We start from the raw sequence: 57,671 nt of genomic DNA on the forward strand, positions 1-57,671 counted from the left end.
TCACCATTTTGGTATTTTCACCAAATGGATGATTTGCTTTATCGTTATGCATTTAGGCTATTTTTTATTATTCGAATGCATAGTTTGGGTTAATGGTTCCATAACTGTTTTTTATTAAGTAGATAGTGTCAACTTTGCACTTCGGACTACGGACTGTTGACTTCAGACTATTATACTAGGCACTGCGCACTAAGCACTTTTATAATCGCCAGCCCAATCTTTATATTTTTTTATCTTTACACAAATTTTTGAAAGCATGACTAGAAGCGAATTTTCCCAACTGTTCGATGGTTTTGATAATATGCACATATTGGTAGTGGGCGATGTTATGATCGACTCCTACTTATGGGGCGATGTAACACGTATTTCGCCAGAGGCTCCTGTTCCAATATTGGCAACCACGGGACGCGAAAATCGCTTGGGGGGTGCCGCCAATGTGGCATTGAACATTCAATCTTTAGGTGCTATACCCATCATGTGCTCAGTTATTGGTAAGGATGATGCTGGTGCAATATTTAGAGAACTGCTCGAAAAAAGACAATTACCAGCTGATGGCATTATTGCTTCGAGCAAGCGTAAAACCACCATTAAAACGCGCATTATCAGTCACAACCAACATGTGCTTCGAGTTGATGAAGAAGAAGATAATGAGCTGAATCAAGAATTAGAAAAGAAGCTTCAGGAACACATTATAGAACTACTCAACACTTACAAGATTGATGCATTAGTTTTTGAAGATTACGACAAAGGTACATTAACCAAAAAGTTAATAGAGCAAACCGTAACTATTGCCAACGAAAAAGGTATACCAACGCTTGTTGACCCTAAAAAGCGTAATTTTCTGGCCTATTCTAATGTGAGTTTCTTCAAACCCAATTTCAAAGAATTTAGAGAAGGTTTGAAACTCGATTTGGACAATAACGATGAAAACGAACTCATTAAATCGGCGCGTCATTTTTTGATTGACCAGAACATGGATAATATAATGGTTACCATGGCTGAAAAAGGAGTAATGATTTTAAATAAGGATAAACAGTATTTAATACCTGCCGAAATAAGAAAGATAGCAGATGTTTCTGGTGCTGGTGATACCGTTATCAGTGCAAGTACTTTAGCATTAGCTTCAGGACTAACTCCTAAGTTGGTGGCAGGAATAGCGAACTTGGCTGGTGGACTGGTGTGTGAACATTCGGGTGTAGTACCAATTGATAAAAATGAATTATTAGAAGAATGTTTTATAAAGCTGGCGAGTCAGTAAACTAAATACTTAAGCCATCAAATTGCAGAAAATTCACCGAGCCTGCCCAAATGTTTTATAAAAGATTAACTTTGGGGTTCAGAAAATATTTAGCATTTTGCAGTTCTTAACTTCATCACAAAAAAAACCAAAATATGGGTAAGATTATTGCTCTGGCAAATCAAAAAGGAGGGGTTGGAAAAACAACAACAGCAATTAACCTGGCGGCTAGCTTAGCTGTACTAGAATATAAAGTATTAATAGTTGATGCTGATCCACAGGCCAACGCAACATCAGGATTAGGTTTTGATTTAAAGGAAGTTGAAAATAGTATATACGAATGCATCGTTGACGGCATTGATCCGAAAAAGGCATTAATACAAACAGAAATTGAGCATTTATTTGTTCTTCCTTCTCACATCGACTTGGTAGGTGCTGAAATTGAGATGCTGAATTTACCAAATAGAGAAAAGGTATTAAGCGGTGTTCTTGAAAAGCTGCGTGATCAGTTTGACTTTATCTTGATAGACTGCTCGCCTTCATTGGGACTAATTACTGTGAATGCACTTACAGCAGCTGATTCAGTTATTATTCCTGTTCAATGCGAGTATTTTGCACTTGAAGGATTAGGAAAATTATTAAACACGGTTAAGATCATTCAAAGTCGTTTGAATCCGGAATTAGAAATAGAAGGTTTCTTATTGACCATGTACGATTCTCGACTTAATTTATCGAACCAGGTTGTTGAAGAAGTACAACGCCATTTCCAGGACATGGTATTCGAAACTTTAGTTTCGCGTAACATTAAGCTCAGTGAAGCGCCGAGTTATGGTAAAGCAGTTGTTATGTATGATGCCACTTCGAAAGGTGCGGTTAACTACCTTAACCTGGCACGCGAACTGCTTAAGAAGAATAATTTAGCAGTAAAAAAATAATAGAATAAAAATTAACTGATAGGATACAATGGCGAGAAAGAATGCTTTAGGACGTGGTTTAGGTGCACTTATTGAAGATGCGGGTGATGTTAATAAAGGAAAACCAGCTGCTTCAATCAATGAGATTGATGTGACAATGATTGAAGCCAATCCATGGCAACCACGTACAAAGTTTGATGAAGAACGCCTTCAGGAGTTGGCTGCTTCCATTAAAGAAATTGGTATTGTTCAGCCATTAACCGTTCGTAAAATTGGTAGAGACCGATACCAACTTATTGCTGGTGAACGCCGATTTAGAGCTTCTAAATTGGCGGGACTTGAACGCGTACCTGCCTATATTCGGACGGCTGATGATGATACCATGCTTGAAATGGCTTTGGTTGAAAACATTCAGCGCGAAGACTTAGATCCGATAGAAGTTGCCATTAGTTACCAACGCTTAATTGAGGAATGTAAATTAACTCAGGAAAGCATGTCGGAACGTGTAGGTAAAAAACGCTCAACAATAGCAAACTACCTTCGTTTATTGAAATTACCTGCCGAAGTACAGTTAGGTTTGGTTTCCAAGGAAATTGGTATGGGGCATGCAAGGGCAATCATCAGTGTTGAAGACCCGACCGCTCAGCTAATGATTTTTGACGAAACCGTTAAAAATGATCTTTCGGTTCGTAAGGTGGAAGAAATGGTGCGCGAATTAAATTCGGGCAAGGCTGCAAAAAATGCAAGCAAAGCTAAACCTAGCATGAGTGAAGAATATGTGGAACTAAAATCTCAATTATCTTCATTTTTTAATACCAGTGTACAGTTTACGCGTACCGATAATGGTAAAGGAAAAATTGTTATACCGTTTGGCTCCGATGATGATTTGGAAAAAATAATAAGCATCTTGGATAAAACAAAGTCTTAGTAATAGCTTTGTCCAAAACACCAGTACTTTGACCACAAAACTGATACATCGCAAATGGCTTTTAGGCCTATGTCTTTCTTTGGTGCTTTTGTTTAATACAAGAGCGCAGGAGTCTGATACACTAGTTGCTGGTGCTGACACGGCATTCATTGAAGGTACAGCAATTGATTTAGCTCCTGTTGTAAAAGTACACTCACCACACAAAGCTACTTTTTATGCGGCCATTCTTCCGGGATTAGGACAAGCCTACAATAAAAAATACTGGAAAATTCCAATACTTTACGCAGGGATTGGTGGTTTGGCGTATGCCATCCATTTTAACAGCAAGTATTACAATAGTTACAAATCAGCCTATCGAGATTTTATAATTCGCGACCCTGGCAACAAAAGTTACCTTGAATTTATTCCTCCAAACCTAACAGAGGAACAGGTTACTGGACAATATGAAGATTGGTTTGAATCAGCACTACTTAATAAAAAACAATACTACCGTCGCTACAGAGATCTTAGTTACCTTGGTATGGTGGGTATTTATATTATTCAAATGGTTGATGCTGCTGTGGATGCCCACTTTTATAATTTTGATATCAGTGATGATTTAAGCATGCGTGTTGAACCAGCTATGATGGCACCAGCGCCAGGTGAATTTGCTGGCTTAGGAGTACAAATACAATTAAAGTTTTAGAAGTATCATGTGGAAAATGAAAGGATTAGTAAGCGTTGTGTTGGTGGCAGTTGGGGTGATAGGAAATGGGCAGACACAAACATCAGATACGATACCTGACACTACACCACCATACCTTGAAGAATGTCTGGACAGCCTGGTTAACAAATGGTATGTTAATAAGTCGGCTACCAACATGGTATTAGATAGCATTCACTTTGACGAAACGATTGCTACAAAGGCCTTACCTGACTCGGTATACATACAACGCTTAGCAGATATCATGTCGCCGATGCCTTTTACCTTTAATTCAAAAGTTAAAGCATACATTGAGCTATATACGATAAAAAGAAGAGATCAAGTACAAACCATGCTTGGCTTATCTGATTATTATTTTCCGATGTTTGAAGAGGCTTTGGATGCCAAACAAATGCCGCTGGAATTAAAATACTTACCAATAATTGAATCGGCCTTAAACCCAAAAGCTTACTCCAGAGCCGGCGCATCAGGCCTCTGGCAATTTATGTATTATACGGGTAAACAATATGGACTAAACATAGATTCATACATTGATGAACGTCGCGATCCTTATCGCTCATCGCTTGCTGCTGTTGATTTCTTAGAAGATTTATATAGCATTTACAAGGATTGGTTTTTGGTTATTGCGGCTTATAATTGTGGGCCTGGTAATGTAAATAAAGCAATCCGCCGTTCGGGAGGTGAGCGTGATTTTTGGAAAATATATTATCACTTACCAAAGGAAACAAGGGGGTATGTGCCTGCTTTTATTGCGGCTACCTATGCCTTCACCTATGCAAAAGAGCACAACCTACATGCTCAAGCATCGAAATTACCTGTGGCTACTGATACCATCATGATATCACAACCATTGCATTTCAAACAGATAGCAGGCGTTTTAAATGTTAAGGAGAATTATCTAAGGGAATTAAACCCGCAGTATCGCCGCGATGTGATTCCTGCCAATAAGAAATCATATCCTTTGCGATTAACCTTTAATCATGCAGCCGAATTTGCAGCATCTGAAGATAGTATTTATGCACATCGTAGAGATCAATATTTTGCAAATGGGAAATTAGTTTCCAATCCAGAATATACAAAACATTCACCTCAGGTTCCTAAAGGAAAAGCAACCGTTTACTATACCGTTAAATCGGGCGATGCCATTGGCTTAATTGCCGATTGGTACGATGTACGCACTTCTGATCTTAGGTATTGGAACAATGTTCGCCGTAATCTTATAAAGGTAGGACAGCGATTAGCTGTTTATGTTCCGAAAAATAAAACGGATTATTACGCTAAGATTAATAACATGAGTTATGCGGAGAAACAGCGTCTTAGCGGAAAAACTGTTAGCACTAATCAGCCAAAGAAGACGGCTCCTGAACCAGAAGATGCCAATTACGTTTATTATACTGTAAAGTCAGGTGATAACCTGTGGACTATTGCAAAAAAATACAACGGCGTTTCAAATACCGACATTATGCGATTGAATAAATTGAACGATGAATCTAAACTTTCAATTGGACAAAAACTAAAAATCAAACGCAAGTCGTAACATCTTTAAAATAATAACATTAATCAAAATATAAGTTTCTCCCTAAGATAATTAGCGGAGAAATTTTTATTTTACGCTTAACTATACAATTATTCATGAGTCAAGCCAAGCGCATACTGCTATATTACCTGATCATTCTTGGTCTGGCGTACGCCTTGATTAAACTCATTCCAATTAACTTTCAACCGGCAACATGGCAATTGACAAAATCTGATGCTATAATTGGTACGGCTACCGATTCCATTGAAGCATTAGATACCATTGCTCTTTCTTTTGAAAAGCCAGACTCATTAGTTGTGAATGATAGTATACCTCTGGTAAAAGACACGATAGTTAGTTCTGATTTTTTAAGTTACCCTACTGCTTTTCACACTCAACTGAAAAAGCTAAAAAAAGCGCTTGCTGAAAGTGTGCAGAATAACGAAGTGATAAGAATATTGCATTTTGGTGATTCTCAAATTGAAGGCGACAGAATAACAGCCTATCTACGCGAAGCTTTTCAAGAAAAATATGGTGGAAGTGGGCCTGGCTTGATAAGTATTCTCGATCTTCAACGACTAAATCCATCGGTGTGGCTTGAACATAGTAAAAGCTGGCGCTTGCATAGCATCTATGCAAAACCAAAGCAAGATTCAATAAATCGTTTTGGATTGATGGGGCAAACAGCCTTACTACCTCCTAATACGAGGGCTTTTTTCAAAATGAGTCGTTCGCCCTGGGCTGAATCTCATGCTTCAAATTATCAACAAATACGCTTATTTATTGCACCACATGCTGATTCGATTTTAATTAATGGCAGCATCAAATCAACTGAGATAATTAATGATACCCTAGGCAGATCTGACGAATTAACCGAGATTAATTGGACTTTTCCGGAGCCATCACCGTCTTTAAAAATTTACCTTGAAAGTAAAACTCAACTTAATATATTAGCGTGTGCCCTTGATAGCACATCGGGGGTGGCAGTAGATAATATTGCGCTTCGAGGCCAGAATACGCCATTGCTACAGCATACTGATGGAGAACTTTTTCAAGCCATGGGTGAGCACCTAAATATAGGAATGGTTATTTTTCAGTACGGAACGAACATGGTTCCTGTTAAGCGAAAGCAATACGGTTTTTATAAAAAAATACTTACCCAACAGTTTGAACTTCTTCAACAATACATACCAAACGTACCTGTATTAGTTGTTGGTATTTCTGATGCAGCATTTAACAAGGATGGTAAAACTGAATCGTACAAGCATTTAACCAAGATACGTGATGCACAAAAGGAAACAGCACATAAATATGGCTTTGCATTTTTTGATCTATACGAAGCGATGGGAGGCGAAGGTGCTATTATTGATTGGAGCAATCAGTCGCCACCTTTGGCGTTAACCGATTATATTCATTTCACTCGCTTGGGTGGTAAACATGCGGCGGAACTAATTAACAAATCATTAATTACTGAACTTGATAAGATAAAGAGTATTGAATCAATACCTTTAATAATGAGAATCGATTCAACATCATGGAACAATTACTAAAATGGATAGAAACGCAATCTGATCTATTCCTGTTTACCCAAGCAGGTTTTTGGATATTCTATGCCTTTGTTCTACTGGTGCATGCTTTTATTTATAAAAAACGATCTCTGAGAAGTGGTTTTTTATTTGCAGCAAGTCTTTATTTCTATTACAAAACCGGGGGGTACTTCTTTTCTCTTCTTATAATTTCAACCATAGCAGATTATCTGATAGGCCTATCGCTTGATTATTACCAACAGAAATGGAAACGAAAATTATTAGTTGTACTGAGTCTTTGTATCAATCTTGGCATTCTGGCTTATTTTAAATACACCTATTTTATACTTGATACCTACGCTCAACTCACCCAATCAAACTTTATTATAATTGATTATCTGGCTAACTTTTTTAATTCAATAACTGGCACAAATTTTAGCATTGATCACATTACATTACCAGTAGGTATTTCATTCTTCACCTTTCAAACCATAAGTTATACAATTGATGTTTACCGAAGAGAATTAAAACCAGTTCGAAACATTATCGACTTCGGTTTTTATGTGTCCTTCTTTCCGCAACTCATCGCGGGGCCAATTGTAAGAGCGCGCACTTTTATACCACAACTGTATAAGCCTTTTATGGTTTCCAACAAATGGTTGTGGTACGCCATGATACTTATTATTGGAGGTCTGTTCAAGAAAATGGTCATTTCCGATTATATCTCAATCAACTTTGTTGATCGCATATTTGAGCATCCCATTGCCTATTCCGGGTTTGAAGTTTTAATGGCCATATACGCTTATGCGCTTCAAATTTATTGCGATTTCTCTGGCTATACCGACATTGCACTTGGGGTGGCTTTATTACTCGGCTTTAGGTTACCTACCAATTTTAATCACCCATATAAAGCTAAATCGATTCAGGATTTTTGGAGGCGCTGGCACATCAGTTTATCAACCTGGCTTCGCGATTATATTTACATTCCTCTTGGAGGTAGCAGGTTTAGTAAATTCAGAACAGCTTTTAACCTAATGTTGACCATGCTACTCGGTGGACTTTGGCATGGTGCTGCTCTAAAGTTCATAATATGGGGCGGTCTTCATGGGGTTGCTTTAGTTATTAATCGCGTATTTTCAAGGCTTTTCAAATATAAACCCAATAAGTTTTCATCACTATTAACTTGGTTCATCACGTTCCATTTTGTTATAATAACATGGATAGTTTTTAGGGTTGACTCAATGGAAAATGCCCAAATAATTTTTGACCGATTAGGCAGAGCTTTTGTACCATCCTCTTACACCGCCATTTTTGGATCACAACTTTATCTATTCATTCTTATTGCTGGTGGTTTTATTTTGCACTTCTTACCCGATAAATGGCAACGAAATTCAAAATTACTATTTATAAAACAATCCTTATTTATAAAAATCGTAAGCTCTGCTATCGCTGTGTTTGCAATTGTTAGCTTACACCAATCTGATATTCTACCATTCATTTACTTCCGATTTTAAAGCCATTTTGGCTTCACATCTTTTTTTCAATAAACAAGATGCCGAATAACAGCACATTTTAGCTTGTTCAATTAAGGCTAAAAAGCTATATTTATCATGTTATACCATTTATACAATGGTATTAACATCAGGTATAATAGATGATTCATGAGATACATTCTGCTAGTAAGCATGCTATGCACATGGTTTGGCTTACATTTAAGTACTGCGCAAAACTATAACTTCAAGCAATACTCTTTGGAAGAAGGTCTTCCTCAGTCTGAGATATATGCCTTGGCTGAAGATCAGTTTGGTTATTTGTGGATCGGTACGAATGGAGGCGGTTTGTGTCGTTTCGATGGTAAAAGTTTTGACATCTATACGATTGAAGACGGTTTGCAAGACAACATTATTTCAGGTTTGCATCACGATGAAAATTACGACCTATGGATTGGTACACCAAAGGGCATTCAGAAATTTGATGGTGAAAAATTTACGTCAATCATTCATTCAGATACTACTTATTTCGCAGATGATATAAGTTTTGCAGAGAACAATAATGGCACGCTTTGGTGCGAAGCTCGATTAAAGTCGGGCGAACGTGTTCTTTATGAAATTAAAAATGAAAAGATCTCAAATCTTTACGACCGCTATTCTAGTATCTTCAATAAGGGAAATGGAGCCTTTAGAATAATCCCCAACAATAAAGGTGGTATGTTAATTGGAAGTAGGGATGATCTTTTTTTATTAAAGAATGACTCCATTAGGCCTTACCGTTTTAATACGGATATTGAGAAAAATCGCCTTAAATATCCCTTGTTCGTTGATAACCAAGGCGCATTATGGGCAATGTTATTTGGTGAAGATGAGCCAAAACTTGTAATACATAAACAAGGAAAAGGAATAAAAAACATCAAACTTCCTGATTATGCCAAAGGTAAACTTATTTTTGATGGATACGAAGATAGAAATGGGCAGTATTGGTTCATACTTGAATCGGGTGGGTTATTGAATCTTAATAAGAAGGGATGGCGACTGTTTAATAAAGAGAATGGCTTGCCCATTAATACAATCTACAAAACGCTTCAGGATGCGGAAGGCAATATATGGCTTGGAACCCTAGGTGCTGGATTGGTGCGTTATGGAGGTGATTTATTTTTATCACTTGATAAAAACAATGGGCTAACTGATAACATTATTCGTTCCATATTTCAAGACTCAAAAGGGAAATATTATTTTGGAGATGGTGATGGAGGTATTAATATTCTGAATAAAGGAAATCTTACTACCTATCCTAAAAATTCTCTAGGTGATTTTTCATTTATTGGCGATTTTTTCGAGCAAAAGAATGGTGATATCTTGTTGTCGACCAACACAGGCCTTTGGAAATTAAAATATGGAAAAATTACTAGTGTCAATAGTCAATTTGGATGGAATAGAGACATTCCATTAAACGATATTAAGGCACAAAAAGATACCGTTTTTATATCAACAATGGGCTTTGGTCTTATCAAGAGCATTAATGGTAAAGCCACTTTTTACAACACCTATAACTCTGATATTCTTGATAATAACATTCAGGATATTTTCATTGATTCGAAGGAACGTATTTGGTTATCGTCAACTAGAGGAATTACCTTATACGAAAATGGTAAGTTCACTCAATTTACCGAAGGGCACGAGCTGTCATCTTCGTATGTTTTACAGGCTGCGGAAGACAAAGCTGGGAATATTTGGTTTGCAGCATTTACAAAAGGCTTAATCAGATACGACAATAAAAATTGGAGTAGCTTTGGCGAATCGCACGGCCTCTCATCCAATAACATATACTCCGTACTAACCGATGCTAAAGGGAATATATGGGCAGGTGCACAAAATGGAGTTGATAAAATAAAAATTGCAACATCTGGTGAAGTTGTTTCTGTCAATAATTTTGATCGCCACGATGGATTTGTGGGCATTGAGAATAACAGTGGAGCCAACTTACGAGATAACAACAACAACTTATGGTTTGGAACAGTTAAGGGTGTTATGCGCTATAATCCTGGCGAGCAAAAAATCAATTACCTGCCTCCACCAGTTTATATCCGAAATATTGAACTGGCCAACAAACAACCAGATTGGAAAAGTGAAACTTTCAATAGCTCTTACGATTCCATAGTACCTTGGTTTGGCATTCCCGACCACCTTAAACTAACAAAGTCACAGAATAATATCTCTTTCGCTTTTGATGCTTTATGTTATTCGGTTCCTGAAAAAGTAGTCTTTAAATGGCGTTTAGAGCCCATTGAAAGTGAATGGATCGAAGGAAAAGACAACAAGGTAACGTATCCTTCTTTACCTCCTGGCGATTACACATTTAGAGTTAAGGCAGCTAACAATAGTGGCATTTGGAATGACGAAGGCATATTCTATAATTTCAGTATTCACCCTGCTTGGTACCAAACAACCATTTTTCGTATCATTCTGGTACTTCTATTTATTGGCATTGCCTTTTTACTAATTTTCGTTTGGAATAGTAAGATACGCACTTTGCGTTTCGAAATGGAAATGTTGGTGCATTCAAAAACCAAAGAGCTGGAAAAGTCGAAGAATGAAATTGAAGAAAAAAACACCGAACTCGAAAGTCAGAAAAAGAAAATAACGGATCAGGCCGAATCAATTAGTGCGTCCTTAAAAGACCTTGAGAAACTAACAGATATCGGTAAAAATCTTACCGCCAATTTATCGGGTGAGAAAATATTTGATTTGGTGTATCAAGCTACCAGCGAGATAATGGATACCTATCTATTTGGTTTAGGCTTGTTCAATGCTGAAACCAATACCCTCGATTTTCAGAATGTTAATTTGAGTGGCGAACGTATGCCATTCATTACATTTCCTGTTGATGACCTTGATAGGCTTTCTATTAATTGTTTCGTAAACGATAGGGAGATCTTTATTGGAGATCTTGAGAAGGAGTACAAAAATTTCTCAAAAGAAGTACGTCCTACACCTGGAGATATTAACAGTCAGTCTGTCATATTTATTCCGATTAAAGTTAGCGACAAACCTTTTGGAGTGCTCACTGTTCAGAGTGCCGAAACAAATGCCTATACCAATTATCATTTGAACTTCATGCGTAATATTGGTATATATACAAGTATTGCTCTTGAAAATGCAGATGCTTTTGAACAAGTTGCCAAGCAGAAAGACTCATTGGAAGCGGCTAATAAAAGCATCCTTAATCAAAAGGAATCCATTGAGATTCAACGCGACAATATTAATGAACTCCATAAAGAAAACTTGCATTTAATAGCCTTGTTCACAAGCGAACTTGATAACCCACTTACCTCTTCGTTGAAACTCATTAACAGCATTAAAAATGGAGAAACAATAAGTGAAAAGCAATGTGCAAAATCTTTGCATCAAGTTTCTGAAGCCCTATGGCAGATCAAAAATATGATGAATCAGGTTGGTGAGATTAAACGCTTGGACCAGGAAGGTTTCCAAATCAGTACATCGCCTGTTCCTGTGCTTTCTCTCTTTCAAGAAGTAATGTCTCAATTTCAAGCTGACATTGATAACAAAGCCCTTACCATTAAATGGAATGTGGATGACATTATTGTGGATACTGATTATTCTATACTAGAGAAAGTTATCTCAAATTTAATCTCCAATGCCATTAATTTCTCCGAAGAAAATGCCAGTATCGATCTTAGTGCATTTAACAGTGCTGAAAATGTAGAAATCAGAATTAAAGATACAGGCTCTGGTATTGCCGAAGAGGCACTCAAAAATGTATTTAGTAAGTTTAATCAACTGAGCATTAATAGTGGCGATGGCAAAGTTCTTTCTGGTTTCGGGTTGTACATAGTTAAGCGCTATATTGATGGCCTAGGAGGTGATATTAAATGCGAAAGTATAGTTGGAATTGGGACTACCTTTATTCTTCATCTACCAAAATAAAATTTGGCAACATTTTTGATAATGCTTAGCGAAACAATAAAAAGTTAAGCTATGTTTTCAATGCCATTATTAATTATATTTCTATTCTTTCTTGTTCTAAGTTGGGCAGTTAGCTCAAAGCTAAAAAGTAAATTCAAAGCCTATTCTAAAATTCCAATAAATTTTGGAATGACAGGAAAAGAAGTTGCTGAGAAGATGTTACGCCAAAATGGCTTACTGAATGTTCAGGTTAATGCGGTAAAAGGAACGTTAAGTGATCATTATAATCCAAGTAATCGCACCATTAATTTAAGCCCTGAGGTTTACCATGGACGAAGCGTGGCTTCAGCAGCTGTTGCGGCACACGAAACAGGTCATGCTATCCAACATGCCAACAGTTATTCATTACTCGAATTTCGCTCCGCATTAGTACCCTTGCAGAACGTAAGTGCCAAGGTACTTAACTTCTTATTCATTGCACTGTTTGTAGGAGCAATGGCATTGCCAGGTATGATAAGTTATAATTTGGCACTTCAAATCATTATTGTTTGCTATAGTATTTTTACTTTAGCAGCCATTGTAACTTTACCTGTTGAAATTGATGCAAGTAGAAGAGCATTAGCCTGGTTAGATACGGCTAGCATAACAAGTCAAGATACGCATGCTAAGGCTAAAGATGCTTTAAAATGGGCTGCTTATACTTATGTAGTAGCTGCTTTGTCGGCATTGGCAACCCTTTTGTATTATGTCATGTTGATTGTTGGCGGAAGAGATTAAATTTTATAACAATTATGAATCATGGATAATTGGGCACTTTCAGTTATCCATTTTTTATGATTCGCAATATTGTAAAGGGTGTTTGTATAACATACCTTGCTCTTTGGTAACCACATGACCATGAGGTTTCATTAGCCATTAGTGGCTCGTAATTTCTTTCTTAAAGTTGCGAATTAAATCTTCCAATTTCTTTTTATTCTCAAAGAATTCATTCTCAGCCTTGTTATTCCAGAATGTATATTCACTAATTATTTGAGATATAACATGCTTTCCTCCAAAGAGCCAATCCTGGTCACGTTTTGTAGTATATACTTTTACTTTTCCCTTGGAGGTAATTTCTCCTTCTAATTTAGTTGGTACTCTATTGAATAGAGCATAGTCTGTCGAACTTTTTGTTAAGGTGATATTACCAAGACAATCAATGTTTCCGTCGAATGAAGATGGAAACGAATATTCTGAGAAGAAATTTAAAATTGGAAAGTTTGTTTTCTTTACGTAACAGTAAATGTGACCATTCCTGTGTAGTCTACCCTTCAATTCTGTGGCGTGAGTGCCTGTTAATGACATTTGTTGCGCTGTTGTCTTGAAAACAAGGTTTCCATTCTTTAATAGTTCATAGCTTTTATTCGCAAGTACATTAAAATCGTTGTTTTCAATGAGTAATCGGCGAGCTATTAACTTGTTAAGTTCTGTATCTATTTCAGTATGCTTTTTCTTTAATCTTACTATTGTAGTGCGCGGCATTCTGATTTTCTCGTATTTGGATATTTTTGTTGCAAGCTTTTTAAGCTTACTATCAATCTTAGTTATTTTTTTGTTTTTAATTTCCACCATGTTTATCTGTCTTGTTCAGTGATTACGATCTGTACTTATAAGGTGCATGGGCTAATTTGTGACACATACTACCGAAACTGTATTTAGCCCCGCGTTTGGTTTTAAATTTCCATTTTATAAAGTCAGATGAACGATTGGGTGTTGTTTATCGAAATTGCGAACATTCCAGAATACACTGACTCCCTTATATGCTCTATCACGGTTCATTGGGTGTAGTTTTTATTCCGTTATTCTATTCTTTAAGTCCATTTGCTCATGCAGAATTCTTGTTATTTCAATCGGATTGTCTATAGATTTGCGGTAAAAAATAATGTGTCGATTTACTTTTAATCCAAATAATTCAGAGTTTATTTCAGTGTAATTTGTTCCAAGTTCAGGGTTATCAGCAATGTCTTGGCAACTACTTAGAAGAATGTCATAATATTTGTCAGCTTGATATTCAGACCAAGTATCAAATGTGTAATCCCAAATATTATTTAAATCTATTACAGCCTTATTAGTCAATTCGTATTTAGCCATTCCTTCTCTTTTGAGCTTTTAATTCCGCAAGATTTTTTTTGGGGTCAAAATCATGAGCAATTCCACTATCAACACCTTCTTGGATAGCATTTCTTAAAGCAATAGCTTTACTTTCCTCATTTTCTAGAAGTCTTAGCCCTGCACGAATAACTTCGCTAACATTTTTATAACGACCAGCAGATACTTGAGTCTGTACGAACTGGTCAAAATAATTTCCGAGTGATATTGAGGTATTTTTCATTTTCCATTTTTTTATCAAAATTACCAAAAATTGGTAAAAACCCAAGCGTGTTTCTTTATTTAACAACAACTTATCAACATAAAGCACTGCAAGGTATTTACCTACTGATGATAGTAGTTGTAATCCTTTAAAACAGTGTTAAGAAACTCAGAAGCTGGCTGTTTGGTTTCTATACCCAATTTGCCTAACACAACATCTTTTGTTTTTAGAGCCAAAGGATGAGGTGCTCCTATTTCACTGTATTGATTGGTTCGTTCAGATAATAAAACCACTTCCTTGATGGTCTGTAAATCTGTATCGGATAACTTAAGTACCTCAGGGTATACAGGCTGATAGCCTTCTTCAAGCTCCATGTATGCCGTCTCATTCAAATCACCTTTCGCATTAATCTTTAATACCGTAGTGCCAGCAGCCAAATCGCCAATACGTTGACCTTTTCCATTAATAATAACAGTTAAAAGACCTGCAACTCCATAGCTTAGAAGAAAATCAACAATTCTAAAAATCCAGCGGATAAAGCATACTCCAAAACTTAACTCGCCACCATCCTTCTTAATCACCTTTATTTTCATGATCATCTTTCCAAAAGTTTGACCATTCAAAAACAAATCACACAATAGGTTATAAAAGTAAATAGGCAGGCAAACAATTGAGAACCACCAATCAACATCACCAACGGTGTACTGTATAAGTAAGACCAAAATAAGGATATAACTTCCCTTAATAACCAAGTCGAGCAGATGTGCAAAAATACGATCGCCCACACTTGCTAACTGATAATCAATATCGACATTCTGGGTGGTGGAAATTTGTAGTTTCTCCATAATGGGCAAGGAAATTATAGGATTAGTGTATGACTTAAGCAAAAGTAGCAAAATAAATTTTTTATGTGTAAAATTTTAATTTTATTCGTAGTGCTTTAGGCAAACCCCAATGAAAGAAATAACCTTTATTAATCGAAATAAATCAAGGTGGACTCAATTCGAGCAACATCTCAAGAAACCCAACCTCATTGATCCGGATGAACTGGCCGATCAGTTTATTCAATTAACCGATGATTTGGCTTTCGCACGAACGTTCTATCCGCGCTCGCGTACATTGGCTTATCTCAATTCCTTATCGCAACAAACTCACCTGGAGGTTTATCGTAACAAACGCGAAAAAGGGAGTCGTATTCCACGTTTCTTTACAAAAGAGTTGCCTTTGGTTTTGCGATCAGCTCGTCCCTATTTTATCATTTCTTTTCTTGTATTCATGGCCGCTTGGTCCTTGGGAGTTGTTTCTGCACTTACCGACGATAGTTTTGTTCGCCTTATAATGGGCGATGCCTATGTGGATATGACACAGGATAATATTGAGAAGGGTGATCCGATGGCAGTATACAATAAAATGGAACAAATGCCCATGTTTGTGGCCATCACGTTTAACAACGTGTTTGTATCATTTATGGTATTCCTCTTTGGTTTGCTAACGCCACTGGGTACAATCTTTCAATTATTCCGAAATGGGGTAATGGTTGGGGCTTTTCAGGCCTTCTTTTTTCAAAAGAACCTGATGGGTATTTCAACATTGGCTATTATGATACATGGTACATTGGAATTATCAGCCATCGTATTGGCAGGAGGAGCTGGCATTATTCTAGGGAAATATTTATTATTTCCGGGCACCTATCCGCTTAAAGAATCATTTGTATATGGCGTGAAAAAGGGAATAAAAATCATGCTTGGTTTAGTGCCGGTTTTTATTGTAGCGGGTTTTCTTGAAGGTTTTGTTACCCGTCATTATAATAGTATGGAAACCTGGACAAATATCCTCATCATTGGCTTATCTTTACTTTTTATCATTTGGTACTTTTTTATATTACCCGAATTAAGCTATCGTAAATACATCAAACAAACATCAGAATATAATGAACGAATTGGACATTGAAGTAAATAAACGTCGCGACTTTAGCGATGTTATAAACGTCACTTTTAAATTTATAAAGCAAGAGTTTAAACCTTTTTTTGGAACGATTGCGACTTATAGTATTATACCTATTATTGGAGCAAGTGTACTTGCTGTATTCTATACTACCGATTCGTTTCAGTTGTATTTTCAAGGATTAGTCGACAATAATTCATCCATCGCCACGCCCGATTTTGGTATGTATGGACTAATGATGTTAGTGTCGATGCTATGTTACCTTATTGTGATGGGCATAAGCTATGAGTATCTTAATTTATACAATGAGCGTGGCAGGGGTAATTTCACAGGTGGAGATGTAGCCAGTGCTTTTGGGAAGAACTTTTTGAGTTTAATAGCTTATTTCATAGTTGTCTATATCATTACAATTATAGCTTCCATTTTCTTTATCATTCCAGGAATTTATTTAGGTATCGTACTGTCTTTGATTTTTATGGTGAAAACAGTTGAGAACAAGGGTTTCTCACGCAACTGGAGTCGTTGTTTCGAACTAATAAAAGGTAACTGGTGGAACACATTTGGTTTATTAATTATCCTAAGCATTATCGTAGGAGTTTCATCTAGCATTTTCACAATGCCAACCATGATATACTCGTTTACCAAGGGAATAACAATGGCACAAGGTGGTGAAGGTGAATTTGATAAAAAGATTATGATCGTGTTTTCACTCATATCAACTTTTGCTTCTTACATGATCTATTCTGTTATCTATTTGGGTATTGGGTTTCAATATTACAGCCTTGCTGCCAGAGATAATAGTCAATCTATTCTTGAACGCATTAATAAAATTGGAGAAAGCGACACGAATGAAGTTCAGTAGTTATCTTCTTTTTTCTCTGTTTTTAATCTTTGCTTGCCTATGGTCGGCCGAAGCGAATACCAGCGCACCTAACGATTCCATTCAAGCATGGGACAATAGTGTGGTTGATGTACGCACACCTTCGGCGGATACCATTGCCTATTATAAACAATTATCAGAATATCAATACGAACCCTTAAACCAAGAACCTAGTCTTTGGGATCGGTTTTGGGCGTGGGTCAGATCCATGTTATTTAGTGGCGATGCTGATTACTCTTGGGTCTCTTGGTTAATACTAGTAGTTGCTGTATTAGCATTGCTCGCCATCGTTTTAAAACTAATTGGTATTCCTATCAAAGGCCTCTTTGTGTTTTCGCGATCCACAAAAGTAACCGATTTAGCATTTGCATCTGGAACGATGGACTTGGAACAAGAGAACCTTGAAAAACTATTTAAGAAATATCATTCTCTGGAAGCCTATCGCGAAGCAACTCGTATTTTGTTCTTATTGGCCTTGCGACAATTAAATCGCCAAAGCATCATTAAATGGAATAGTTGGAAGACGGATAGAGAATACTATTACGAAATCACTAATACGGAGCTAAAGCAAAACTTTTTAAATGTAATGCGGCATTATGAATACATCTGGTTTGGTAAGTTTGAACCGAGTAGTGAGCAATATAAGAAAGTAAAAAATCAGTTTGATGAACTCATGATTCAAATAAAAGCGGACTAAAATGGGAAAACAAAAAGGTAATAAAAACATGCTTATATGGGCACCACTAGTAGTGGTTATGCTTGTGTTTGTAGTTGTTTTTGCCCCTGTACCCATTGATTGGACTTTGAGTTTCTCGCGCAAAGACACCAAACCTTTTGGCAGTAAGCTTTTGTACGAATTGCTTTCAGAACTAGGAGATAAAACAAATGTAAGCACGGCTTATCAAGCACCAGACCTTGATGACTTCGAATTGAGTAATGATGAAACCAACTACATTTTTGTGAATCAAAATTTCACACCTGAAGTTGACGAGTTGGATAACATCATTGAGCTGGCAGGGAATGGGAACAATGTTTTTATAGCAGCCCAATTCTTTAGCGACGAACTTAAAGATTCGCTAAAATTTCAGGTAGATATCAATTTTAGGCCAACAATAGCATCAGAAGATTCGGTGAGTTTTAATTTGGCCAATCGTAAATTACAAAAGCATTTGGGTTATTGGTTTCACAAAGGAATGACCAATAATTATTTTACCTCGTACGATACGCTGCAAACCACCGTACTTGGATTTAATAACGAAGGTAAAACCAACTTTATCCGCCAAAGAATAGGTGATGGATACCTTTTTATTCATTTAAATCCAATGGTATTCACCAATTATCATTTGCTAAAAAACAACAATTATAACTACGCTTTCAGGTGCCTCTCTTATTTGCCGAATCAAACCACAGTGTGGGACGAACATTATAAGATGTATCGCAACAAGCACAAAACAACGCTTAGTTATATTTTGGATAATATGCCTCTGCGCATAGCATGGTACCTAGTACTAATTGCAATTCTTCTTTTCTTCATTTTCGAATCAGCTCGAAAACAAAGGGCTATAGCCATAATTAAAGCGCCAGAAAATAGCACAGTCAATTTTGTTGAAACAATAGGTCGCTTGTACTTTAGTAGAAAAGATCACCTTGATATTGCTCTTAAGAAATTTATCTATTTAAAGGAATTTATTCGCTCGAAATATTATTTAAACACATCGCTGATCGATGCCGAGTTTTACCAACAACTGGCTGATAAATCGTCGGTTCCAATTCGATCGATTAAGCAGCTATTTGAACTAGGTGAGAACTTAAAACAAATGAATCGATTGTCTGAGGAAGATTTGGAACAATTCAATCGAAAGATTGAATACTTTTACGAACATTGTCAATAAAAAAGAACAAGGATATGAACCAGGATACCCCATTCGAAAACCGCTTGCCACTTGATGAATTAAACCATGCGGCATTTCAAATCAGAAATGAAATCAATAAAGTTATTGTTGGTCAGGAAAAAGTGCTTGACTTGCTATTGACTGCTGTTATCGCTAATGGTCATGTATTAATTGAAGGGGTGCCAGGTGTTGCAAAAACAATGATTGCAAAGCTACTGTCGAAATCAATATCTTCTGACTTTTCGCGTTTGCAATTTACACCTGATTTAATGCCGTCGGATGTGGTTGGTACAATGGTGTATAATACGGGCAAATCAGCATTTGAGTTTAATAAAGGGCCTATCTTTTCTAATCTGGTTTTAATTGACGAAATCAACCGTGCGCCTGCCAAAACGCAAGCCGCTTTGTTTGAGGTGATGGAAGAACGTCAGGTAACCATTGATGGCCATACACATAAAATGGAACCGCCCTTCTTGGTTTTTGCAACTCAAAACCCGGTGGAACACGAAGGAACCTATCGTTTACCGGAAGCTCAATTAGACCGTTTCTTGTTTAAGATAGATATTGACTATCCAAACCTTGAGCAAGAGGTTTCTATTCTTTCGAATGCTCAAAAACGTGAAGAAAAAGATCCGCTGAGCCTGGTTAATTCTATTATTACAGGAGAAGCTATAACGCATTATCAGGACATGGCCTCGAAGGTTATTGTCGAAGATGATCTACTGCGTTACATTGCCCAAATCGTAGAAAAAACGAGAAGCAGTCATTCATTATTCCTTGGAGGTAGTCCACGTGCGTCTTTGGCCATATTAAACTCAGCTAAAGCCTATGCCGCTTTGGAAGGCCGTGACTTTGTTACACCTGACGACATTAAAATGGTGTTGATTCCAGTGTTATGCCACCGTGTAATTCTTACGCCTGAAAAAGAAATGGAAGGTGTTAAACCAGAGATTATCATTCAACAGATTATTGATTCAGTAGAGGTTCCTCGCTAAACCACTGTAGCAAATGGGTAAATTTAAAGTTAGGGGTCGTGTCTATTTTTCCAAGCTATTTTATTATGGTCTTGGTGCGCTCATCCTATTATTAGCATTCGGGCAATTTAATGCGCAGTTTTTTCGCATTGGATTATTGGCTCTTGGACTCTACTCTACCCTAATATTTTTAGATATTATCCTACTTTTCTTAAATAACAAGTTAAGTTTCGAGGCACACCGAAAAGTTGATGAGCGCTTTTCAAATGGCGATGAAAATACGGTAGAACTTACTTTCACTAACCTTTATAATTTTCCGGTAAGCGCTGTGATAAGTGATGAGATACCTGAGCAGTTTCAGAAACGCGACTTTCATCTATCACTCAAATTCAAGTCGGGTGAATCAAAAAACAGCACTTACCAACTTTACCCAACCCAACGAGGTGAGTACCATTTTGGCGCATTAAATGTATTGATTCAATCGCCTTTACGCTTGATGATTCGTCGCTTTCGTTTTTCGCAAAATCAAATGACCAAGGTGTATCCTTCGTTTAAAGAAATGAAGCAATTTGAGATGATGGCCATCTCTAATCGCTTGACCGAAGTGGGCATTAAAAAAGTGCGGAAAATAGGTCACCAGATGGAGTTTGATCAAATAAGAGAATACACCAAAGGGGATGATTATCGCACCATTAACTGGAAAGCAACAGCACGCCGCAGCCATCTGATGGTAAATCAATATCAGGAAGAAAAATCGCAGCAGGTGATTTCAGTGATTAACTTGGGGCGCTCAATGAAAATGCCGTTTGAAGGAATGACTCTGTTAGATTATGCCATTAATACTTCATTGGTTATTTCTAAAATTGCCATGTTGAAAGATGACAAAGCAGGCTTGCTGACATTTAACAATCAGTTACGCACTTTAATTGCTCCTCAGCGAAGTGGCAAACAGATGCAAACTATCATGGAAGCGCTGTATAACCAACAAACTAATTTTGAGGAGCAGAGCATACAAGTTCTTTATTCAGCTATTCGTCGCAATATCCATCACCGTAGCTTGCTTATTATTTATACCAATTTCGAAAGCTTAAGCTCAGCCAAGCGTCAGTTACCAATGTTGCAAAAGCTGGCGCATGATCACCTTGTTGTAGTTGTATTTTTTGAAAACACTGAGCTCAAGAAATTAACAGATGAGAAAGCTATGGATATGGAAGGCATCTACATTAAAACCATCGCTGAAAAATTCACCTACGATAAAAAACTAATTGTTCACGAACTAGAGCGTCATGGGGTACATACCATACTTACCGAACCTGGAAAATTAACCGTTGACACGATTAATAAATACCTTGAATTAAAAGCACGAGGAAGTATTTAGACCTATCTTATCCATACTTTTAATTGTACTTTTTGAATAAATTGAGCTCCAAAAAATCGATTTACTTACAACTTTTGACGAACTATTAATATTTGGCGATAATCTATCACTTCATATTGAGCTAAACTTAAACAGTTTCGACTAATTAGTGAAAATTTTCTGTTATTTTGATACGTGTGATAATCAGATCAATTGTCTAAGTAATGAAAGGTTAACCTTAGCGTAAGCTCAATTTAATTAGTTTAGCGCTGAGTTAACTTAGTTTTGTAGCAGAATACACGATTTTAAGTTTAGATGCCATGGAATTAACCTTAACCAATGTACCAAGAAGAATAGAGCTAGATGACGTATTAGACAGCGGACTAATTTCGATGATGACCCAATCGTCTGTTAATCCCGAAGATTTTTACTTAACTGGATACGAGACAGTTTGCTTTAAACGCACACGTGAATTTGCCTTAGAAAGTGTACTCGCCTCTGTGGTACCATTTGAAAAAGACATACTAATTGTTTCTAACAACAGTGATCATGCTCGCTTAAAAAAGCTGTGCAAGTATCATGGCGTAAGCAACCGAACGATAGAACAACCTCAAACGGCTCAGGAATGGGAAGAATTTGTTTCTATAGTTGCAAATTACAAGAGCTATTCACACATTTTGTTTTCATGCGATGTTAATTCAGAATATGAAATGGATCAGCTTAAGAAAATTGCTACTTTAATTAAAGATTTACAGATTGGTCTGATTGTACATTGCCGTCGTCAAGCGATGGAACTAAGCAAGGTCAAAGAATTAAACATCGATTACATGGTTTGTAATGGAAGTGGAACCGAGATTAGTTCTGTGGTATTAGCATGTCGTCGTAAATTAGTGCAGATCGAAGGTATCTCGCGAAGTTACGACATGGACTTATACAACTATTGGCAAACAAGTTTATACGGACGAAAATCATTTATTGAACCCATGGCTATTTAGTTAGGCCAATCACTATAATTTACAACCCAAGCTAATATCATTGTAGCTTGGGTTTTCTTTTTCTTAACATTAAAGCTTTAATACTAATTATTTAGACTTTAGTTAACGCTGATTTATTAGTGGAGTTCTATACTTGCTGTCAATATTAATGGCAATAAGTATGAGTCAGAAAAACATTGAAAATCTAAAAAAAATAGAAGCATTGGTAATCTCGGATGTTCACCTCGGCACTTTTGGATGCAAGGCGAAAGAACTTGTGAGTTACTTAAAAACGGTGGATCCTAAAACCATTGTGCTAAATGGTGACATTGTAGATGTGTGGCAATTTAGTACATCCTATTTCCCTAAACCACACCTAAAAGTTATCCGTCAACTATTGAAGATGATGGAGAATGGAAGTAAAATATATTACATCGTTGGCAATCACGATGAAAACTTACGTCGTTTTATTGGCCTTACCCTAGGGAAAATTGAAATTGCCAATAAAGTGGTATTAAATCTGAATAATACGAAAACCTGGATTTTCCATGGTGATGTTTTCGATGTTGTTATGCACCATTCAAAATGGCTCGCTAAGCTAGGTGCCAATGGTTATGGTATACTCACCCTCACCAATCGATTTGTAAATGGCGTACTTTCCTTGTTTGGCAAAAGGCGTATTTCATTATCGCGCGATGTAAAGAAAGCCGTTAAAGGCAAAAGCAAAAATATCACTACACGTTTTGAAAGCACCGTTGCTGATTTAGCCATAAAAAAGGAATACGATTATGCCATTTGCGGACACATTCATTGGCCCGAGAAAAAGTTAATTAAAACCCAGAATGGCGAAGTTTCTTATCTGAATAGTGGTGACTGGGTTGAAAACATGACCGCCCTTGAATATCACAATGAGGATTGGCACCTGGTTTACTTTAAGCCTGAAATGAAGACAAACAATGAATCAATTGCAGCAAATGATGAATTGCTTGTGCCAAACGAAAAAACAATGCTTAAGGCAATGCTAAACGACATCATACACAACTAAACATATAGACTAAACGGAATAAGATGAAAATTCTTTATGCTATTCAAGGAACTGGCAATGGCCACATGGCACGGGCATATGAGGTAATTCCACAATTACAAAAATATGGCGATGTTGATTTATTAGTTAGCGGCACTCAATGCGACATTAGACTGCCATGGCCCATAAAGTATAGATACCATGGTTTAAGTTTTATATTTGGCAAAAATGGTGGCGTTGATCTAAGAAAGACAATATTGGGATTTAGGCCCTTTCGCATGCTCAAAGAAATATTTAGTGTGCCTGTGCATAAATACGATTTAGTCTTAAATGATTTTGAACCAATAGTTGCCTGGGCGAGTACCTTTCGTCAAGTAAAATGCATAGGCATAAGTCATCAGAGTGCTGTTCTTCATCCTAATGCGCCTGCTCCTGCAAGTAAAGATAAACTTGGTTACAATATTCTGAAATACTACGCCCCTTGTAAACAATCCTACGGCTTTCATTTCCAAGCTTTGGATAAAACCATTTCTACGCCTGTTATTCGCAAAGATATTAGAAGTGGTAAAATCACAAATAAAGGACACTATACGGTTTATTTACCATCCTACGATGATCAAAAAATAGTAGATGTATTATCGCAAATTCCTTACATACAATGGCAAGTATTTTCGAAACATAATTCCAAAGCTTTTCAGTCGGGCAATGTTCAAATTCAACCCGTTAATAAAGATAAATTCACAGAGAGTTTTATTTCGAGTATGGGAATACTTTGTAATGCCGGATTTGAGACACCTGCCGAAGCACTTTTTATGGGCAAGAAACTTTGCGTAATACCAATGAAAGGGCAATACGAACAACAATGTAACGCAGCATTCCTAGAGAACATGGGTATATGTACACTTAAGCATTTAAGTTCAAGTGTAGAACGACTAAACGAATGGGTATATTTTGATCAGCCACAAAAAATAGCCTATGCCGATAATTTATCTGATACTATCGAAGATATTATCGAGAATGTATGCAGAACTCATGAAAGCTATCCTGACTTTGCAATCAACCAAATATTACGATAAAATATTATAACACTTGAGTTACAATTACGACTAGTGTATCTGATTTTTAATGGGCCATCTTAAAACTTATTATGGCTCATTAAAATCATTTTTTTAAAAAATTATTACATCAATAATTTCAAACCCTTATAAGTCACGCAAACTTACATTTGAAAATGGCTATCAACTAATCCTAGTATCTTATGCAGATATCTGATCAAAGTTTACACGAAATTGGAATTCCAGTACCTTCGAATCAATTGTTTAAGCGAGCATTATTTTCGTATCTGCGAGTAAATAAAATCAATCGCATACTAGGCCAAATAACAGACGAGTATAAAGGAATCAGTTTTATAAATAACATTTTTGATCAGCTAAACATTAATTACAACATCTCTGATTATGATCTGAAAAATATTCCTCAAAACGGACCATTCATAATCATGTCGAATCATCCCTATGGTTTTCTTGATGGTTTAATTATGATTCATTTATTGGCTCAAAAGCATCCTCAGTTTAAAGTGATGGCCAACTTCTTTTTAAAACAGTTTGATGCTTTAAATCCATACTTTATTGACCTTAACCCATTTCAAACCAAACATATAACTAATGTTAAGGGAATACGAACGGCCTATCAACATTTACAAAATGGAATGCCCATTGGTGTATTTCCTGCAGGCGAAGTCTCCACAATGCAAAAGGGATTTAAGCTAATTGTTGATAAGGAGTGGGATTCAGGAATTATTCGTTTTATCATTAATGCTAATGTGCCAATTATTCCTTTGTATTTCGAAGGTCACAATAGTCTGCCATTTCATCTCTTAGGTAAGATCCATCCTTATTTAAGAACCTTAAGTATACCCAACGAATTTTTTAAACAAGAAAACAAGACCATCAAGCTGAGAGTGGGCAACCCTATATCTCCATCCGAACTAAAGGATTTTGATAATATACAGCGAGCAGGAAGATACTTGCGTGCGTCTCTTTTTGGGCTGGGATCAAAAGTGGATGTGAATCGTTATTTTAAAATACCCTCCTTTAACAAAAAAACTAAAGAGGCCATCATTCCAGCTGTTCCCAAGGAAGAAATTAAGCTAGAACTTAAAAAGTTAAAAGAATCTGAAGGAGTGATGCTTCAAAAATCACATTATGAGGTTTACTTAGCTTGTTCCGAGGAAATTCCTCAGATCATAACTGAACTTGGCCGCTTACGCGAAATCACTTTTCGTGATGTTGGCGAAGGCACAAATCGTATGCTCGACATTGATGAATACGACTTATATTAGCGACATCTTTTCTTATGGGATAACAACAATGAATGCATTGTTGGAGCTTACCGATTAGGTAAAGGTGATGAAATAATGTGTACCCAAGGCTCAAAAGGATTTTATATCAGCAGTCTTTTCGATATCGATAAAGAAATGAATTCAGTGCTTGATCAAACCTTAGAATTGGGGCGCTCCTTTGTGGTAAAAGAATATCAACAAAAGCCATTACCACTGTTTTTACTATGGCAAGGTATTCTTCATTTTTTGAAATCCAATGAACACTTCAAATATTTAATGGGCCCTGTTAGTATTAGTAATGACTTTAGCCGCTACTCCAAAGATCTATTAATTGCCTTCATCAAGAAATATCATTTTAACAACGAGCTATCTAAAATGGTGCATCCCAAAAAAGCTTTTGTTGTAAAGTCAGATAGAGATGATATTGATGTTGTTCTGGAAAGGCATGCCAATGACATTCATAAATTGGATAAATACATATCCGGCATTGAACCAGGATACATTAAAATTCCAGTACTCTTAAAACAGTATATTCGACAAAATGCCAGGATTATAGGCTTCAACGTTGATCCAAATTTCAACGACTGTTTAGATGGTTTAATGATACTTGATATCTCTAAACTACCTGAATCGACTATGTCCTCTTTAGAAAAATAGGGTAAATCAAACAGCCCGTTAATCAACAAATATCTTAACAATTTACTTAAACACAATCAAACTTACCTGTTCGCTTTAGATTGCTGTAGTTGTAGGTTAATCCGGTTTTCTCATCTGTAAATGGCCCTTCGCGTAAAGTTTCTTCCCAGCCCATACTCTTGTATTCAGGAAAAAACACATCTACACCTTTAAATGCATGATGAATTTCAGTCAGGTATAATTCGTCCGTTTCTGGCAAGAAAGCCTTGTATACTTCACCTCCACCAATCACAAAAACTTTCTGATCATCGCTACACAAAGCTAATGCTTCACCAATTGACTTTACAACTTCGGCTCCCGGAGCTTCGTAATTTGCCTGGCGTGTGATAACAATATTCCTACGTTTTGGAAGGGCTCCTTTCGGCAGCGCCTCAAAGGTTTTACGCCCCATTAAAATGGTATGTCCAGTGGTGAGGCCTTTGAAGCGTTTTAAATCGGCTGAGATATATGCTAATTGATCATTATCTTTTCCAATGCCATTTTTTTCGTCAATGGCTACAATCATTGCAAGGGTCATAACTATATCGAAATTGCACCTTTAATGTGCGGGTGTGACTCGTAATTTGTTAACTCAAAATCATCAAACACAAAATCGTCGATGTTTTTTCGTTCAGGATTAATTAGCATTTGTGGCAAAGTCATTGGATCACGCGTTAACTGTAATTTAACCTGCTCCAAATGATTTAAGTAGATGTGTGCATCGCCAAGTGTATGAACAAATGTGCCAGGTTTTAAACCCGTTACCTGTGCAACCATCATCAACAATATGGCATAAGAAGCTATATTAAAAGGTACACCTAGAAAGATGTCGGCACTTCGCTGGTACAACTGACAACTCAACTTACCATCGGCCACATAAAACTGAAACATGATGTGACAAGGTGGTAATTGCATATCATCAATGGCTCCAACGTTCCAAGCACTTACCAGGTGACGGCGCGAATCAGGATTGATCTTAATACTCTCAATTACTTGTGCAATCTGGTCAATTTGGCCTCCTTTATAATCAGGCCACGAGCGCCACTGATAACCATAGATTGGCCCAAGCTCACCATCCTCTTTGGCCCATTCATTCCAAATGCGCACACCATTATCCTGAAGGTATTTCACATTTGTGCTGCCCTTCAAAAACCATAACAGTTCATGAATAATGGATTTAAGATGCAGCTTCTTAGTGGTTAACAAAGGAAATCCTTCACTCAAATCGAAACGCATCTGATGGCCAAAGACACTTCTCGTTCCGGTACCTGTGCGATCTTCCTTGGTAACACCTTCATCCAACACGCGTTGCAGTAAATCCAAATATTGCTTCATAATGGTAAACTTTAAGCGCCAAAAATAAGAAAATTACAGAGGCTTATGCATGAAAAGCAGATGCTATTTTAAGAAGTGGTATAAAATTATTTTTTTACTTCTTCTGACAAATCAATTATTGTTACAATTGGAAAATGATCGGAGTAATTGACATCCAGTTTTTTAAAATCATAGGCTTGAAAACGCTGATCGTGGAAGATAAAGTCGATCCGAAATGCTGGCAACTTGCCATTGTATGTTCCACCCATTCCACTTCCTGATTCCACAAAGGCATCCTTTAATTCACCTCTCATCTCACGGTAAACATAGGATACTGGCGTATCATTAAAATCGCCGCATACAATTGCGGGGAATGGTGAATTGCTAATGTGTCGACCAATGCGCTCTGCTTGATCGGCCCTATGTTCAAAGGCTACTCGCATCTTCCCGGTAATCTCTCGTATACCGGCTCGTCTTTCATCTTCATTTTTAAAATTGAGACTATCTAAAAAATTCAAATGCTTAGAGCTAAAACGGATCGATTCGAGGTGATTATTAAACACACGAACACGTTTTCCATGTACCTTAATATCGGTATGAATGCTAAAATTGCTGGTATGTTCAAATTTCAGGTTGCCCTTTTCTACAATGGGGTATTTACTAAGAGTGACCAAACCAAAATTTCGCCGGCCGCGTTTACCAGCTCGATATTCGATGTGTTTGTATTTGTATTGATTCAATCGGGCCAAGATTGAATGCTCACTATATCGCGACTTGCTAGTTGATGAATAAAATTCTTGCAAACACAATACATCAGGATTTTCCTTTCGTATCATCTCAAAAATTTTATTCTGCACGTTTTTTTCGCCAGTCCAATTATAGATGTCCCACATGCGCACGTTGAAACTCATAACGCTCAAAGGCATTTCAAGTTGCTGCGATTCTTTTAAGCGTTTGCCCTTCCATTGAAAGGTATTATTCCAATGTCCCCATGTTAGCAGAATTGCAAGTAATGGAATCAACAATTGCCATCGCCGTTTTGAAGCCCACAGCAAGACCAGTAGTACATTGACACCCCAAAGAATAGGAAAGCCAAAACCCAGAAATGCCAACACCCACATGCGTGAAGGATTGACATAGGCTGTTAGAACAGATAACATCAAAAAGCCAGATGCAACCAGACTGATTAGGGTAATTATGGATCGAAAAAAACGTCTCAAGGTTTAGGTTTTATTTTTTACTTGCTTCAAATAAAGTTTTCTTTTCACTACTTGATAAACTATCGTAGCCACTTGCCTTTATCTTTTCCAAAATTCGATCCACCTCTTGCTGATTAGCTACAACTCGCTTATTATATTCCATATCAGAGACTGGTCTCCGGTGTGTCACTGTCAATTTTGATTTACGCGAAAATAAAGATACCAAACTATCCATTGCTTTATTAAATCCAATGGTTACATCCTTGCCTTTCATAATCATGCCAGCATAAAGAAAACCAAAGCCAGCACCACCTAAATGTGCTAAATGTCCACCAGTATTTGATAATGATGATATGCTAACCAAATCGAGAATCAAGGCAAACAAAGCAATGTATTTTAATTTAACCGGCCCTATAAACATCAGGTTAATCTGATAATCGGCCTTTAATCGTGCTATCGCAAATAAGATGGCCATTACCGATGCAGATGCGCCTAGTAAAATTGATGATGAATGATTTGAGTACAACTCAGGAATTAAATTATAAGCCAATAAATACATTAAAGCGCCCGAAAGTCCACCAAGGAAATACACACCTAAAAATTGACGTGGATTGAGAAATTCCAGGAAGATACGCCCAAACCAATAGAGCCAAAGCAGGTTAATGAGTATATGAAAGAAATCGTAATGAACGAACATATAGGTTAATAGAGTCCATGGCTTAAACAGCAACTCCATTGGATCGGAAGGTACAGATATCCACTGCAACAAAGGCGAATCGACCGAACCCGTTGAAAGACTAAAAAACACCTGAATCAATCGCACCGCAATAAATACACCTACATTAATGTAGATAAGACGCGTTAAAGCGCCACCTTGGCGATACGATTGTTTTATTTCGTCAACTATGCTCATAGCGTATTATATTCCTTTTTTCTGCCAATATTTTATTAAGATAAAACCAAATATCATACCACCCAAATGTGCCCAGTGCGCAACATTGTCGAATGAGAAATTGGCAACTCCCATAAATAACTCAGCCACACCGTAAATGATTACAAAATATTTAGCCTTAATTGGAATTGGCGGGAACAATAACATCAACTCGGTATTGGGGAACAACATTCCGAAGGCCAAGAGTATACCAAATACGGCTCCCGAGGCACCAACAGTAGTTCCGTTTAAAGCAACATTAAGCTTCCCCATTAACGGATCGGTAAAATTCTTATATTGATCAAGAGCAGCCGCCCCTTGTTCAAAAACAATGCTAATTTGCTCTGGCGACATTTGAGCAGCTATTACCTGATAATTAATGTAACTGGTAATTAAGTGAATTACCCCTGCTCCAATACCAGTGATAACATAATACAAGAAGAATTTTTTTGAACCCCAATAAGTCTCCAAAATTCGTCCGAACATAAATACAGCAAACATATTAAAGAACAAGTGCATAAAACCGCCATGCATAAACATATAAGTTCCAAACTGCGCCGGATGAAATCGTTCCGACATTGGTAAATGCAAGCCTAGATATCTTGATAGATCGACACCAAATGTGGTTTGCAATACCCATGTAGCCAATAAAAACAAGGCATTAATAATCAAAAGATTCTTAGTTACGGGAGGTAGGCCTGCCAATGGATTCGGACGATAATTCATGTAAATATTTTTTTATAATCACTATGGCATACTTTTAAGCAACATCAATGCCAGATTGAAAAATTAGTAAAAAAAACGCAAGATCTTTCTTATATCAAACAAAAAAAAGAACTTCCTGGTTTAGTCAACACTTGTAAACTGTCATTGTGTCACTCGTTTTAACTTTAAATAGTTAATTTTAATTTCGCAAATACGGAACGGTTCTTTATGTGTTTCTTACAATAGAGAACCGTTCCCTAGAATATTTTTAAGCTTCAATTAACTCATAAAACGTTTCTCCAATTCATCATTATCCAATATTGAGATAATGGATTTACCCGAAGGGGAGAAATTAGGAATTTGACAGGCAAACAGCTGATCAAAGAGTTCACTCATTTCAATTCCGCTTAGTGCCTTACCATATGGGATAGATGCCCGCTTGGCCATCGATCCGGCTATTTGTTCAAAAACTTCTTTCTCTAAGTCAACTTCACCATCTCTAAAATCGGTTAGTATGCCATCAACCAATTGAGCTGCCGAAACCGATTCTAAGCCAGCCGGTGTCGAAAGTACATTAAACGTTCCGTCATCCACCTGCTCCAACTCAAGGCCAAGTGACAATAAATCGCTCTTTAACTCATTCACCAAAGCCATTTCTTGTGGGCCAAACTTCAACTCCTCAGGAAAAAGGCTCTTCTGCGATAAAGAAGCCCCTTTACGAATTGAGTGCATGAAACCTTCGAAAACCACTCGCTCATGGGCGCGCTTCTGGTCAATCATCATTAGTCCCGACTTTACTGTCGTCAGTATATAACGGTTCTTCAATTGGAAGAAGCGATTCTGCCCCAAAGTCGACTCATCACCTCCTGAAGATAATAAGGTTTGCTGAACAGGTTCAACATGCTCTACAAATTGCGTATTGTCATTGCCAGGCAGTTGCATTGATTCATCATTTTCAAAACCACTGTATAACTTATCCCAGCCTTCCGTTTTTGTTGGTTTCTCATATCCACCTCCGGAGAAAGAACCACCATAACTGGCAGCAGCACTTTTTTTCTCTTCTTCAAAAGGATTGTAAAAAGGATCAACTGAAATTTCGGGTTCAACAGGTGAAAAATCCTGATTAGCCACAGGAATATGAATCTGATCATCGGTATCAAAATCGATGGAAGGCATCATATTGAATTTCCCTAAACTCTCACGAATAGCAGCATTCATTATCTGCCATATGGCTCGTTCGTCCTCAAACTTAATCTCCGTTTTGGTTGGATGAATGTTGACATCCACAATTTTGGGATCCACCTCAAGACAAATAAAATAGGCTGGAATGGTTTCTGGTTGTAAGATATTATCATAGGCATCCATCAAGGCGCGATGCAAATATGGATGTTTCATGAAACGATTGTTCACAAAAAAGAACTGATCGCCCATGGTCTTGCGTGCCGATTCTGGTTTACCCACAAAACCGGAAATATTTACCATCACCGTATCCGTCTCAATGGGAATTAATTGATCACCCATTTGTTTCCCCATCATATTCACAATGCGCTGCTTAAAATTACCCGATGGCAGATTAAACAAAGGCACACTGTTATGAATAAGACTCATGGCAATTTCAGGATTAGCCAATGCCACACGCTGAAATTCGTTAATTATATGACGTAATTCCGTTGAGTTCTTTTTTAAGAAACGACGTCGAGCCGGTACATTATAAAACAAATTCTTGATAATGAATTGGCTTCCTTTGGCACATTGTATGGGTTCTTGCGATTCAAGACTTGAACCGGAAATACAGATGTGTACCCCTAATTCATCTTCATCGCGACGCGTTTTTAATTCAACTTGTGCAATGGCAGCAATTGAGGCTAAGGCTTCACCACGAAAACCCATGGTGCCCAATGCAAATAAATCGGTAGCCTCACGAATTTTTGAAGTAGCATGACGCTCAAACGACATACGAGCATCCGTTTCGGCCATACCCGAACCGTTATCAATCACCTGAATAAGTGTTTTGCCAGCTTCGGCAGCCACTACCTGAATTTCACTCGCCCCAGCATCCACGGCATTCTCCATCAACTCCTTAATAACCGAAGCAGGACGTTGTATTACCTCTCCCGCAGCAATTTGGTTAGCCACCGAATCGGGCAATAACTGAATAATATCTGACATGTTTCTTTAATTCTTATACCATTTTTTATAAAGAGATTGGTACTTGGTATAATGCCGATATAATAATGATTAGTGTTAAGGAGCACAGCGAACTTGATACTAAATTCATTATATAAACGGTATTAATCTACTACCTCAACCTTAGTTACTACTCAGCAAGGTAGGTGTTTAACCACTCCATTCCTGACTCGATCAGGTACAGCCCCAGGGCGAATAAAGCAATTAAAATAATGATCAAACGTAAATTAGAACGTTTCTTTTCGCTACGTGCCACATCGAAATTAGTCTTAGTACGACGACGCATTCCACCTCTAATTCGTTCTGAATATCCGCTCTCTTTCTCCGCACTATCCAATAAACCTAATTCGCTTTTTATTCTGCGTTCACGCTCCTGGCTTTCCTCCTTCTTCTCATCGTAATAAATCGGATCATGCTGAAACACACGATGACGTGCTAGTTTTGAAAATGTAAATTTCATAATTATCGATTTTTGCGTTTCATCCGCACCTCATGCAAAGATAAGAAGTAATCTGAAATGATGAGGAACTCTGTAATAAAACTAATCGTTCAAACATTTGCCACAATACTTACAGTGGCTTGCATCATCATCATGGCCTTCTTTTAAGCACGATTGACATACCTGGGTATTGGTTGGTGTTGGATTACGAAATTCTTTTGCCAATTCCGATGTTACAATACCTGTTGGAACCGCGATAATGGCGTAACCAATAATCATTATAAAACCAGCAATAAACTTTCCCAAAGTGGTAACAGGAACAATATCGCCGTAACCCACAGTTGTGAGAGTAACCACTGCCCAATAAATACTTTCGGGTATACTTCTGAAACCTTCGTTAAACGGACTTTCAACGATGTACATAACCGTTCCAAGTATGGTTATTAGGATTACCACTGCAAATAAAAATACGCCTATTTTGTTTCGTCCCGATGACAGAGCAGACCATAATACAGAAGCTTCTTTTACGTAACGTGTCAATTTCAACACCCTGAAAATACGCAACAAACGGAGCGAACGTATAACCACTAACATGTGTGTGCCCGCAAAAAAGAAAGCGATAAACGTAGGCAGGATAGATAGTAAATCGATGATGCCAAAAAAGGAAAAAATATACTTTCGCGGTTTATCAACCACCCAAATACGAAGCAAGTACTCAACAGAAAACAACAGTGTTACTATCCATTCAGCTATGGTTAACCAATGTTCTTTATCGCGTAATATGCGATCATCACTTTCAATCATCACAATGATGATACTAAAAACAATGAGTACAATTAAGAGAATATCAAAGAAGCGACCAGATTTTGTGTCCGCTTCAAATATGGCTTCGTGAAGTTTATTTTTTAGGCTTTGCATGGGTTAAGTAATTAATGCTATAAATATAATAAAACAATAATAGCCTAAACATATAATTACGTGCTTGGTTTTATGTTTGAAAAATCCACACTACTTTTACAGCTATAATTGAAGCTATGACAAAGGAAGATATTATTCAAGGATTTAAAGAAGCGCAAGAAGTACTTTCAAACTTTATTGAGGACAATAGCAATATTGATAAAATAGAGAAAGCAGGTGATTTAATGGTAGATGCTATTAAAAATAATGGCAAGGTACTTTCGTGTGGTAATGGCGGATCAATGAGTGATGCCATGCACTTTGCCGAGGAGTTAACAGGACGCTTCAGAGAAAACCGTCCGGGTTTAGCCGCGATTTCAATATCTGATCCTACGCACATTACCTGCGTTGGAAACGATTATGGTTTTGATTATATCTTCTCGCGCTACGTTGAAGCTGTTGGCCAAAGTGGTGATGTGTTATTAGCCATCAGTACAAGTGGTAACTCGGCCAATGTATTAAACGCTGCCATAGAAGCTCAAAAGAAAGGTATTAAAGTTGTTGCGCTTAGTGGTAAAAAAGGCGGTGAATTAGCGAACCATTGTGATGTGGAGATACGCGTTCCTCATATGTCCTATTCCGATCGCATTCAAGAAATCCACATCAAAGTGATTCATCTATTAATACAATATATCGAAAGTAAAATTTAGACACTTAGATTTATAGATAATAGATCGCAAATTAACTTATCAAAATACTTTCAAAAGTAAGCAGCATTGCGTGATTTTTCTTAACTTGAATGAAAATCGCACATGTTATGCTTGTAAAAACCTTTGGATCAGCTGTAAGTGGCGTGAATGCCTACACCATTACAATGGAAGTTAATGTATCAAAAGGCATTCGCTTCTTCTTAGTTGGTCTGCCTGATAACGCTGTTAAAGAAAGTCAGCAACGCATAGAATCAGCTCTAAAGATTAGTGATTACAAATGGCCAGGCCATAAAATTGTTATTAATATGGCGCCGGCAGATATTCGCAAAGAAGGTTCATCTTACGATCTTCCATTGGCCATAGGCATATTGGCTGCATCAACGCAAATATCGGATCAATCCATTGGTGATTATATCATCATGGGCGAACTCTCATTGGATGGCAGTTTGAAACCAGTGAAAGGCGTACTTCCCATGGCCATTAAAGCTAAGGAAGAAGGATTTAAGGGCTGTATTCTGCCCATTCAAAATGCCAAGGAAGCTGCTGTAGTTGGAGGATTAGACATTTATGGTTTCGAAAACATTAGTCAAGTAATTGGTTTTTTAGAGGGAACTGATCAAGTAGAAAAAATACAATTGGACACGGAGGAAGAATTTGAGAAGAGCATTCAAGCCGTTGATTTTGATTTTTCCGAAGTGAAGGGACAGGAGAGTGTAAAACGCTCGTTGGAGATTGCTGCCGCAGGTGGGCACAACCTGATAATGATAGGACCTCCTGGTGCTGGAAAATCAATGTTGGCTAAACGCCTGGCTAGCATACTGCCGCCATTATCGCTGGATGAAGCTTTGGAAACAACCAAGATTCATTCTGTTGCCGGGAAAACAGATTCGAATAATGCACTCATTACTCAACGTCCTTTCCGTTCGCCGCACCATTCCATATCGGACGCAGGCCTGATTGGCGGTGGTTCTTTTCCTCAGCCGGGTGAAATTTCGCTGGCTCACAATGGGGTATTGTTTTTGGATGAATTACCCGAGTTTAAGCGGACGGTACTTGAGGTAATGCGTCAACCATTGGAAGACCGTATGATTAATATTTCACGTGCTCGCTTTTCGGTTGATTATCCTGCCAGCTTCATGATGGTGGCTAGCATGAATCCATGTCCATGTGGTTATTTTAATCACCCCGACAAGAAATGTGTTTGCAGTCCGGGTGTAGTGCAAAAATACTTAAGTCGAATTTCAGGTCCACTGCTGGATCGAATAGATCTACACATCGAAGTAGTGCCAGTCCCTTTCAATAAGCTAGCAGAAGCTCCACCCTCGGAGAATAGTTTAGCTGTGCGAGAACGTGTTATCAGAGCGCGTAAAATTCAGAATGAGCGCTATAGTGAGGACTCAAACATTCATTGCAACGCCCAAATGAGCTCTCGCTTGTTAGCCAAATTTGCTACACCTGACGAAGGAGGAATGCAGATATTAAAAACGGCCATGGAAAAGCTAGATCTATCAGCTCGAGCCTATGATCGTATCTTGAAAGTATCAAGAACCATTTGTGATTTAGAAGGAGAAAACACTGTTCAATCGCATCACATAGCCGAGGCTGTTCAATACCGAAGTCTTGATAGGTCGAATTGGGGGGCTTAAAACCGACATTCGTATCCAAAAATACGGCATTGGCAAAAATCACAAAACAATCAATCTACTAGGCTGTTTAAATCGTGTGCAAACGAAATGATGTACGTGTTGATAAAAGGTAAAAAAGCACTCAATCTTCATATGAAAAAAAGAAAAAAAGAAATGACTACAAACAGCTTAATGGATCCAATTGGCCGACTGATGGGCCTTCGTTATAAATCTCACCCTTGGCATGGAATTGACATCGGTGATGACTTACCTGATATTGTTACTACATTTATTGAAGTGGTACCAACGGATACCATTAAATACGAGATTGATAAGGTGAGTGGTTATCTACGTATCGATCGTCCGCAGAAATATTCCAATGTTGTTCCTGCGCCTTATGGTTTTATTCCTCAAACCTACTGTGGTGTTAAGGTTGGTAAATACTGTGGTGAAAAATCGGGTAAGAAAGACATTATCGGCGATGGCGACCCATTGGATATATTGGTCTTGACAGAAAAAGACATCCCTCATGGTGATATTATTGCCAAAGCAATCCCCATTGGTGGATTCAGAATGCTGGATGGCAATGCCGCTGATGATAAAATTATCTCAGTTCTGAAAGGAGATATGGTATATGGCGAATTCAAAGACATTACTGATTTACCAGAATTGGTGATTAAAAGATTGAAGCATTACTTTTTGACTTACAAAGACATGCCTGGTTTGAGTAACGAATCGGAAATAACCCATGTTTATAATGCTGAAGAAGCCAAGGAAGTCATTAAACTTTCGATGCAAGATTATGAAAGTCGCTTTGAAGGTCTTAGAAAAGCTCTTTCGACATATTAAAATAATATCTCACTAGTAAATATGAATCCTCGAACTTGAGTCGGGGATTTTTTTATGCCTCGTTGTTTTCCCGAAACTTCAATTCAAATGAATGAATATCATCCTCACAAGAATACAACACATCGATATTTGAGATATCACAAATACGTTTTACTACCGATAAGCCAATACCGAGTGATTGTGGATGAGACCCCGACTTCTTAAAGCGTTTAAATAATTCGTCGGGCGAACCAGACAATTGCACTCCACTATTACAAATTGTCAAACCTTGCTGTTGGCAGTCAATTTTAATAAAACCTCCGGGTACGTTGTGACGGATGGCATTCTTCAATAAGTTTTGGATAAGGGTATGTGCCAAAGAACGATTCATTCGGATGTTACAGTTATCACCCGAAGTTAATTCAAGTGTTAAAGCCTTATCTTCAATCATAGGTTCTAACAATTCCAATTGCTCGCGAATTAGATTAATCAGCTTTATATCTTCTACTTCAGCAAACATGCGATTGTCGAGCTTGGCCAAATAAATTAAAGCCTGATTTATCTTTGACAAGCGATTGGTAGTTTCCATTAATCCAGCCACCGTTTTTATTTGCTCTTCGGTCAGATTACTGGCTTGCAATAGCTCATCTAACTTTGATGTAATAATGGCCAAAGGTGTTTGCAGTTCATGTGATGTATTCTCGGTGTATTCTTTCAGTCGTTCAAAATCCTGCTTAATCTTTTCTCCCATGGAGTTAAACACCTCATTGAGTTGTTCAAACTCATCCACATCCGATGTCATCAATTCTAGTCGATTATCCTTATTCACATCAAAGGCCCGAAGCTTTTTAATGGTATCGTAAAAAACGGAAAGCGAATATTTGGTTGACTCGCGGTTGACAAAATAAAGGATGAGAAAAAACAATACCGGAAAGACGGTCAACATCAAAGTGAATTTCATCACCATTAGGTCCGATGGTGCCGAGGGTCGAATAATACAATAACGTAGTGTTTGACCATGCACTTCCTTATCGAAGCATAATTTTCGGTAAAACTCGTAATTACCCGTTTGAGGATTTCGAATCACTGTATCGTTTATGAAAGCTTCTTCAAATTCGATAGGAGAACTCAACGTATCGATGCTTACATCAGCATAAGTCAACTGAACAGGCATATCCGAATCTAGTAATTCAATTTTTGCCTTGGCTTCTAATAATTCATTGTTTAGAAATTTATCAACTGCATAACGAATAAAATAATAACCTCCCAGGCTTCCGAACAAGAAGAAAAAGATACTTGCCGATATAAAGTTTAAACCTGATTTAGTTAGTAGTTTCATTGATTTAGATTATTAGAATTGAGACTAGTAGATTATAGACCAAGAATTCTAATCAACATCTGTGAACTTATAGCCCACACCATACACATTACGGATGTAATCGCCACAACCAGCTTTTAGTAATTTCTTCCGTAGGTTTTTAATGTGGGTATAGATAAAGTCATCGGTAAAGCCATAATCCATAAAGTCTTTCGACATGTGTTCGCCAATACCAGTCTTTGTCAATACTCTGTTTTTATTGGCGATGAAATACACTAGTAGATCAAATTCCTTCTTGGTAAGATCCAAAATTTGTTTGTTCACTGTCACCAACAATTCGCTTGGACTAATCATGAGTTCGTTAAACTCAATTTTCTCTTCACCTTTAAAATGAACCCGTCGTACCAATGATTTCAAGCGGGCATTTAGTTCGGCCATCTGAAAAGGTTTGGTCAGATAATCATCGGCTCCTAGCTCTAATCCCTCAATTTTATTATCCAGGCTATCGCGTGCCGATACTATGATGACACCCGTATTCATAGCCTTCCCCTTTACTTTTTTAACTACCTCAAGGCCATTTCCATCAGGCAGATTGAGATCAAGGATAATAATGTCGTAGATATTATCGACCATGTGAAGGGCCTGAGATAGATCAATGGCGCTTTCACAGATATGACCTTCCGACTCTAAAAATGCAGTGATACTCTGAGCCAATTGTGGTTCGTCTTCTACAACTAATATCTTCATACAAAAATTAAATTTATCGCAATCAAATATAAATAATCAAAGCCTTTTACAAAGCATGTTTGATGACATTCATGGCCATAGACACCATTATCATAGCACATGCAATACCAAAATACAAAAGATTCTTCTTATAGAGTAAGCTTGGCGTCTTGCCATTTTTAGCAAACACCCAACCAATATGACTTACAACAAGAGTAAACACCATTAATATAAAATGCTCAACGGCCCAAAAACGACTTCGTAAAGCTGATTTCTTTAAGAGATCAATTTCACCATTGGCATAATCCACCATATAAAAAATAAACAAGGCGGTGCCTAAAGCCAATTGTACATAGAGCAAAACGGTAGTCCATAAAGGCATGCTCACATCAAATTTCGAAACAGACTTCTTTTTAATCAAGCCAATAATGGCACGTGTCACAATAACCATTGTAACAATACAAGCCAAGATGCTCGTAACTATGTGAAGAATCAGAATGGCATTCCTCATTCTACTAATTTATCGGCCAATAAAGTAGCCTGTTTAATACGATCGGCCATGCCTATGCCATCGCGTAAATTACCTGCAATGAATAAACCATTGTATTTTTTTTGAACACGTTCGATGGCATCGAAACGATCACCTGAATTAATGGCATATTGCGGAATGGCATGTGAGTAGCGCATGATGTCGACCATGGATGGGTTAAAGGCATCCATTTTCATGATGTCTTTCAGTTCCGATTCCAAGACCTTCATTAATTGCTCATCATCTAAATCGCAAAGGGCTTCGTTGCGAATACCACCCATAAAAACAGATAACAAAGCGCCGCCTTCAGGAGCTCTTTCTTTGAATAAGGATGACATAAACAATACGCCCAATAGATCACGTTTCTCTTTATGAGGGATTAATCCACCAAAACCATCCAAAGCACGCCCGTTCCATTTATTGAAACCAAGAGCCACTTCAACCACGCGTGCATATTTCAGATTTGTGAGGTGAGTCATTTCCTCTTCACTAATGAAGGGCAAAGCTTCTTTAAAGCCAGTGGAGCCAAAAGTTGTAATAAGTTTATCACATGTTACCACCTGTTTTTCTCCATCAAGCGTATAACTTACGGTATAAAGTCCATCATTGTACGACACACTTAACTCTTCTGCACCAAAGGTGAAATTATCCTTGCCTGCACTTTTTAATAAGGCATCTGTCAATTGGCTTAATCCACCTTCAAAAGAAAACACCGCACGATCGGTACGTTGCTCTAACTCTGTTTTTGGTTCCTTACGTTTCTTGATAGCACCCTTTATGAAACTGCCATAGTTCTGCTCCAAGTTATACAGCTTAGGCAAGGCATGACGCGGAATTAACATGGCAGGATCGCCAGCGTATATGCCTAATATGAATGGATCGATGGCATAATCCAAGAAACTATTTCCCAGACGACGTTTCACCAAATCAGCCAAGGACTCATCCGGATTATTTCCTTTCTTACGGAAAGGTTCACCTAGTACTCTTAGCTTATCTTTAAAGGTGAATAAGGGTGTGGTAACCGCCAACTTCATGCTCGACGGCAAAGCGTGCCATTCACCATTCTTCAGCACATAACGTACTTTTACCAAATCATTGCCCTTCTCAACCTTTATGGCATCGCCCAGTTCGTCAAATAGGGCAACCACCTCCGGGTGCGAAACAATGCCCGAGTTTGGCCCAGACTCATACACAAAACCTTTTTCACTTTTGGTATGTACAACACCTCCATGACGTTTAGCTTTTTCAATTACCTTGAACGAAAGCCCTTTCTTATTGAGATGATGCGCCAAGCTTAAGCCAGTCACGCCAGCACCCAAAATTATATGCGGATAATGCTTATTACTCATTTAATACACGTTTAAGTGTTTCGATAAAAAGAGGATGCGCCTGAGGAATTTCCACACGAGAGATGTGATGCATACGTTCATCCTTTTTATATATGTCGACCAATTTAATATTTAAATCATAATAGGTCTCTAAACATTCAGTCGTGAAACTAACGGGAATCATTACCACATTACGCTCCCCGGCAGCCACCAACTCCTCCAAATGATCATCCGTATCGGGACCAACCCATTTAACAGGTCCCACACGTGATTGAAAAGCCACATCGTAGCGACGATCCATCATGTCAGCTAGGCGTTTCGACATATGTCGCACTGTATCCGGATATTTATCGCCTCGCTTAACCCCATAAATTGGGATGGCATGCGCTGTAAACAGAAGAAGTGGATCATCCACGCCTGCTGCTGCAATATGTTCTTCTATTAAAGTCTTCCAATAATCGAGGAAGGAAGGGTGTACACTGTAATCACAAATTTTACGAATGGTTAAGCCGCTTAGTTTCTTAGCTGCCTTGGTAACATCCACAAAAACGGATGTAGTGGTAGTATCGCTCGCTTGGGGATACATGGTCAGTACATTGATATCATCCACACCATCGGCATTCATCTTTTTCATCACATCAGCAATAAATGGTGCTGTGTACGAATAAGCGGTGTAAACAGGCATTTCGGCTGCTTCCTGAAGTGCCTTGCCTGTTGCCTCAGTGTGTTTTATTATTGGTGTTCCTCCGATCAGCTGGTACTTCTCCCACGACTTTAGATGGCGCTTTTTAGCGATCATCTTAGCTACAAACTGGCGTAGTCCCCAAGGCAATGGCAAGATGTATTTATCGCTGAACATATTTTTCAAAAAGACCTGCATCTCCTCCAGAGACTGCGGACCTCCCATATTTACTAGTAATACTCCCTTCATAAAACTGGACGTGTCTAATTGTTGCTTCTTATTTGCATAAGAAACAACAATATAGTCAGAATGGTTGAATTAGCTTTTGAGCAAAGTGTATTAAATGGGTAAAACTTGATTTAAAACAGGGTTTGAGTGTTTAAATCTTAAAGAGATAAACTCTAATCTTTATAATACCAAAAAGGGATTTCTTTAATGGTAACAATAGAATCGGTATCCGAATGTTTATATCTTGAATAGACAAGTGTATGTTTCCCTTCTTCCAAATTATTTGTTCCTATATATGTTTCAAAACCAATGCTAAGGTTCATACCATTATTCTCTTTCGCAATAATGAAATCTGGTTTGTACCGTAACGAATCAATTTTAATATGAATTAATTCTTGAAATGTTGTCAAGAATTGCAGATGTAAACTATCTATGTCACCTTTAAAAGTAGACTCTATGCTTTTGCCATTAATATCCATACCAGATTTATAGAGGTTCTTATCCTGATTTGGCCTTAGGCTTTCATTAAATTTCAAAATACGCTCTTCAAGGGTGTTCGAGAGAGGTATTCTTATTCTTATATAAGGATCGGTAATTACCTTAGATTGTACAGTAAATCCTGAAATAATCAGATCGTTTTTTTCTACTAAATCTTCGTAATTTCGGCTGTTAGCTCTAATGTCATTCGATGTTACCGACGCGTAAGTGATAAAGCCTGATTGCTCTTTGTATAAACCACTAACAAATAAAATAGAAAGATAAATAGGCAATAAGAGAAAACTTGTTCTTCTTCCAAATTTATTATCGATGAGGTTATAATAAAGCGGTCGGTATAAAAATGATAGGGTTAAATAACTGAACACCCAATAAAAAGGGAAATACACGGCAGCCACCCATTTATTCCTCTTAAGAAGTCCTTGAGTGATATAATCAAAAAAGGTAAGAACTGTACCTACAAGTATAAAAATCAAACAGCTAATATGAAGCGTTCGTAAAAATATTGAATTGGCATCGGAGCCGAGCGGTCCAACAAAGTTTATTAAATATTGTATAATAATTGTTGCTAATACATAGAAGATAAGTAAAAAGGAGATGGCGAAAATGATGCTGCAAAGCTTTTCGAGTTTTTCGATATAGCTATCGAACGAGCCAACCCTTTTGTTCAGGTACTTGGTAAAACGCTCGCTATAATTTAGTTTACTAATATCAACCTCACCCGATAAATAGCGCAAGCCCAATGCGCCAATCCAAAGACTACGTAAAATAACATGTACAATTAAATTGAATATTAAAATTAAGATGGCTACATACACGGCCTGATAAACATCCTTAAGTATATTGCCTTCATACGCTGCTTTTTGAAAGGCGTCTGCCACAGGATCGAGGGCATAAAATAATCCGAATATGGTAAAGCCCGAAACTAATAATTCTAATTGCCACGAATCTTCCTGTAATCTGTCGAGTAATTGTTTAAGTAGATTTTTGTTTTCACTCATTGGAGCCTGGGTTATGTTTGGTTTAATGCAGCCTTTACATCTCATTGCGATGATAATGTGCGCAGATATAAAGATAGTAAACAGATATGAATTACACTCTTATGAGTCACAATATATTCATTGTTTCAATTACGTCACCTACCCATGTTTCACTGTGAAAAACACATTTATTACCTATTGTATAAAGCCAAGATTGATACTATATTTCACATCACCTTAATGTGCGACATTCATTAATGCAAGCCCGCGGGACATGACTACGCAATGTATCTTCCATCTTCGGCAGCTTAAAATGCATAAGCTAAAAAAAGATAATTTCGTTTTGTTGTTGTTTTAAGGCCAGTGTAGGCCGACATGCCATTACCTAACTCATAGCGACCTTCAAGAGAGAATTTCTTATACCTGATACCCATACCAAAATTGATACACTGCTCGTATTTTCGCGTATCATTTATAACTTTACCATTTCTAGTATTCCCATAAGATGTTTCTATCAACTCATTTTCTTCACTTAAAACCCATGCATTAGAAATACCTATATTAACAAAAAATGCAACTTGCTTGAAAGGGTATCTGTATCGAAACATATTATTAAGCTTCAAATAGCTATATCCCAATTTTACGTCAGAAGTTGCCGTCTGAAATCCTATTGTCTCCTCATATTGTTCCTGATATGAGAATTGTGTATACATTAACTCATTGTTTATAGAGAGTCGATTTAATTTTCTGGGCAAATAAAATTCGAATGAACCACCAAATACTACATCTTGCGATAAACCAAAATCATGCTCCACACCAGATGAAAATATAAGCCGAGTACTTGAAACACCAGCTAGAACACCAAACTCGATTTTACTTTTTTCTTTACTTAATTCTTTTTGATAGGTTTTACCTGTACTTTTATAATAATCCTTAAAAACACCTTGCAAACTTTGCTTTGTATATCTGCACTTATAAGCAGTACTCCTTATATCTTCACTATCCTTCAGATATAAAATAATTTGCCCTTTGAAAGTTTCATTTTCAACAATACTATATTGATTCTGTGTTTCAGTTGATTTTTGCATGTATCGTTTATACACCAATAGGTCATATCCATCTTTACCACGAGTATAAAAATTTTCATTCCCATAAGAGTTTTTAAAAGACAATAAACTCTTTTCTCCTTTGATTAAGTACAACAGAAATGCTGAATCTCGTTTCAAATGCAGATTAGGGTCATCATCAAGGCTATTTGTATTTCTACTTGAATTTTCTGAATCGACTAATGCACTTACATAATGTTCATTGCTAACCGAAAAACCAAGGATATCACTTGGTCTATATTTTTCCAGTTCTGCTGACTCATTTTTTCTGAAAGCTACTACTTCTGGATTTTTGTCCCAATTACCATAATGGACTAATCCTTCAATAGTATCGCTATCGTTGGTAATAATATAACCGCTTTGATAATTTAATTGTGCTGATAAAAGCAAGGGCATGGCAAGAAAAATGCCTACCAAGAAGTGGCTTCTTAGATTCTTCATAATAACAATTAAGGTTTAGTTTACTCACTAGCAAATATAATTATTTGCAACAAAATTTTTAATAAAACTCAATTGTAATTTTCAATTAAAAAAGAAACGGTTCAAATGGTCAAACCATAAGAACCGTCTCTTACATATCTACAGACCAGAGATTACACTGTCTTCGAATACTGCCCTTTGCCTTTCTTCAAAGCAGGATCAAAAGCCATGGCGATGTTACGTATTACGAATCGTCCCTGACCATGTACTGTGAAAATATCATTCTCAATTTGTAATAAGTCATCATCGATGAAAGATTGTACTTTGAGCACATCGTATTCAACGGCTTTATAGACCTCATCAAGCTCTACTGAAAAATCAGCTGCTATCTGCTTAAAGTCGGCATAATAATTACACATCAACTCATTAATAACCTGACGAACAATCTGCTCATTCTGGCTTAAGCGATAGCCACGCACAACAGCACGACCATCAGCCTCAACACGCTCCATGTAAGCTTTAATGGTTTTTTCGTTTTGACTATAGGCATTAAACAACTGAGAGATGCTTGAAGTACCAAAACCATAAACTTGCCCGGTAGTTTCGCGGGTACAGTAACCCTGGAAATTACGGTGTAGCTTCTTTTCTTCCAAAGCAATGGCAAACTCATCGTCGGGCTTCGAGAAATGATCCATACCAATAGGTACATAACCAGCCTCTACTGCCATATTATAGGCATCTTCCAACATCGTTATCTTCTCATCAGCTCCTGGCAAGCCATGTTTTTCGAGCGCTTTCTGCCTTGTCATCACACTTGGTACATGCGCATACGAAAAAGTTACCAAGCGATCTGGCTTAGCCTCCAAAGCTAGTGCTACAGAAGCTTTAAAACTCTCTTTTGTTTGATAAGGCAAACCATAAACCAAATCAAGGTTAATGCCTTTGAAACCAACCTTTCGTAGGTAAGTCACCATTTCGTTAACCGGCACTTTCGCAGGCTTACGATTGATGGCCTCCAATACTTCCTTTTTAAAATCCTGTATACCAAGGCTGATACGATTGAATCCCATATCGCGCAGCTGATCCACCATTTTGAAGTCGAGATAGGCAGGACTACACTCCATGGCCATCTCATAGTCATCGGCAAAATTAAAATTAGCCTTAATGGTATCCGTTACTTTGCGAATAAGATCGGCTGAAATAGCATTGGGCGTTCCACCGCCCCAATGCACCTGCGTCAGTTTACGCTCCTTCGATACATCTTTCGATACGAGCTTAATCTCCTTGATGAGTGTCTCAACGTACTTTTCAATTACATTATGCCCCATACCCGTATAGGTGGTGCATCCACAAAAAGTACATAACTGTGGACAAAATGGGATGTGCACATATACCGATACATTCTCGGGTTTTTCGTCATTTGATAGAATCACACTCTCCTTGTAATTCTCATTGCCATACGCCTCATGAAAAAATGTGGCAGGTGGATAACTGGTGTATCGTGGACCTGCTATATTGTATTTTTCCAGTAGGTTTCTATCAAATTCTAGTTTCATCTATAAAGTATCAAGTAGTGAGACCCCGATAATTATCGGGGGAGTATCAAGACCGTTTTAAAGCATTAATACAAAAGCAATACGTAACAAAAAGCTAGCAGCTATTAGCCAATAGCGATCAGCTTTTTATTTTCTTCCCCAATCAACTGATTTTACCCAATCAATTACAAACTTCACGTTTTCAACCGGAAGGTCTGGTAAGATACCGTGGCCTAAATTGAAAATCCATTTTTGATTATCGCGACCAAATGGCAGGTAAGTCTTGTTTAGTTCTGCCTCAATGGTTGCCTGATCGGCATATAATAAACGTGGGTCAAGGTTTCCTTGTAAGCCAACTTCAGGATCAACAATTGAACGTGCGTGTTTTAGCGACATGCGCCAATCGATACCAACAAAATCAGCCACTTCTTTATCAATGGCCTTGATGCCATTACCTAAATCCTTAGGGAAATAAATAGTAGGAACACCTTTCTCGCGCACTGCATTTAATATCTTCTTAGATGCCGGTAAAAACATTTCCAGATATAACTCTTCAGGTAATAAACCACCATAAGTTTCGAATAACTGAAAGGCTTCCACACCATGATCAGCTTGCTTCAAAGCGTATTCAATGGATACCTCTGTAAGAGCATCAATAATTTTCTGACTTGTCTTACGATCCTTATACAAAAACTCCGTTGCATTCTTAAAGGTTATATCACGCACATTATCGCGAAACATGAAACAGAAGGTGGTCAACAATCCACCGCAGAAACCAATCAAAGGCTTACCTTCCGGACGTGTTTCAAGAATCTTATCAATGTTGGCATAAACATGATCCAACTTCGACATGTCCTTCACCAATTGTTTGGCGGGATCGTCGTAGGTATGTAATGGCGCTCCAAAAACAGGACCAGCATCGGTAAACTTCAACGACATACCCAAGGCCTCTGGCACTACCAATATATCAGAAAAAAGAATGGCTGCATCAACACCCAAATCGTAAATAGGCATGAGTGTTACCTCAGCAGCTAATTTAGGATCGTCCATCAATTCAGAGAAGGTGTATTTAGCCTTCAATGCTTGATAGTTGGGTAATACACGCCCTGCCTGACGCATAAACCAAACTGGTGGACGCTCCGTTTTTTTACCTTGTATTGTATCTAGAAAAATGTTATTCATAGTCTTAGTGCTTGGTGCGCAGTGCACAGTGCAATATGCCACAATTGGCACAGTGCACTAGGTACCGGGCACTATTATTATTTTGTTGCCTCTAAAGCTTTTCTGTTTCCTTTAATCAACTTCTCCAAATCCTCTTCGGTGTGAGCCATGGAGATGAATAAACATTCGAATTGCGATGGTGCAATGTATAAACCATTCTCAACAGCTGCCTTAAAGTAAGTAGCATACTTATCCGTATCTGAACTCATAGCTTCATCAAACGAACTTACTTTTGCCTCTTTTGTGAAGAAGGCTGTCATCATTGAACCAACTCGATTCAATACTACATTTAAACCAAGTTCTTTGGCATTTAGTTTAAACCCTGCTTCAACAAATGCCGCTTTCTTTTCTAGCTCTTCGTAGGCGTTTGGTGTCTCGTCCAGCTTTTTCAATGCTGTTAAACCAGCTGCCATTGCCAACGGATTTCCCGATAAGGTTCCTGCCTGATAAACCGGACCAAGAGGGGCCAGCATATCCATAATTTCAGCACTGCCGCCATAAGCACCAACAGGTAAGCCACCACCAATAATTTTACCAAGGGTGGTTAAATCAGGCATTACACCAAAATGTTCCTGAGCTCCACCTTTCGCCAAGCGGAAACCAGTAATTACCTCATCAAAAATTAGCAAGGCTCCGTTTTCTTTGGTGATATCGCGCAAGCCTTGTAAGAAACCTTCTGCTGGTGGCACAACACCCATATTTCCAGCAACTGGCTCAACAATAAGCGCAGCTATCTGATCTTTATTCTCAGCAAACAACTTACGAACTGAATCAAGATCATTGTAATCGGCCGTTAAAGTATCCTTTGCTGTACTCTTTGTTACACCTGGGCTATCAGGTAGACCAAGCGTTATTGCGCCAGATCCCGCTTTAATTAAAAAGCTATCGCCATGCCCGTGATAACAACCTGCGAATTTAATAATCAACTCACGATTAGTATAGCCACGTGCCAGACGAACCGCACTCATGGTTGCTTCTGTACCTGAATTCACCATGCGTACTTTTTCGACAGAAGGCACCATCTTCACGATCTGCTCAGCCATTTCTGTTTCAATCAAAGTTGGCGCGCCATAACTCGTACCATTGGCTGCTGCCTTGGCAACTGCTTCCAAAACATCATCGTGAGCATGCCCTAAAATGAGCGGCCCCCATGAGGCCACAAAGTCGGTATACTCATTATCATCGATATCCCAAATGGTTGTTCCCTTTGCTTTCTTAACGAAAATAGGATCAATGCCCACACTTTTAAAGGCACGTACAGGTGAATTTACGCCTCCAGGAATGGCTTGCTGCGCTGCCTGAAAAGCTTGTTTGCTATTATTGTTATTCATGTTTCTTTAGATAATAGATTATTAGACAAATAGAATCAAGATGATTTGCATGATGTCTAAGAAAAGGCTATCAACTAGTAGCTAATAGCCAGGAGCTTATTTATTTTTGTCCATTTAAAATATCCGCTGCATCAAGTGCATGATAGGTAATGATAATATCGGCACCAGCACGTTTTATCGATAGTAGCACTTCCATCATCACACGTTGTTCATCAATCCAGTCCTTTTCACCAGCAGCTTTCACCATACTAAACTCACCACTAACATTGTAAGCAGCAGTAGGCATCTCGAACTCACTCTTGGTACGATAGATAATATCCAGATAACTCAAGGCTGGTTTCACCATAACGATGTCGGCTCCCTCTTCAATATCAGAGGCAATCTCGCGCATGGCTTCGTCAGAATTAGCAGGATTCATTTGGTAGGTACTTCTATCGCCAAATTGTGGTGCACTCTCAGCTGCTTCGCGGAATGGGCCATAAAAACCAGATGCATACTTAGCCGCATACGACATGATTGGAATCTTTTCGAATCCAGCTAAATCCAATGCTTCACGAATGCGCAACACACGACCGTCCATCATATCACTTGGTGCAATGATATCGGCACCAGCTTCTGCTAATGAAACAGACTGATCGGCCAATGTTTTTAAAGTAGAATCGTTATCCACATCACCATCGATAATGGTTCCGCAATGACCGTGCGTAGTGTACTCACAATTACAAACGTCTGCCACAATCATGATATCTTCAATCTCAGCCTTAATGGCACGAATGGCTTTCTGAACGATTCCATCTGCTTGACAAGCTACGTGACCATGCTCATCTTTCGATTCAGGAATACCAAAAAGTAATACACTTTTAACGCCCTTTGAAACGGCCAATTTACATGCTTCAACCAATACATCAACCGACATTTGGTAATTACCCGGCATTGAACTAATCGGTTTTTTCACTTTAGTTCCTGGGCATACAAACAATGGATACACTAGGTCTTCAACACGTAGATGCGTTTCGGTAACCATGTTACGCAATACTTTATTATATCTTAATCTTCTTAGGCGAGTTTCTGGGAAAGCCATAATCTATGTTTATTTAGTTATCTATAATTGGGTTTTAACTGTAATTTCATTTCCTGCCACAATCCTTCGTAAGTCGATAGACGCGCAATAACCGCAGGAGTAACTTCTCTTTTGCGCATGCTCTTGGTGGTAGCCGGCCCGATGGATGCAAAACCAACTTCGTCATGCATTAACTCACCATATACATCCATAAATCCATTGAAACACGAAGGGCTTGTACACACCACCAACATTGGGCGACCCGCTTTCAATAATGCTTCGGTATCTTCCTTTCGTTTATCTGCAATGATGGTTTTATAGACGTTGTAGCGTTGATAATTGCAGATATTCTTCAATCCATCCTCCAAGGTGTTTTCTGCCAGTTCTCCAAGCAGTCCAACCCATTTTTCGCCAGGTAAAACTCTGGTTTGTTGCAATTCATCAACTAAGTCAGAAGCTGTTCTTCCCTGCGATACCCACCAAACTTTTAAACCATTTTTCTCAACTATTTGAGCTGTTTTCTTACCGATACAGATGAAATTTTTATCTAAAATATCGGCTGGCTTGACTTGATTAAGGAAATATTCAACACCTCGCTTACTAGTGAAAATTATACGTCGGCTTTGATAGATGGTTGATAAATCATCTTGAGATAAGGGCACTTGAGCCGTATCAATCATTGGATCGCAAATCACTTCAACCCCTTCTTGCATTAATCCATTGTACAAAAGGTCATCTTGCCCCATTGGGTGGGTTAATACAACAGCTGTTTCGCGCGAATAAGGATCCATACAATTGGTATTAAAGGTTTCTTACTTGCGACAAAATTTCATTGCCGCCAAGTTTAATAATCTGCTGCCCTAATTTACGACCAATTTTTTCAGCATCAATGGATTTTCCTTTTTCTGTTGCTCTTAATTCTTTCGAACCATCGGGAAGTGCAACCAGGCCTACTAACTCAAGGTCACCATCCTTAATGGTTGCATAGGCTCCAATGGGTATTTGGCAGCCACCTTCTAATTCGTTTAAGAAACTTCGTTCTGCAGTAATTTCCTGATAGGTATTTTCGCAATGAAGCGCTTTAACAACATCAGCTACTTCCTTATCATTTTCACGTATCTCAATAGCAATAGCGCCTTGTCCACATGCTGGGATTAATTCATCCGGCTCAAACAAAGATGTTATTTCTTTATCATACTCTAAGCGAATAAGACCAGCACCAGCCATAACCATAGCATCGCAATGACCACCGTGCATCTTTTTCAAACGCGTATCAACATTACCTCTAATATCTACAACCTGTACTTTAGGATTGATTCGATGTACCTGAGCAATTCGACGTAAACTCGATGTTGCTACCTTATGGCTTTCATCCATATCTTTCAATGCCAATCCATCCTTACTAACCCAGGCATCTTTGAACTCTGCTCTTTTTAGAATTGCTCCTAACTGAGTTCCTTCAGGAAACACCGTTGGCATATCCTTTAAACTATGCACACACAAATCTACTTCATCGGCAAATAATGCCACTTCAAGCTCCTTGGTAAATAAACCCTTGTCGCCAATCTTAGATAAGGCTACATCTAATATCTTATCACCTTTGGTTGATATAATTACCAACTCAAACTTGATATTGATAAAAGCTTTTTCTAATAGTGATTTAACCAGGTTGGCTTGATATAAGGCGAGTCTGCTTCCGCGGGTTCCTATTCGTATGGTAGATTTTGTCATAAGTCTAATTGCAAAACGGATGGGCGCTGACCCATCCGTTGTAGTATTTAAGAGCTGAAATTAAAAAATTCTTCAATCATTTTAACCTTCTCGGGGTCGCGCCCCTCGTTGGTTACATCCCGAATCTGCTTGATGATCATTCGGGTAAATTTAGAACTAAGGTGATCGCCATATTCCGAAATCTTACGGGCACCATCATCGTCCTTTACTTTTTTATAATTGCGTGCTTCGTTAGCACTTATGCTTTTAAAGGTAGATGTAATTGAACTGATGGCCGAGCTCATGCGACGTACATTCAACCAATCTTCAAATTCTTCAAGTACCTCATCAATTATCGCTTCCGCCTCAACCAACTTACCTTTACGCTTTTCGAAGTTAGCTTTAACCACTTCTTCCAGATGATCAAGGTCAAAAACCGTAATACCTTCGATATCACCAACAGTGGATTCCACATTCCGTGGATTCGACAAGTCAAGCACCATCAACGGCTTATTCTGGCGTAAATTCATTACTGCCTGTGCCATTGCCTGATCAAACAAGACCCGCTGCGAACCCGTTGTAAAGGTAATAACATCTACATCCTTAAGCGATGATGAGAAATTATCAAAATCAACAACTTTCCCGTTAATACGATCAGCCAGTTGCTCTGCTTTACCTTGCGTACGATTAGTTACCCAGTTGTTCACACAACCTTTTTTAGATAAGTTAAGCGCCACTATGGTTCCTGTTTCGCCACTACCAACTGTTAATGCAGTAATGTTTGAAAGGCAACCTAACTTTTTGCTGGCTAATTCAACAGCAGCTGAACTTACCGAAACGGCGCCTTTATTTATTGATGTACGTGTGCGTACTTCTTTACCTGCTTCAAAAGCCTTGTGCACCATGCGTGTTAACTCAGGACCTACCATGGCCGTATTATCCACGTATGAAAAAGCTTCTTTAATTTGTGAAACGATCTGGTATTCACCCAATATCATTGAATCTAAACCAGTAGTTACTCTAAATAAGTGACGTGCACAATTGATACCAGTATGCGTGTACAAATATTGTTTTACAGTTTCTGGCTTTTTAAAATAGGCAATATATGCTGCAGTTACCTCTTTAATAAAATCTGCTGAGTCTTGAATTAAGGCACTGTCTGCCTCAAAATATAATTCGGTACGATTACATGTGCTAAGGGCAAGAATACCTGTAATGTCGCATTGACGATTCAAATATTCATAAAGGCCTGGTATCTCTTCTTTTGAGATAACCAACTGCTCCCTTATTTCGAGTAGTGCTGTTTGGTGACTTATGCCAATTAAACCAACCATATAATCAATTCAGTTTTTCTTTTTTTCAAGTAACTATAGCCATTTCGGCAACATATTACTCAAAAGTAAAACTGAAATCTGTAGCAATTCTGTAAATGTGAAAAAAGTTTAAAATACAGTTGTTATTTTGATCAAATCTGCATTAAATCGCAGGGCTTTTAAATCAAATAGGTCGTTGCTTGCGTTTAATTTCCCGAATGATTCGAACTAAAGTTTCCGGATCGTCAGTGCCAATCCAGACTTTCATATTCTTATCTTTTATAGTCAGCTCAAGGGCTTTATTACCCGAAACATTATATATGATTTTACCTGGCCTAAAACGAACTCCCCAACCCAGTGGCAAATATTCAACAGCTTTGCAATCAAGCACATTTTGCATGTTATACTTTCCATTGATTAAACCAATGCCCATTGAAAAACGTATCCATTGCTTATCAATCGTTATGGTTAATTTATAACACAGTACAATAATAATCACACAAATCAGTCCCGATATTTTTATGGCCAATGGATTAACCGTAAAGGCTAAAACTGACATGAGAGCTAAGACAATAAAAATAACAGCCCATCCTATTTGCGTTGATTTAAACATGCACCTACTTTAGTTTATAGCAAGTTCAGATAAATAATAGTTAGGTGCAAGTGGTAAAACTCTAAATCAACTTTCCAGAGGCTTCAATAATTTGCACAAATGCCTCAACTCCCAAGACTTCGGCATCTGCAACAACTTGTGCTTTATTGTAGAAAAATTCGCGCTCCTGTAATTTGGCACAGATAAAATCGCGTAACTCTTGACCTGATTTACCAGCCACCAATGGTCTAACTTGTTTACCTCCACTCAATCGGCCGATGAGAACATCAACAGACAGCTTTAGGTAAATACTCAAACCATTGTTGTTCATCACGTCCATATTGTCGAAAAAGCAAGGTGTGCCACCGCCTGTTGCAATAATCACACGCTCCTTATCAAGCACATCTTTCAACACCTCTTTCTCCGCTATACGAAAGGCATCTTCGCCATGAACACTAAAATACTGTTTGATTTTAACCTTAAATTTCTCCTCAAAAACATCGTCGAGATCCAGAAAATCCCATCCCATTTCTGTTCTTAGTCGCCTTCCGAGCGTAGACTTGCCACTGCCCATGAAGCCGACTAAAAAAATCCGTTTTATCTCTTTCATTCCAGATCTTAAAACAACGACATTTGATTCTTATCATCATCCTCCTCTTCACCAGTTTCAGATGATTCATTTTCTGGCATCGGCTCATCTTTTATGATCGGCTCCAGCTCATGTATTTTTGAAATCTGGTAAGTCGTTAAACGCTTGCCTTTGGCTTTCCAGCTTTTAACGCCAATAAATTCAGCCACCTCAACAATTAGCTTCTCACGCAACTTATCATCACCACCAAATTTCACTTCCAAGCGTGGATAATCAACGTGCATTATTTTCACCAAACGCGACTTGGCATTATCTCCAATAAAGGATTGCTGCTTATTTGAATTCTCAAACTGGAAACGTTTTATGTAGTAGAAATCCTGATCAGCATCGAAGTAAACCGCCGACCAAACAATGTCGTTTTTGAACTTCTCAATGATGAGTATATTATCCTCAAAATGATTGCTTAAATCATAAGTGGTTAGATTGTACTTGCCATCCTTTGTAATAACTAAAACCTGATCTCCACCATGGAACTCGCCTAAAAATTGTCCACGCCCATCCGCATTTAAACGTAATGTTTCGTGCTCGAACCATATTTTACGACCACCTAAGGTTGACTCTCCTTTTTTCTTGAGTGCGATGGTTTTTACCTCATACTTGGTTAAGATGTTACCCATTGCTCCTCGACCTTTAATAGCGAGATCTCCCATATTAACATCGAAAATAAGATTTCGAATGCGGGCTTTTGGTCGTAATACAACTTTCAGAATTTCTGACTCGCCATTAGGATTGGCGCTGAAGTACATCAGTTTCGAACCAGGTGTTTCTTTGGTGATGTGATACTCTTTATCACGTGTTATGCCGGTAACTGCAAATCGTTTCATGTACACATTACCAGCTTTTCCATCACGATATACGGCATTGTAAATCGTCCGCTTATCGTTTTTCTTAAAGATAGTAATGTGCATAATATTTTTACCAACAAAAGCCTTGTCAGTGACCTTTGTAATTAAATATTTACCGTCTTTATAGAAAATAATGGCATCATCAATGTCGGAGCAATCACAAACATACTCATCCTTACGCAAGGAAGTGCCGATAAATCCATCCTCACGATTGATGTATAACTTCTCATTCTTCACCACCACTTTAGATGCCTCGATACTAGCGAAACTTCTAATCTCAGTTTTACGAGGGAAGTTCTTTCCAAATTGCTTCTTGATGCGTTTATAATAATCAATTGAGTACGGAATAATATTGGCCAAATGATAATCTATTTGCTCCATCTCCTCTTCCAAAGTAACGATGTACTCCTCAGCTTTTTGCACATTAAATTTCAGAATGCGACCCATTCTTGTTTCAAGCAATGTCTCAATGTCATCCAAAGTTATCTCGCGACGAAACTTTGGTTTGAATGGATCAAAACATTTATCTAAGAACTTCACAGCGGTTTCTTTGCTGCCAGCATCTTCATAACCTTTCTCCTTGTACATGCCCTCTTCAATGAAAATACGCTCCAATGAAGATTTGTGCCACATCTCTTCTAATTCATTTCTGCGTATTTCGAGCTCACTTGTTAGTAACTTAACAGTATTATCAGTGTTCTCACGAAGAATGGTAGAAACTCCAATGAAATGCGGTTTATTATCGCGAATAACACAGGCATTGGGCGAAATCGATACTTCACAATCAGTGAAAGCATATAAGGCATCTATGGTTTTATCAGGCGATGCTCCAGTCGGAAGATAAATCATGATCTCGACATTCTCAGCCGTATTATCATCTATCTTCTTAATCTTAATTTTTCCCTTATCATTTGCTTTAAGAATCGACTCAATAAGTGAAGTCGTATTCTTACCAAAAGGAATATCTGATATAATAAGAGATTTACTATCAACCTTCGTGATTTTAGCACGAACTTTAACAGCTCCACCTCTTAATCCATCGTTATAGCGAGATGCATCCATCATTCCGCCTGTGTGGAAATCGGGCAATATCTCAAAGGGTTGATCCTTCAAGATATTAATAGATGCGTCAATTAGTTCATTGAAATTATGAGGCAAAAGTTTCGATGCTAAACCTACCGCGATACCTTCTACTCCTTGCGTTAGGAGCAGTGGGAATTTTACTGGCAAAGTCACCGGTTCGTTATTACGACCATCGTAACTCAACTTCCAATTGGTTGTTTTAGGATTAAATACAACCTCCTGAGCAAACTTGGTCAAACGTGCCTCAATATAACGAGGCGCAGCAGCTCCATCGCCTGTGAAAACGTTACCCCAGTTTCCCTGACAATCTATCAATAAATCCTTCTGCCCTAGTGCTACCAAGGCATCTCCAATAGAAGCATCACCATGTGGATGAAACTGCATGGTATTACCAATAATGTTGGCCACCTTATTGTAACGCCCATCATCCATGCGGCGCATTGAATGCAGGATACGTCGCTGCACCGGCTTTAGTCCATCATTGACATGTGGCACTGCACGTTCAAGGATTACATAGGAAGCATAATCAAGAAACCACTCGCGGTACATACCAGGCAAATGGCTAATGGTTGATTCGCTATTATCCCAAACATGTTGTTCTTTTGGTTTAATTTCTGATGACTCCGAATTAAGTTCTTCGGGTAGGTCAGTATTATTTGTGTCGTCCAAACTCATTCTACCTAAACAATTTAATCTTCATTTACCAAATCTTCCTCTACTACCAAATTATCGATAATAAAGTTTTGTCTGTCGGGCGTATTCTTACCCATATAAAACTCCAGCAATTCCTTCACCGTCACATCTTTTTTCATACGCACCGGCTCTAAGCGAATATCTTTACCAATAAAGTGCTTAAACTCATCTGGTGAAATCTCTCCAAGTCCCTTAAATCGGGTGATCTCAGGTTTCGCTCCACACTTTTTAATAGCTGTATGCTTTTCCTCGTCAGAATAGCAATAGAAGGTTTTTTTCTTGTTACGCACTCTGAAAAGTGGTGTTTGGAGAATATACACATGACCATTCTTCACCA

The 57,671-nt window shown here is 38.0% G+C and carries 52 protein-coding genes and 1 pseudogene (1 of these 53 running past the window's edge); 23 read left to right on the forward strand and 30 right to left on the reverse strand.

Annotation, left to right across the window (positions count from 1 at the left end; all coding sequences use genetic code 11):
* The first annotated feature begins 256 nt into the window (after nt 1–256).
* From ACRD7B_RS14425 to ACRD7B_RS14465, 9 genes are all read left to right on the forward strand, one after another.
* Nucleotides 257–1,258, forward strand: a complete 1,002-nt coding sequence (locus ACRD7B_RS14425; RefSeq protein WP_430825275.1) for a bifunctional heptose 7-phosphate kinase/heptose 1-phosphate adenyltransferase — start codon at nt 257–259, stop codon at nt 1,256–1,258.
* Between the two features lie 134 nt (nt 1,259–1,392).
* Complete coding sequence (locus ACRD7B_RS14430; RefSeq protein ID WP_430825276.1) at nt 1,393–2,172, forward strand: ParA family protein; 780 nt, start codon at nt 1,393–1,395, stop codon at nt 2,170–2,172.
* Between the two features lie 28 nt (nt 2,173–2,200).
* The gene (locus ACRD7B_RS14435) at nt 2,201–3,079 is read left to right on the forward strand and encodes a ParB/RepB/Spo0J family partition protein (RefSeq protein WP_430825277.1); all 879 of its coding nucleotides are present in this window, start codon (nt 2,201–2,203) and stop codon (nt 3,077–3,079) included.
* 28 nt (nt 3,080–3,107) lie between these two features.
* Complete coding sequence (locus ACRD7B_RS14440; protein WP_430825279.1) at nt 3,108–3,764, forward strand: DUF5683 domain-containing protein; 657 nt, start codon at nt 3,108–3,110, stop codon at nt 3,762–3,764.
* 16 nt (nt 3,765–3,780) lie between these two features.
* Nucleotides 3,781–5,319 (forward strand): lytic transglycosylase domain-containing protein, encoded by a 1,539-nt coding sequence (locus tag ACRD7B_RS14445; protein WP_430825281.1) that lies wholly within the window; start codon nt 3,781–3,783, stop codon nt 5,317–5,319.
* Nucleotides 5,320–5,414: 95 nt separating this feature from the next.
* Nucleotides 5,415–6,848, forward strand: a complete 1,434-nt coding sequence (locus ACRD7B_RS14450; protein ID WP_430825282.1) for an SGNH/GDSL hydrolase family protein — start codon at nt 5,415–5,417, stop codon at nt 6,846–6,848.
* On the forward strand, nt 6,833–8,338 hold the full coding sequence (locus tag ACRD7B_RS14455; RefSeq protein WP_430825283.1) for an MBOAT family O-acyltransferase: 1,506 nt from the start codon (nt 6,833–6,835) through the stop codon (nt 8,336–8,338). Before ACRD7B_RS14450 ends, ACRD7B_RS14455 begins: the two co-directional genes overlap by 16 nt.
* A gap of 147 nt (nt 8,339–8,485) precedes the next feature.
* Entirely contained in the window at nt 8,486–12,265 is a 3,780-nt protein-coding gene (locus tag ACRD7B_RS14460; RefSeq protein ID WP_430825284.1) for a sensor histidine kinase, read from the forward strand.
* Nucleotides 12,266–12,325: 60 nt separating this feature from the next.
* On the forward strand, nt 12,326–13,021 hold the full coding sequence (locus tag ACRD7B_RS14465) for a zinc metallopeptidase (protein ID WP_430825285.1): 696 nt from the start codon (nt 12,326–12,328) through the stop codon (nt 13,019–13,021).
* Between the two features lie 138 nt (nt 13,022–13,159).
* On the opposite strand, the gene ACRD7B_RS14470 is transcribed toward ACRD7B_RS14465, so the two are convergent.
* From ACRD7B_RS14470 to ACRD7B_RS14485, 4 genes are all read right to left on the reverse strand, one after another.
* Entirely contained in the window at nt 13,160–13,855 is a 696-nt protein-coding gene (locus ACRD7B_RS14470) for a hypothetical protein (RefSeq protein WP_430825286.1), read from the reverse strand.
* Between the two features lie 219 nt (nt 13,856–14,074).
* On the reverse strand, nt 14,075–14,374 hold the full coding sequence (locus ACRD7B_RS14475; RefSeq protein WP_430825287.1) for a type II toxin-antitoxin system RelE/ParE family toxin: 300 nt from the start codon (nt 14,372–14,374) through the stop codon (nt 14,075–14,077).
* Nucleotides 14,367–14,615: a type II toxin-antitoxin system ParD family antitoxin gene (locus ACRD7B_RS14480; protein WP_430825288.1), complete on the reverse strand. Its 249-nt coding sequence runs from the start codon at nt 14,613–14,615 to the stop codon at nt 14,367–14,369. The genes ACRD7B_RS14475 and ACRD7B_RS14480 overlap by 8 nt, the downstream gene beginning before the upstream one ends.
* A 101-nt stretch (nt 14,616–14,716) precedes the next feature.
* Nucleotides 14,717–15,439, reverse strand: coding sequence for an RDD family protein (locus ACRD7B_RS14485; RefSeq protein ID WP_430825289.1), 723 nt, complete (start codon nt 15,437–15,439; stop codon nt 14,717–14,719).
* 109 nt (nt 15,440–15,548) lie between these two features.
* Here ACRD7B_RS14485 and ACRD7B_RS14490 point away from each other — a divergent pair, with 109 nt between their 5' ends.
* The 11 genes and pseudogenes from ACRD7B_RS14490 to ACRD7B_RS14540 all read left to right on the forward strand — a co-directional run.
* Nucleotides 15,549–16,544: a stage II sporulation protein M gene (locus ACRD7B_RS14490; RefSeq protein ID WP_430825290.1), complete on the forward strand. Its 996-nt coding sequence runs from the start codon at nt 15,549–15,551 to the stop codon at nt 16,542–16,544.
* Nucleotides 16,525–17,400, forward strand: coding sequence for a hypothetical protein (locus ACRD7B_RS14495; protein WP_430825291.1), 876 nt, complete (start codon nt 16,525–16,527; stop codon nt 17,398–17,400). The genes ACRD7B_RS14490 and ACRD7B_RS14495 overlap by 20 nt, the downstream gene beginning before the upstream one ends.
* Entirely contained in the window at nt 17,387–18,115 is a 729-nt protein-coding gene (locus ACRD7B_RS14500) for a DUF4129 domain-containing protein (protein WP_430825292.1), read from the forward strand. Before ACRD7B_RS14495 ends, ACRD7B_RS14500 begins: the two co-directional genes overlap by 14 nt.
* A gap of 1 nt (nt 18,116) precedes the next feature.
* Nucleotides 18,117–19,310, forward strand: a complete 1,194-nt coding sequence (locus ACRD7B_RS14505; protein ID WP_430825293.1) for a DUF4350 domain-containing protein — start codon at nt 18,117–18,119, stop codon at nt 19,308–19,310.
* Between the two features lie 14 nt (nt 19,311–19,324).
* A complete protein-coding gene (locus ACRD7B_RS14510; protein WP_430825294.1) occupies nt 19,325–20,305 on the forward strand; it encodes an AAA family ATPase in 981 nt (326 codons plus the stop codon).
* Between the two features lie 13 nt (nt 20,306–20,318).
* Nucleotides 20,319–21,662: a DUF58 domain-containing protein gene (locus ACRD7B_RS14515; RefSeq protein WP_430825295.1), complete on the forward strand. Its 1,344-nt coding sequence runs from the start codon at nt 20,319–20,321 to the stop codon at nt 21,660–21,662.
* A gap of 299 nt (nt 21,663–21,961) precedes the next feature.
* Nucleotides 21,962–22,636, forward strand: a complete 675-nt coding sequence (locus ACRD7B_RS14520; protein ID WP_430825296.1) for a hypothetical protein — start codon at nt 21,962–21,964, stop codon at nt 22,634–22,636.
* 160 nt (nt 22,637–22,796) lie between these two features.
* Complete coding sequence (locus ACRD7B_RS14525; RefSeq protein WP_430825297.1) at nt 22,797–23,660, forward strand: UDP-2,3-diacylglucosamine diphosphatase; 864 nt, start codon at nt 22,797–22,799, stop codon at nt 23,658–23,660.
* 23 nt (nt 23,661–23,683) lie between these two features.
* On the forward strand, nt 23,684–24,715 hold the full coding sequence (locus tag ACRD7B_RS14530) for a glycosyltransferase family protein (RefSeq protein WP_430825298.1): 1,032 nt from the start codon (nt 23,684–23,686) through the stop codon (nt 24,713–24,715).
* Between the two features lie 182 nt (nt 24,716–24,897).
* Nucleotides 24,898–25,980 (forward strand): lysophospholipid acyltransferase family protein, encoded by a 1,083-nt coding sequence (locus ACRD7B_RS14535; protein ID WP_430825299.1) that lies wholly within the window; start codon nt 24,898–24,900, stop codon nt 25,978–25,980.
* Nucleotides 25,981–25,992: 12 nt separating this feature from the next.
* Nucleotides 25,993–26,637, forward strand: a pseudogene (locus tag ACRD7B_RS14540) (GNAT family N-acetyltransferase); the annotation flags it as partial.
* A 46-nt stretch (nt 26,638–26,683) separates the two neighbouring features.
* Here ACRD7B_RS14540 and ACRD7B_RS14545 read toward each other — a convergent pair.
* From ACRD7B_RS14545 to ACRD7B_RS14580, 8 genes are all read right to left on the reverse strand, one after another.
* Nucleotides 26,684–27,193 carry a dihydrofolate reductase gene (locus ACRD7B_RS14545; RefSeq protein ID WP_430825300.1) on the reverse strand — a complete coding sequence of 170 codons (510 nt, stop codon included), beginning with the start codon at nt 27,191–27,193 and terminating at the stop codon, nt 26,684–26,686.
* A gap of 2 nt (nt 27,194–27,195) precedes the next feature.
* Nucleotides 27,196–27,990, reverse strand: coding sequence for a thymidylate synthase (locus ACRD7B_RS14550; protein ID WP_430825301.1), 795 nt, complete (start codon nt 27,988–27,990; stop codon nt 27,196–27,198).
* Nucleotides 27,991–28,076: 86 nt separating this feature from the next.
* Nucleotides 28,077–29,189: an endonuclease/exonuclease/phosphatase family protein gene (locus tag ACRD7B_RS14555; RefSeq protein WP_430825302.1), complete on the reverse strand. Its 1,113-nt coding sequence runs from the start codon at nt 29,187–29,189 to the stop codon at nt 28,077–28,079.
* 10 nt (nt 29,190–29,199) lie between these two features.
* A complete protein-coding gene (locus ACRD7B_RS14560) occupies nt 29,200–30,081 on the reverse strand; it encodes a rhomboid family intramembrane serine protease (RefSeq protein ID WP_430825303.1) in 882 nt (293 codons plus the stop codon).
* A 6-nt stretch (nt 30,082–30,087) separates the two neighbouring features.
* Nucleotides 30,088–30,825: a rhomboid family intramembrane serine protease gene (locus tag ACRD7B_RS14565; protein ID WP_430825304.1), complete on the reverse strand. Its 738-nt coding sequence runs from the start codon at nt 30,823–30,825 to the stop codon at nt 30,088–30,090.
* Nucleotides 30,826–31,083: 258 nt separating this feature from the next.
* On the reverse strand, nt 31,084–32,973 hold the full coding sequence (mutL, locus tag ACRD7B_RS14570) for a DNA mismatch repair endonuclease MutL (RefSeq protein ID WP_430825305.1): 1,890 nt from the start codon (nt 32,971–32,973) through the stop codon (nt 31,084–31,086).
* A 148-nt stretch (nt 32,974–33,121) separates the two neighbouring features.
* Nucleotides 33,122–33,451 carry a hypothetical protein gene (locus ACRD7B_RS14575; protein ID WP_430825306.1) on the reverse strand — a complete coding sequence of 110 codons (330 nt, stop codon included), beginning with the start codon at nt 33,449–33,451 and terminating at the stop codon, nt 33,122–33,124.
* Nucleotides 33,452–33,532: 81 nt separating this feature from the next.
* Nucleotides 33,533–34,348, reverse strand: coding sequence for an ion transporter (locus tag ACRD7B_RS14580; RefSeq protein ID WP_430825307.1), 816 nt, complete (start codon nt 34,346–34,348; stop codon nt 33,533–33,535).
* 116 nt (nt 34,349–34,464) lie between these two features.
* Between ACRD7B_RS14580 and lpcA the strand changes: the two genes are divergently transcribed.
* From lpcA to ACRD7B_RS14595, 3 genes are all read left to right on the forward strand, one after another.
* A complete protein-coding gene (gene lpcA, locus ACRD7B_RS14585) occupies nt 34,465–35,037 on the forward strand; it encodes a D-sedoheptulose 7-phosphate isomerase (RefSeq protein ID WP_430825308.1) in 573 nt (190 codons plus the stop codon).
* 107 nt (nt 35,038–35,144) lie between these two features.
* On the forward strand, nt 35,145–36,683 hold the full coding sequence (locus tag ACRD7B_RS14590) for a YifB family Mg chelatase-like AAA ATPase (RefSeq protein ID WP_430825309.1): 1,539 nt from the start codon (nt 35,145–35,147) through the stop codon (nt 36,681–36,683).
* Between the two features lie 132 nt (nt 36,684–36,815).
* Nucleotides 36,816–37,511: an inorganic pyrophosphatase gene (locus ACRD7B_RS14595; protein WP_430825310.1), complete on the forward strand. Its 696-nt coding sequence runs from the start codon at nt 36,816–36,818 to the stop codon at nt 37,509–37,511.
* 52 nt (nt 37,512–37,563) lie between these two features.
* On the opposite strand, the gene ACRD7B_RS14600 is transcribed toward ACRD7B_RS14595, so the two are convergent.
* From ACRD7B_RS14600 to ACRD7B_RS14685, 18 genes are all read right to left on the reverse strand, one after another.
* Nucleotides 37,564–38,829, reverse strand: coding sequence for a sensor histidine kinase (locus tag ACRD7B_RS14600; protein ID WP_430825311.1), 1,266 nt, complete (start codon nt 38,827–38,829; stop codon nt 37,564–37,566).
* Between the two features lie 48 nt (nt 38,830–38,877).
* Complete coding sequence (locus tag ACRD7B_RS14605; RefSeq protein ID WP_430825312.1) at nt 38,878–39,555, reverse strand: response regulator transcription factor; 678 nt, start codon at nt 39,553–39,555, stop codon at nt 38,878–38,880.
* A 46-nt stretch (nt 39,556–39,601) separates the two neighbouring features.
* Nucleotides 39,602–40,045: a hypothetical protein gene (locus tag ACRD7B_RS14610; RefSeq protein WP_430825313.1), complete on the reverse strand. Its 444-nt coding sequence runs from the start codon at nt 40,043–40,045 to the stop codon at nt 39,602–39,604.
* The gene (gene hemG, locus ACRD7B_RS14615) at nt 40,042–41,412 is read right to left on the reverse strand and encodes a protoporphyrinogen oxidase (protein ID WP_430825314.1); all 1,371 of its coding nucleotides are present in this window, start codon (nt 41,410–41,412) and stop codon (nt 40,042–40,044) included. Before hemG ends, ACRD7B_RS14610 begins: the two co-directional genes overlap by 4 nt.
* On the reverse strand, nt 41,405–42,322 hold the full coding sequence (gene hemH / locus ACRD7B_RS14620; RefSeq protein WP_430825315.1) for a ferrochelatase: 918 nt from the start codon (nt 42,320–42,322) through the stop codon (nt 41,405–41,407). The genes hemG and hemH overlap by 8 nt, the downstream gene beginning before the upstream one ends.
* Before the next feature lie 152 nt (nt 42,323–42,474).
* Nucleotides 42,475–43,797: a hypothetical protein gene (locus ACRD7B_RS14625; protein WP_430825316.1), complete on the reverse strand. Its 1,323-nt coding sequence runs from the start codon at nt 43,795–43,797 to the stop codon at nt 42,475–42,477.
* Nucleotides 43,798–44,084: 287 nt separating this feature from the next.
* On the reverse strand, nt 44,085–45,323 hold the full coding sequence (locus tag ACRD7B_RS14630; RefSeq protein ID WP_430825317.1) for a porin family protein: 1,239 nt from the start codon (nt 45,321–45,323) through the stop codon (nt 44,085–44,087).
* Between the two features lie 152 nt (nt 45,324–45,475).
* Nucleotides 45,476–46,858, reverse strand: a complete 1,383-nt coding sequence (gene hemN / locus ACRD7B_RS14635; protein WP_430825318.1) for an oxygen-independent coproporphyrinogen III oxidase — start codon at nt 46,856–46,858, stop codon at nt 45,476–45,478.
* A 126-nt stretch (nt 46,859–46,984) separates the two neighbouring features.
* Nucleotides 46,985–48,019, reverse strand: a complete 1,035-nt coding sequence (hemE, locus tag ACRD7B_RS14640; RefSeq protein ID WP_430825319.1) for a uroporphyrinogen decarboxylase — start codon at nt 48,017–48,019, stop codon at nt 46,985–46,987.
* 77 nt (nt 48,020–48,096) lie between these two features.
* Complete coding sequence (gene hemL, locus ACRD7B_RS14645) at nt 48,097–49,389, reverse strand: glutamate-1-semialdehyde 2,1-aminomutase (RefSeq protein ID WP_430825320.1); 1,293 nt, start codon at nt 49,387–49,389, stop codon at nt 48,097–48,099.
* A gap of 100 nt (nt 49,390–49,489) precedes the next feature.
* Nucleotides 49,490–50,470, reverse strand: coding sequence for a porphobilinogen synthase (gene hemB / locus ACRD7B_RS14650; protein WP_430825322.1), 981 nt, complete (start codon nt 50,468–50,470; stop codon nt 49,490–49,492).
* Between the two features lie 17 nt (nt 50,471–50,487).
* The gene (locus ACRD7B_RS14655) at nt 50,488–51,240 is read right to left on the reverse strand and encodes a uroporphyrinogen-III synthase (protein ID WP_430825323.1); all 753 of its coding nucleotides are present in this window, start codon (nt 51,238–51,240) and stop codon (nt 50,488–50,490) included.
* A gap of 10 nt (nt 51,241–51,250) precedes the next feature.
* Complete coding sequence (gene hemC / locus ACRD7B_RS14660) at nt 51,251–52,180, reverse strand: hydroxymethylbilane synthase (RefSeq protein ID WP_430825324.1); 930 nt, start codon at nt 52,178–52,180, stop codon at nt 51,251–51,253.
* Nucleotides 52,181–52,227: 47 nt separating this feature from the next.
* On the reverse strand, nt 52,228–53,493 hold the full coding sequence (gene hemA / locus ACRD7B_RS14665; RefSeq protein WP_430825326.1) for a glutamyl-tRNA reductase: 1,266 nt from the start codon (nt 53,491–53,493) through the stop codon (nt 52,228–52,230).
* 163 nt (nt 53,494–53,656) lie between these two features.
* Nucleotides 53,657–54,085 carry a hypothetical protein gene (locus ACRD7B_RS14670; protein ID WP_430825327.1) on the reverse strand — a complete coding sequence of 143 codons (429 nt, stop codon included), beginning with the start codon at nt 54,083–54,085 and terminating at the stop codon, nt 53,657–53,659.
* Between the two features lie 61 nt (nt 54,086–54,146).
* On the reverse strand, nt 54,147–54,674 hold the full coding sequence (locus ACRD7B_RS14675) for a shikimate kinase (protein WP_430825328.1): 528 nt from the start codon (nt 54,672–54,674) through the stop codon (nt 54,147–54,149).
* Between the two features lie 8 nt (nt 54,675–54,682).
* The gene (locus ACRD7B_RS14680; RefSeq protein WP_430825329.1) at nt 54,683–57,316 is read right to left on the reverse strand and encodes a DNA gyrase/topoisomerase IV subunit A; all 2,634 of its coding nucleotides are present in this window, start codon (nt 57,314–57,316) and stop codon (nt 54,683–54,685) included.
* 14 nt (nt 57,317–57,330) lie between these two features.
* On the reverse strand, nt 57,331–57,671 hold the 3' end of the coding sequence (locus tag ACRD7B_RS14685; protein ID WP_430825330.1) for a DNA topoisomerase IV subunit B. 1,519 nt of this gene lie beyond the right edge of the window; only the last 341 of its 1,860 coding nucleotides appear in the window; its start codon lies beyond the right edge, outside the window — the gene reads right to left on this strand; its stop codon occupies nt 57,331–57,333.

This window comes from Carboxylicivirga fragile (assembly GCF_050589805.1).
Lineage (GTDB): Bacteria > Bacteroidota > Bacteroidia > Bacteroidales > Marinilabiliaceae > Carboxylicivirga > Carboxylicivirga fragile.

What these genes read in the sequence shown, in the direction of transcription:
- ACRD7B_RS14580 (WP_430825307.1), bottom strand. Translation starts at nt 34,348, where the DNA reads ATGCAAAGCCTAAAAAATAAACTTCACGAAGCCATATTTGAAGCGGAC.
- ACRD7B_RS14560 (WP_430825303.1), bottom strand. Translation starts at nt 30,081, where the DNA reads ATGAGCATAGTTGACGAAATAAAACAATCGTATCGCCAAGGTGGCGCT.
- ACRD7B_RS14460 (WP_430825284.1), top strand. Translation starts at nt 8,486, where the DNA reads ATGAGATACATTCTGCTAGTAAGCATGCTATGCACATGGTTTGGCTTA.
- ACRD7B_RS14550 (WP_430825301.1), bottom strand. Translation starts at nt 27,990, where the DNA reads ATGAAGCAATATTTGGATTTACTGCAACGCGTGTTGGATGAAGGTGTT.
- ACRD7B_RS14630 (WP_430825317.1), bottom strand. Translation starts at nt 45,323, where the DNA reads ATGAAGAATCTAAGAAGCCACTTCTTGGTAGGCATTTTTCTTGCCATG.
- ACRD7B_RS14525 (WP_430825297.1), top strand. Translation starts at nt 22,797, where the DNA reads ATGAGTCAGAAAAACATTGAAAATCTAAAAAAAATAGAAGCATTGGTA.
- ACRD7B_RS14485 (WP_430825289.1), bottom strand. Translation starts at nt 15,439, where the DNA reads ATGGAGAAACTACAAATTTCCACCACCCAGAATGTCGATATTGATTAT.
- ACRD7B_RS14510 (WP_430825294.1), top strand. Translation starts at nt 19,325, where the DNA reads ATGAACCAGGATACCCCATTCGAAAACCGCTTGCCACTTGATGAATTA.
- ACRD7B_RS14425 (WP_430825275.1), top strand. Translation starts at nt 257, where the DNA reads ATGACTAGAAGCGAATTTTCCCAACTGTTCGATGGTTTTGATAATATG.
- ACRD7B_RS14520 (WP_430825296.1), top strand. Translation starts at nt 21,962, where the DNA reads ATGGAATTAACCTTAACCAATGTACCAAGAAGAATAGAGCTAGATGAC.
- ACRD7B_RS14515 (WP_430825295.1), top strand. Translation starts at nt 20,319, where the DNA reads ATGGGTAAATTTAAAGTTAGGGGTCGTGTCTATTTTTCCAAGCTATTT.
- ACRD7B_RS14505 (WP_430825293.1), top strand. Translation starts at nt 18,117, where the DNA reads ATGGGAAAACAAAAAGGTAATAAAAACATGCTTATATGGGCACCACTA.
- hemA (WP_430825326.1), bottom strand. Translation starts at nt 53,493, where the DNA reads ATGGTTGGTTTAATTGGCATAAGTCACCAAACAGCACTACTCGAAATA.
- ACRD7B_RS14500 (WP_430825292.1), top strand. Translation starts at nt 17,387, where the DNA reads ATGAAGTTCAGTAGTTATCTTCTTTTTTCTCTGTTTTTAATCTTTGCT.
- hemN (WP_430825318.1), bottom strand. Translation starts at nt 46,858, where the DNA reads ATGAAACTAGAATTTGATAGAAACCTACTGGAAAAATACAATATAGCA.
- hemB (WP_430825322.1), bottom strand. Translation starts at nt 50,470, where the DNA reads ATGGCTTTCCCAGAAACTCGCCTAAGAAGATTAAGATATAATAAAGTA.
- lpcA (WP_430825308.1), top strand. Translation starts at nt 34,465, where the DNA reads ATGACAAAGGAAGATATTATTCAAGGATTTAAAGAAGCGCAAGAAGTA.
- ACRD7B_RS14470 (WP_430825286.1), bottom strand. Translation starts at nt 13,855, where the DNA reads ATGGTGGAAATTAAAAACAAAAAAATAACTAAGATTGATAGTAAGCTT.
- hemG (WP_430825314.1), bottom strand. Translation starts at nt 41,412, where the DNA reads ATGAGTAATAAGCATTATCCGCATATAATTTTGGGTGCTGGCGTGACT.
- hemH (WP_430825315.1), bottom strand. Translation starts at nt 42,322, where the DNA reads ATGAAGGGAGTATTACTAGTAAATATGGGAGGTCCGCAGTCTCTGGAG.
- ACRD7B_RS14465 (WP_430825285.1), top strand. Translation starts at nt 12,326, where the DNA reads ATGCCATTATTAATTATATTTCTATTCTTTCTTGTTCTAAGTTGGGCA.
- ACRD7B_RS14675 (WP_430825328.1), bottom strand. Translation starts at nt 54,674, where the DNA reads ATGAAAGAGATAAAACGGATTTTTTTAGTCGGCTTCATGGGCAGTGGC.
- hemE (WP_430825319.1), bottom strand. Translation starts at nt 48,019, where the DNA reads ATGAATAACATTTTTCTAGATACAATACAAGGTAAAAAAACGGAGCGT.
- ACRD7B_RS14530 (WP_430825298.1), top strand. Translation starts at nt 23,684, where the DNA reads ATGAAAATTCTTTATGCTATTCAAGGAACTGGCAATGGCCACATGGCA.
- ACRD7B_RS14680 (WP_430825329.1), bottom strand. Translation starts at nt 57,316, where the DNA reads ATGAGTTTGGACGACACAAATAATACTGACCTACCCGAAGAACTTAAT.
- ACRD7B_RS14480 (WP_430825288.1), bottom strand. Translation starts at nt 14,615, where the DNA reads ATGAAAAATACCTCAATATCACTCGGAAATTATTTTGACCAGTTCGTA.
- ACRD7B_RS14595 (WP_430825310.1), top strand. Translation starts at nt 36,816, where the DNA reads ATGAAAAAAAGAAAAAAAGAAATGACTACAAACAGCTTAATGGATCCA.
- hemL (WP_430825320.1), bottom strand. Translation starts at nt 49,389, where the DNA reads ATGAATAACAATAATAGCAAACAAGCTTTTCAGGCAGCGCAGCAAGCC.
- ACRD7B_RS14655 (WP_430825323.1), bottom strand. Translation starts at nt 51,240, where the DNA reads ATGGATCCTTATTCGCGCGAAACAGCTGTTGTATTAACCCACCCAATG.
- ACRD7B_RS14610 (WP_430825313.1), bottom strand. Translation starts at nt 40,045, where the DNA reads ATGAGGAATGCCATTCTGATTCTTCACATAGTTACGAGCATCTTGGCT.
- ACRD7B_RS14495 (WP_430825291.1), top strand. Translation starts at nt 16,525, where the DNA reads ATGAACGAATTGGACATTGAAGTAAATAAACGTCGCGACTTTAGCGAT.
- ACRD7B_RS14590 (WP_430825309.1), top strand. Translation starts at nt 35,145, where the DNA reads ATGCTTGTAAAAACCTTTGGATCAGCTGTAAGTGGCGTGAATGCCTAC.
- hemC (WP_430825324.1), bottom strand. Translation starts at nt 52,180, where the DNA reads ATGACAAAATCTACCATACGAATAGGAACCCGCGGAAGCAGACTCGCC.
- ACRD7B_RS14455 (WP_430825283.1), top strand. Translation starts at nt 6,833, where the DNA reads ATGGAACAATTACTAAAATGGATAGAAACGCAATCTGATCTATTCCTG.
- ACRD7B_RS14450 (WP_430825282.1), top strand. Translation starts at nt 5,415, where the DNA reads ATGAGTCAAGCCAAGCGCATACTGCTATATTACCTGATCATTCTTGGT.
- ACRD7B_RS14600 (WP_430825311.1), bottom strand. Translation starts at nt 38,829, where the DNA reads ATGAAACTACTAACTAAATCAGGTTTAAACTTTATATCGGCAAGTATC.
- ACRD7B_RS14445 (WP_430825281.1), top strand. Translation starts at nt 3,781, where the DNA reads ATGAAAGGATTAGTAAGCGTTGTGTTGGTGGCAGTTGGGGTGATAGGA.
- ACRD7B_RS14625 (WP_430825316.1), bottom strand. Translation starts at nt 43,797, where the DNA reads ATGAGTGAAAACAAAAATCTACTTAAACAATTACTCGACAGATTACAG.
- ACRD7B_RS14575 (WP_430825306.1), bottom strand. Translation starts at nt 33,451, where the DNA reads ATGAAATTTACATTTTCAAAACTAGCACGTCATCGTGTGTTTCAGCAT.
- ACRD7B_RS14545 (WP_430825300.1), bottom strand. Translation starts at nt 27,193, where the DNA reads ATGACCCTTGCAATGATTGTAGCCATTGACGAAAAAAATGGCATTGGA.
- ACRD7B_RS14490 (WP_430825290.1), top strand. Translation starts at nt 15,549, where the DNA reads ATGAAAGAAATAACCTTTATTAATCGAAATAAATCAAGGTGGACTCAA.
- ACRD7B_RS14670 (WP_430825327.1), bottom strand. Translation starts at nt 54,085, where the DNA reads ATGTTTAAATCAACGCAAATAGGATGGGCTGTTATTTTTATTGTCTTA.
- ACRD7B_RS14435 (WP_430825277.1), top strand. Translation starts at nt 2,201, where the DNA reads ATGGCGAGAAAGAATGCTTTAGGACGTGGTTTAGGTGCACTTATTGAA.
- ACRD7B_RS14475 (WP_430825287.1), bottom strand. Translation starts at nt 14,374, where the DNA reads ATGGCTAAATACGAATTGACTAATAAGGCTGTAATAGATTTAAATAAT.
- ACRD7B_RS14565 (WP_430825304.1), bottom strand. Translation starts at nt 30,825, where the DNA reads ATGAATTATCGTCCGAATCCATTGGCAGGCCTACCTCCCGTAACTAAG.
- ACRD7B_RS14535 (WP_430825299.1), top strand. Translation starts at nt 24,898, where the DNA reads ATGCAGATATCTGATCAAAGTTTACACGAAATTGGAATTCCAGTACCT.
- mutL (WP_430825305.1), bottom strand. Translation starts at nt 32,973, where the DNA reads ATGTCAGATATTATTCAGTTATTGCCCGATTCGGTGGCTAACCAAATT.
- ACRD7B_RS14430 (WP_430825276.1), top strand. Translation starts at nt 1,393, where the DNA reads ATGGGTAAGATTATTGCTCTGGCAAATCAAAAAGGAGGGGTTGGAAAA.
- ACRD7B_RS14605 (WP_430825312.1), bottom strand. Translation starts at nt 39,555, where the DNA reads ATGAAGATATTAGTTGTAGAAGACGAACCACAATTGGCTCAGAGTATC.